This window comes from Pseudogemmobacter lacusdianii (genome assembly GCF_030848395.1).
GTDB classification, from domain to species: domain Bacteria; phylum Pseudomonadota; class Alphaproteobacteria; order Rhodobacterales; family Rhodobacteraceae; genus Pseudogemmobacter; species Pseudogemmobacter lacusdianii.
The window spans coordinates 56740-114019 of sequence record NZ_JAVDBT010000014.1 but is presented as its reverse complement, the minus strand read 5'-3'; the positions used below and the strand labels follow the sequence as shown (position 1 = coordinate 114019).

Genomic DNA, 57280 nt, shown 5'->3' with positions numbered 1-57280 from the left:
CAAAGGCTTTGGGGTATCAACGAGCTTAGACGGCGATCCGCGTTTGGAAATGCCGCAGCTCTTGGCGCAGTTCCTCTAATGCCTGCTGGCGGGCAAGCGCCTTTTGTGGCGGGCTCGCGGGCCCCATCGCCTCGCCCCGCGCAATGGAGAGGGCATAGGCCTCTTGCTCATCCATGAAGGCCAGCAAACTTGCCGTCATCGCTTCGGTCATCTGGCGGACGGCGACGATCAGCTCTTCCACGATGGAGCCGACCTCTGTCTCGACAAGGCTTTGATACTCGCGCGCCAAGCCTCGGCTGTTGATATGTGCTGCCATCCAAGCCTTCCAGCGCGTGGTTTGCAGATCAACAATAATGGTGCGCCCCAAAGCCACGGGCGGTGGCGCGGCAGGGGCGGTTGGAGATTGCAGCTGCATCTCGGCCGCAGCCTCACCCAGCATTTGGCCAAAGAGATCCGTGATCGCCAGCGTAGTGCCGTCGCTGATCTCTTGGAAAACCGTCCGCATCTCATTGATGAAGCTGACATAAGCGGTGCGCAGGCGCATCCGCAGATGGATCGGATCGCAGGCTTCGACCCCGGCGCGCCCTTGCTCTTTGGCACGGTCGAGCAAATCTTGCACCGTCCGGCTGACGTAATCGGCGCTGCATTGCTGCGCTCTGGCCTCAAACCGTGGCAACTGAGATTGAACATGGGCCTCAAGATGGCTCTCAACGCCGCGGCGCAGATTGGCAAGCTTGGTCCGGGCCTCTGCTTCGGTCAGCTTCGAGGTCGATGCCTCAGTCGTGGCAAGCTGGCGGGTGTGGGTGGCCGCGATCAGATTGCCTAGCTTTCTGGCACTTCGGTCCAGAAGCTCGGCTCCAGAGGTCTCGGCCACGATCTCGCTGATCGCCTCAAGAAGCTCGGGCACGCCGCAATGCTGCCAACTGCGCAAGGTGAAATCGGCGCTGGATTCGCCGCAATCTGAGGCGAAATTCGACAAAGCGTTCAAGGCGTCGGTGGAATCCTCGGACAAAAGCTCGGGGTTTCCAGCCAAAGCCGCCTCGGCCCAGTGGGCGCTGCCGAATAGGATATGCCCAATGTCGTCAATGCCTTGCGCGCGAAGCGTGCGGCTGAGTGAGGATCGGATCTCAGCGATATCTCGCTCCGGGTCGGCCAATTCGTCAATGCGGTTCACAAAGACGATCACCCGGCTGCCTTCCAAAGCGGTCAGCAACTGGACCAGTGCAAGATCGACCGTGTTCATTGCTTGCGCCGCCGACAGCACAAGGACGCAGATAGAGGCCGTGCTCATGCTGCGCAGAGTGACCTGTTCGCGCATCAAGAAGGGATCGTTGACGCCGGGCGTATCTTGCAGCGACAAGCCAATCGGATAGCCCGCCGTCTCAAGGTAAATCTCGGCCGAGCGGGTGATGTCGGCAAAGCGACCTTGCTGCGCGGCCATATCGCTTTCGCTGTATTGGTCGCCAAGGCAAACGTAGCGTTCGATCAGTTGCTGGTTGAATTCATCATATTTGTGACGGTTGCCCAGAAGCAGTTCGAAGTTGCGTCCCAGCCGCTCGCGCGACTTGCGGTACATGCCTTCGATTTGCTCGCGGATTTGTGACAGCTCATCATCAGCTCCGGCCCGCCGGGCCAGAGTGCCAAGCCGTCCGCCGTCGTGGATCAACTCTTCCCATTCGTTTTGGTCGAAAAAGGCAAATTCGGCGCGAACATTGCGCGGCCGCACGGTGTTGAGGTGCAGCGTGGTGACAGCCGAGGTCCAAGGGTTCACATCCGAAGGCAGCAATCGCGGGCTTCCCGCAAGCGTGCTCACCAGCGCCGTTTTGCCCGACTTCACCTGTCCGACAAAGGTGACCGGCGCGGCAAATCCCTCTAACTCTGATTTCAAATCAGCTATTTGTGCGTCAAAGCCACTGGGCAACAGCTCTGCCAGCTGGTCTGCGATCTTGCCAAGATTGTCATAACGGCTGCGCAAAACGGCCAAGCGGCGCGTCGCTTCCGCAAATAGTCTTTGCGTGCCGAAACCTTCGACTTGCTGTGACGAATCTGCGCAAATGTAGTCCCGCATAACATCCAGCCCTTTGCCAGTAATCATCAACCGCATGGAAACGGTCGCAGTATTAACCGGCAAACTAGTGATGAACAAGAAACAGAAATGGGCGAGTCAATCCGGGCATAAATATGGCGAAGCCGTGGCGGATGTCTGGCGCGGGCGGGCCGGTCAGCTGGCCGACAGGCTTGGGGTTACATCTTGGCCAATGGACCTAGGAACTCTTCCAAGAAATCATAGCAGGCAAGGCGGGCGGCCTCTCGAGAGAGCATTGTTGGATCAATCGCTTGCTCAAGCCACAGACCATCGATCAGCGCGACAAAGAGGACCGCGATCGTCTGGGCATTCACCTGAACACCGCGGGATTGGGCGCATTCCTCGACCGCTTGCGCCACGAGCTTCAAGAAATCTTGATAGCGTTTTCGATGCACCGCCTGAAGCTCAGGGTTCACCGCGATCTGGCCCCAAAGCGCAAGCCAGATCCGCAGGTTGTCGGGATTGAACACATCTTGCGAGAAGTTCATCTCGACCAGTTCAACCAAGCTGGGCGAGGATCCGTAGGCAGAGGTCACGCCCGTGGTGAACCGGTCATACATCGCGGAATAGCAGGCCGCGAGAAAAGCATCCTTTGAGCCAAAGTGATGCGTCAGAAGACCGCGCGAGACATTGGCCTCGGCACAGATCCGATCAAAGTTGAACCCTGCGATGCCCCATTTGGCCAAACAGGACAGTCCCGCCTCAATCAACATGGCGGCGCGTGTTTCGCTGGAGTAGCGGCGATAGCGGGGGGAGGTGGGTTTACTGGTCATACTGCAAAGGAGGGGAGCCGATCACATAGAACGGCTACCCCGAGACCTGTGGTTTAGCCAGCGGTAAAGCGCGTGGGGTCAGGATGTCCGTCCGCCAAGATCACTGGCTTCAATCCGCTGTCATGGATCGCCAGATAGGGCTCAAAGCAAATGAAGATGAACCCGCCGGAGGCCTCCATCAGATCCTCCATCTTGTTGAACATCTCTTTGCGCTTGGCGCTGTCGGCCTCGGTCAGGGCTTTTTGGTAAAGCTCTTCATATTCGGGGCTGTCGAAGGACGACCAATTGTAAACGCCGATCTGATCTGGCCGGAACCAGACAAGATTTTCGGTCGGCTCAATGCCTCCGGCAAAGTTCATCAGCACAAGTTCGATCGACTTATACTGATCGCCGGCCGTCTTATCGCCAAGCGCCCAATAGGCCGCATCCTCGACCGGTTGGATTTCGATCGTGATCCCGGCTTCGGACAGGCTGGCTTGGATGATCTGGGCGGTGGAGAGTGAGTTCTGGTCGGTGAGGCAGTAAAGCTGCAGCGTCAGCCCTTCGGCCCCGGCTTCGGCCAAAAGCGCCTGCGCCTTTTCGACATCGCGCTGATCATAAATGTTCTTCGCGCGCGCATAGTTGGCGCCGGTCTGGATCACCCCGGTCGCACGGCTGGTCAAGCCGTTGTAGACGCCCTCGAGCACCGCTTCGCCGTCATAGGCCAGCTGAATCGCGCGGCGGATGCGTTCGTCTTGCAGTTGCGGCGCTTGGAGGTTGATCGTGAGCCAAGCATAGCGTGTCGACGGCGCTTCGATCAAAGCGCTGTTGGCGGGCGGATTGGCGGTCACGCCAGCGAAATCGGCAACGGCGATGCGGGTGAAGTCGAAGGCATCCGCCTCCCAAGCCAAAAGCGCGGCTTGATCGTCGCTGACGATGTAGAATTCCACCGTGTCAAAGGCAGGCGCTTCCAACGGCCAATCTGGGTTGCGCTTAAGGGTGATCTTGGCGTTTTGCTCCCATGTATCAAAGAGATAGGGGCCGCATTGCGCGGGAAACTCAGTGCCGAACTGGCCGCCGGCGGCCTCGGTCGCCGCTTTGCATACGATATGACCGCCGTAATAGGGCAGGGCGATCACTTCGAAGGGCCGGAAGGGCTCGCTTAAGTGCAGCACGCCCGAGCGTTCGTCCGTGACTTCGACATGGTCCAGCTTTTCAAACTGATAGGCCCATGCGCTGTCCGAGCCCGCGAGCCGCTCAAAGGAGAATTTCACATCCTCGGCGGTGACAGGGCCGTGGTCGCCGGACCATTTCAGCCCCTCATGCAAGGTGAAAGCCAAAGTCGTCGGGCTGGTCCATTCATATTGGGCCGCGGCATAGGGGATCACCTCGGTCCCTTCGCGCATATCGGGCAAGCGGACCAAGGTCACGGTACAGCAGCGCTGCAAGATGTCATCGATCTCGCCAACCATTGAATAGGGGTCGATCGATTGGAAATCGGCACTGACCCGCAGGCGCAGGGTCTTGCCATCTTGCGCCCAAGCAAGATTTGGCAAGCCGGTGGTCATTGCGGCGATAAAGGCGCCGCCGGCTTTCAGCAGGCTGCGCCGATCCGTGTTCCAGCGTGGCGTTGCGGCTTTCATTATTGGTCTCCCCTCCTTGCGTTGATCTTGGTCTTACCCGGCGAGATGACAACGCACAGACCTGCCGGGGGCGATCTGGCGCAGCGACGGACGTGTTTGATGGCAAATGACTTCGGCGATGGGGCAGCGGCTGTGGAACTCACAACCGCTTGGCCGCCTCAGAAGGCTTGGGATTTCGCCTTTGATCGCAAGCTCTTGACGACGGCGACGCGGGTCTGGATCAGGCTCTGAGGCGATCAGACTGGCGGTATAGGGATGGGCAGGGGCGCGGAATACCTCGCGCGTGGGGCCGCTTTCGACCAGCCGGCCGAGATACAAAATGCCAATCCGGTCCGAGGTATGGCGGATCACCGCAAGGTTATGGGTGATGATTAAAAAGCTGATGCCGCGCTGCTCTTTCAGATCTGCCAGCAGGTTTAGAATTTCCCCTTGGACCGAGACATCCAAGCCCGCTGTCGGCTCATCAGCGATGACAAAGGCGGGCTCCAAAGCCAAGGCGCGGGCGGTGCAAACGCGGCGCGCTTGCCCGCCGGACAGCTCATGCGGATAACGCTGCGCCATTTCGGGGGGCAAGCCGACCTGCGCAAGCAAAGCACGGGCGGTAGCGGCGCGGTCTGCGGGGCGGGGGCCGTGGATGATGAAGGGCTCTGTCACCAGATCGCCGACGCGCATCCGCGGCGAAAGCGAGGCGATGGGATCTTGAAACATCATCGCCGTCGCGCGGCGCAGTTGCGCCATGTTGCCGGGCGTAAGCTCTTGGCCGTTCATGGAAAGTTTGCCCGAGGAGATCGGCAAAAGCCCCAACATGGCGCGCGCAAGGGTCGTTTTGCCAGAGCCACTTTCGCCCACAAGACCCAGTGTCTCACCACGTTCGACCTGCAGTGAGATGTCGTCTAGGATGTTCAGCACACGCCGGTCGCTGCGTTGAAGCAGTGCCAGCGGCCCGCCCGGCAGCACCATGTCCAGACGCAGGTTTTCAACCACATAAAGCGGGGGCTTAGCGGGCGCTGTCATTCTGCGATCCGGTGACAGAGGGCGGCTTGGGTCGGGCTCAGGCGCTTTCGTGGCGGCGGTTCGGCGCAGATGGCGGCGGCCTTAACGCAGCGGCTGGCAAAGGCGCAGCCGCGCGGCGGGTTGGTTAGGTCGGGCAGACGGCCCGGTATGGTGGGCAGGCGCTGATCGGTGACCTCAAGATGCATCGGATCACAGGCGATGAGTGCGGCCGTATAGGGATGGCGGGGACTGTGGTAGATCTCATCCACCGTGCCCTCTTCGACCACTTCGCCCGCATACATGACATAGACCCGGTCGCAGAGTTCCCCAACCACTCCAAGGTGATGGGTGACGATCACGATCGCCCCGTGGTGATGCGCGCGCAATTGGCGGAAGAGATGGATGATCTGCGCCTCCATCGTCACATCCAGCGCCGTTGTCGGTTCATCGGCGATCAAAAGGTCGGGCGAGACCAGCAGTGCCGCAGCGATCGAGGCCCTTTGGCGCATGCCCCCCGACAGTTCATGCATATAGCGTTTCAGTGCCAGATCCGGATCTGGCAGGCCGACACTGGCCAGCATGTCTCGGGCTTTTGCGCGCTTTTCCTTGCGCGAAAGGTGGCTGCGATGCTGAAAGTCGATCAGCTGATCGCCCAATGTCAGGACCGGGTTAAAGGCCGTCATCGGATCTTGGAAAATCATGGCCACGCGGTCTCCGCGCAAAGCCCTGCGGCTTGCGGCGGAGGCTGCAACCATCTCTTGCCCCGCGATCTTGATGCTGCCGCTCAGCGCAGCCCCCTCGGCCGGAAGCCCGATCAGAGCGGAAGCAAGGGTGGATTTGCCGCAGCCAGATTCTCCAACAATGCCAATCACTTCTCCCGCGCGCGCCTGCAGGTTCGCGCCGCGCAAAGCATGCAGTTTGCCATAAGAGAGGCGCAGATCCGTGACCTCAAGCAGCTCGGTCATGGCAGCCTCTTTTGCAACTTGGGGTCCAAAGCATCGCGCAGCCCTTCGCCTAGGAAGGTAAAGCCAAGGGTGGCCAAGATCAGCGGGATGCCAGCGGCGATCACCAAGCTGGGCTGCTGGCGCAACGAGGTATATCCGTCGTAAAGCATGTTGCCCCAGGACGGCTCGGGCGGCTTGACCCCAAGGTTGAGGTAAGACAGCCCCGCCTCAAGCATGATGACGACCGGTACATCCATCGACAGGACAATGACCAAGGGCCCCACGACATTGGGCAGCAGGTGCACCAAAAGAATGCGCGGCAGGCTTGCGCCCATCACCCGCTCGGCCTGAATGAAGTCGGCGTTTTTCAGCGTTAGGACTTGGGCCCGGATCAGCCGCGCATAGCCTGGGATTGAGACGAGAACGATGACCAGCATCAGCGTTTGAGTGCCCGGACCAAGCACCGTGATCACCGCCAAGGCAAACATGATCATCGGCAGAGACGAAAGCGAGTCCAGCAAAAGGACCAAGATGCCGTCGATCCAGCGTGGCCCGTAGCCCGCGATCAATCCAAGGATCATGCCGATAACCCCCGCCAATCCGGTCGCGGTCAGCGCAATCCAAAGCGCATTGCGCGTGCCCAAGATCAGCCGTGAGAGCGTATCGCGGCCCAAGTGATCGGTGCCTGCCCAATGCTCCCAACTGGGTGCCAAGAGCTTGGCCTTCACGTTGATTTTCAAAGGATCATAGGGCGCGATCCAAGGGGCGATGATTGCAATAGCCAGCAAGAACAGCACGATGAAGGCGCCAGCCGCGCCCATCCGATCAGCCATAAGGCGCCGCAAAGATGCGGGCAGGGGCAGGGTTTTGCGGGGCAGGGGGTCAGCTGCGGAAGACATCGCGCACCCTTGGATCAAGCCAAGCCATCAAAAGATCCGCCGCCGTCACGACGAAAAGGTAAAAGGTGGTCATGAACAGCACCGTGCCCATCACCAAAGGGTAGTTCCGCTTGGCCACGGCCGAGGTGATCAGCGACCCCACGCCGGGGCGCGAGAACACTGTCTCGACAAATACCGCCGAGGAAAGGATGGAGCCAAAGCCCACCGCTAAGATCGCAATCGTCGGGATGATCGCCACGCGCAAAGCGCAGCGCAGCACGATCCGCGGCTCTGAAAGTCCAAAGGCGCGGGCGGTGCGAATGTAATTGGCCCCCATGACCTCAAGCATCGAGGCCCGCACCAAACGCGCCAGATACCCCACCCAAGTGATCCCGATGGCAAAGGCCGGCAACAAAGCGGCCGCCAGTTGGCTGGACCAATCGCCGGGCTTGCCGGCGCCGATCGCCGGCAACCAGTTGAGCCAGACTGCAAAGATCAGCAGCGAGTAAAGCGCGATGACGAAAGGCGGCACCGCAATCATCGAAACCGATAAGACGCCCAAGAGCGTATCAATCGCCGTGCCGCGCCAAACAACGGCAAGACAGCCAAGCACGATGCCAAGCACAATGGCCCAGCCAAGCGACAGAATGCCAAGGAAAAGCGTGTTTGGCAAAACCTCTAGGATCTGATCCAAAACGGGGCGCTTTGACCAGACATCATAGCCCAGATCTCCGCGCAAAGCGTTGGAGAAAAAGTTGAGAATCTGGGTGGTTAAGGGCTGATCCAACCCCATGCGCGCCGTCAGTTCCGCCTTCAACTCGGGCGTTGCCCTTGGTCCAAGCGCCAATGAGGCCGGATCGCCCGGCACCAAAAAGACCATCGCATACATCGCCGACATCACGATGAGCAGGACCATGATCGCAAGGCCGATCCGCTTCACGGTGTATGTTAACATGCGCGTCCGAGCCCCAAGTTTTGCAAGATGGCGGCGGCGATTGGGCTGGCGGGCCCCTTCGTCTTTGGCGCTTTGGCGCACGCCTTAAGGCGGATTGGCACAGCAGGGGCAGCGCGATGACGCGATACCCGCGCGCAGGCGCGGTCGGAGAGCGCAGTCAGGGTTAAACGGCGATCACTCATAACGAGCTGCACGGACAACAAGTGCAGGATCTGGCGGCGTATTGCGCTCATGAGCATGAGAATCCTCTTGTTGTACGAAACTGCAACAAATGACCTGATCGAGCAAACCTTTTTCGATGCGTGCCAATTCAGCGCCCGGATCGGGCGTTGAGCGAGAGTTGGACGGAACGGTTGCAGGAGGCTGCGACGCAGCGGGTGTCAGGGACGGGCCGCGTCTTCGGGCAGGGCTGCTGCGCTTACGCGCTGGCTTGCTCTGTCCCGTCGGGGCTTCCCATCATGACCAGCCAATCGCGCAGCGTGGCGATGTGGCTGCCGCGGGAGAGGGGGTTCGACGTCAGGTAATACCCCCATGAGCTTGGCGCCGATAGCGTCGGGATCGGTTCGACCAGCAGACCGCGGCTCAGATAGACGCGCGCGGTAGAGCGCTGTGTCACAACAAGGCCCGCACCCTCAACGGCCCATTCGAGCGCGATGTTTGTGGCGTTCGTCGTCAACCTTGCGACCTTGCCCACCTCATCCATGCCAATCGCCTGCGCAACGGCATGTTCGTTATCCTGCCGGCCCATCACCGTGATCCAGCCGATGCCAGCAAGATCTTGGGCGGTAGGCGATGGAGGCAATCTGGCGGCCAAAACCGGTGAGCACAGCAAGATCAGCTCGTCAGCCCACAACCGCGATGAGCCTTTGGGGGCGGCATCGAAACGGTTCACCGTGATCGAAATATCCGCCTGATTTTCAAAGGGGGCGTCCCACATCGTGCCGTGCAGCACGACATCGATATCTTTGTGCAGATCGCCAAAGCGCACCAAAAGCGCCGCAAGCCAGTTTTCGGCAAGGCTGATCGGGCAGCTGACCACGACCTTGCGCCGGTGCGTCCCGGCCAAAATAGCCTCAGTCGCGCGATCTATTTCCCCTAAAGATTGCCGCAAGGTGGGCAAAAACGCCTCGCCCATCTCAGTCAGACGCACGCTTCTTGGATAGCGAATGAAGAGCTGCCAGCCGACATAATGCTCTAAGGCGCGGATGTGATTAGAGATTGCGGCCTGCGTGTAGCCCAGCTCTTCGGCCGCCAGCGTGAAGCTCAGATTGCGGGCAGCGCTTTCGAAAGAGCGGATGTAGTTCAATGGAAGCGGCTGTTTTGTGGGCTTCTTCATCGGCGTTCAACTTAGGGCCAGAGCTGTGCGCCGACTTGCCTGCATGATGCCCAAAAAATCATCACACAGCTGGCAAGCCTGCACTTGGGTCAGGGACCCTTTCAATTGGGCAACAGCGCCCATGTTTTGCGAAATCGCTCGTTCGTTGGGGGCGGTGGGTAAAATCACGGCATGGATAAATTTTTCGAGGTCATAGAGGCCATATTAATTGCTTGAGGGCAAGGGGCAGAATGTAAAAAAGGTAAGCGGAGCCCCGGGTCAGTCACGGTCAGGGGTAGGGGGTGTTGAATGGGCAAGGTGAAGGTCTTATGGCCGGCGCCTGACCTGTGGGACGTTATTAAGTAGACAGAAAGTTTATGAGATATGGGAGAGGTGCTGTGGGCGCAACCGATCACCTCTCATCGCAAGTGACCGTTAAAGGTCTTTGATGGTGATCGCTGCGCGTCTGCAAAGCGCTGCGAAACCGCAAGATCTGATCGGACCTATGCATAAAAATAACCAAGCAATACATCCGTGATGGGAGAGCTTAGATGATGAACTGGGAGAAGAGCGGCCTTGTGCAGTCGCTTAAGGGACAGGTTGATGCGGGTACGATGAGCCGCCGCCAGTTCTTGCGGCTGGCCACGACGGTCGGTGTGACCTTGTCGGCTGCGAGCGTGATGATGGGGCTGCCGGGCGAAGCGCAAGCGCAGACCAGCAACCTGCCGTTCCCGCCCAGTGACCCGGCAGCGGTCAAAGGCGGCACCTTCCGCGTTGGCCTGCGTGTCGCCAAGCTGGATGATCCGGCCACCTATTCGTGGAACGATATGGCCAATGCCAGCCGTCCGGTCATCGAGCATCTGACGCTGGTCGGCTCAGACAATATCGTGCGCCCGATGCTGCTGGAATCCTGGGAAGCCTCGGACGATCTGAAGACTTGGACGCTCTATCTGCGCAAAGGCGTGATGTGGCACAACGGTGACGAATTCACCGCCGAGGATGTGGTCTTCAACATCCTCAAATGGGCAGATTCCAAGACCGGCTCGTCCAACATCGGCCTGTCGACCTTCAGCGCCTTGACGGTTGAGACGGGCGAGACCGATGCCAAAGGCAAAGCCGTTCGGGTTCCGAATACTGAAGGCGTTGAGATCGTTGACAGCCACACGGTCCGTCTGCACCTGTCGCGCCCGGTTCTGTCGGTGCCGCAAGACTTTGCGGAATATCCGACCCTGATCGTGCATCGCAATTTCGTGGCTCCGTTCTCGGCTCAGCCGATCGGCACTGGCCCCTTCACGATGGTCGAGCATGAGGTCGGCAAACGCGCGATCTTGAAGCGCGTGACCGAGATGACCAATGGCCAGCCCTTCCAATATTGGGGTGGTGAGATCTATCTCGACGAGATCCATCTTTACCATTTCGAGAGCGAAAACGAGCTGAGCGCCTTGGCCTCGGGCACCATCGATGCGGTCTCGGATCTGCCGAGCGATCAGATGGCATTCGCGCAATCGCTGGACAATGTGGTGATCGACTCGGTTGCCTCGGCTGCGACCCTGACCTGCCGTATGCAAATCGATCGCGCGCCCTTTGATGATATCCGGATCCGTCAGGCGATCATCAAATCGGTCGACAACACGCTGATCCAACAGCTGGTTTATCCCGAGGGCGGTTTGCCGGCCGAGAACCACCACGTCTCGCCGGTCCACCCCGAATACTTCCCGCTGCCGCCTTTGGTGCGCGACGTGGAAGGCGCTAAGAAGCTGCTGGCTGAAGCGGGCCACCCCGATGGCATCCAGCTGACCATCGATTGCGGCAATGCCGGCGGTCCGTGGGAGCAAGCAGTTTGCGAAGCGATCCGGGATCAGGTGAAAGATGCCGGGATCGATTTGGCGGTCAACGTCATCCCGACCTCGCGCTACTGGGAAATCTGGACCGAGACGCTGTTCGGCGCGACCAACTGGGCACACCGCTCGCTGGCGACGATGACGCTGGGTCTGGCTTACCGTTCGGGCGTTCCGTGGAACGAGTCGCACTTTGCCAGCGCCGAGTTCGACGCTGCTTTGGCCGATGCTGAAGCCACCGTAGATGTCGAAGCCCGCCGCGTGAAGATGGAGGCGGTGCAACGCATCCTGCAAGAGGCTGGCGTGATGCTGCAAGTCCTGTGGCAGCCGGTTTACCGCACCTTTGGCAAGAATGTGCATGGCTACCACGCCCATCCGGCGCGCCAGCTGCACCTGACCAAGGTTTGGCTGAGCTAACTTGCCAAGCTGATCGCTTCTGGCCGGGCCACCTCGTGGTCCGGCCAGAATGCATTCAACGAAAAGCGCGCGGCGCACGAAGGTTTATGCGGTGAGAAAACTGATCTTTAGGCGCCTCTTGCAGATGGCGTTGCTTATGGCGACCGTGTCGCTGTTACTCTTTGCCATCTTTGACTCGGATCAGTTCCGCAAACAGATCGCCGTAGCCGAACTGGGCGGCTTCGGTGTCGCAGCTCTGTCCGAGGCCGATTATACCGACTGGATCGCCAAGCGTGGCCTCGATGCGCCGTTCCTTGAGCGTTATGTCTCGTGGGTCGGGCAGGTCTTCCAAGGCAACCTTGGCCATTCGTTGGAATATAACATGCCGGTGTCGAGCCTTTTGGCGGACCGGCTGACCTCGACCGGGATTTTGGCCTTCTTCTTCTTCCTTGCGATGGTACCGATCGCCTTCACCTTGGGGATCGTGGCGGGCATCAAAGAGGGCGGGCTGCTGGACCGGATCATCTCGATCGGCTCGGTCGTCTCGACCTCGATCCCGCAGATCGCCACCGCCGTGCTTTTGACCGTGTTCCTAAGCCTTGGCTTGGGCTGGCTGCCGTCGAAATCGGCTATGGTCGCTGGTTTTTCGATGAAAGAGCTGGTGCTGCCGATCTTGACCTTGCTGATTTATGACGTCGGCTATGTGGCGCGGATGACGCGCGCTTCGATGATCGAGGTGATGTCGTCCAACTACATCCGCACCGCGACGCTAAAGGGGTTGTCCTCGGCCAAAGTGATCCTGCGCCATGCTGTGCGCAACGCTTTGATCGTCCCGGTGACCTTGGTCTTCTTGCAGCTGAACTGGCTGCTCTCGCATATCGTCGTTGTCGAAGTTTTCTTCCAATACAATGGCTTTGGCCAGATGCTCTACAACGCCGCCATGTATGGCGACATCGAGGTCCTTCAGGCCGCTGCTTTGACCGCCTCGATGGTCGCAGTCGTGTCGCAACTTTTGTCCGACATCGCTTATGCGCTGCTTAACCCCCGCCTGAGGGAGGTCAAATGAGCCACTCCATTTCTTTGCAAAAGACCCGCGGAGCTGGTCTGTCGCGTCTTCAGCTTGTTCTGGGCCTGATGGGCTTCATTTGGCTGTCGCTTTGCGTTTATGTCATCTTCCCCGATGCCTTTGGGGCCTATCAAAGTTACATCACGCTGCCCGCGGCGGCGGCGGTGGTGGCGGTCTATGTCTTGATGTTCCAGATGTGGCGCGGCTCGCGGATTGCGATCGTCGGCCTCTCGCTGGTCAGCTTTTGGATCATGGTCTCGGTGCTGGTGCCCGCACTGCCGCTGATTGACCCCAACAAACCGATTGCACCTTTCCTGTCGCCGGGCAGCAGCAAAGACGGTCTGACCTTCTGGCTGGGCACCGATATGCGGGGCAGGGATATTCTGTCGCGCGCGCTTTGGGGCAGCCAACGGATTCTCGTCTGGGGGATCACCAGCACCGCCTCGGCCTATTTCGTCGGCATCTCGCTGGGCTTGATGGCGGGCTATCTGCGCGGCTGGTGGGATGAGGTCTTCTCTTACCTCACCAACGTGCTGCTCAGCTTCCCGGTGATGGTGTTGCTGATCTTGATGCTGAACTACCTTGGTCAAAGCCCGTTCAACGTGATCTTGGCGATCACCTGCTCTTCGGCGCCTTCGATCATGCGCATCGTGCGCGGCCTCGCCCTGCAAGAGCGGTCGCGTGACTATGTGCATGCCGCGCAAGTGCGTGGGGAATCCGCGCTTTGGATCATGGTGATGGAGATCGTGCCGAACATTCGCGGCCCGCTCATCGTCGATGCCTGCCTGCGGTTGGGATATACCACCGTGGCCATCACCACGCTCACCTTCCTTGGCCTTGGCTTGCAGCCGCCGGATCCCGATTGGGGCCTGATGATCCGCGAGGCGACCAGCTCGGCCATGGTGTGGAAATTCGCCTATATGCTGATCATCCCGTCGTTGTCGATCACCACGCTGATCTTGGGCTTCAATCTGATCGCAGATGGCCTGCGCGAACTGAGCTTGCGGGACTAAGTATATGACAAATACTATGAATTCAGGCGAAGTTATCTCGGCTGGGACGGCTGGTAAAGGCCAAGTCCCGGTCCTAGAATGCCGCGATCTGTGCATCTCCTACCGCACCCGTGCGGGTGAGGTGCCAGCCGTCATCAACTTCAATATGCGCCTGATGGCTGGTGAGGCGCATGGCTTGGTGGGCGAGTCCGGTTGCGGCAAATCCACCGTGGCTTTGGGGATCATGCGCTATCTTGGGCGCAATGGTTTCATCAAATCTGGTGACATCTTGCTCAATGGCCGCAGCATCGTCTCGATGACCGAGGATGAGCTGGCGCAGGTGCGTGGCGGTGATATCGCCATGATCTACCAAGAGCCGATGGCCTCGTTGAACCCGACCATGCGGATCGGCGAGCAACTGGCCGAAGTGCCGATGCTCCGCGAGGGGCTGGGCCGTAAGGCAGCCATGGCGGTGGTCGAGAAGATCTTGGCCAAGGTCCGGCTGCCCGATGTGGCACGGGTGGTCAAAGCCTTCCCGCATGAGCTTTCGGGCGGTCAGCAGCAGCGCGTTGTGATCGCGATGGCCCTTTTGGCCAATCCAAAGGTTCTGCTTTTGGATGAGCCGACGACCGCGCTGGATGTGACGGTTGAGGCTGGGATTGTTGAACTGGTCCAAGAGCTTGCGGCCGAGTTCAACACCGCGATGGTCTATATCTCGCACAATCTGGGGCTGATCCTTGAGACCTGCGAAAGCATCACCGTGATGTATTCGGGCGAGGCGATCGAGACTGGTCCTGTCGCCGAAGTGCTGCGCGAGGTGCGCCACCCCTATACCAAGGGGCTAATCAACTCGATCCCGCGCATTGATGTCAGCCGCTATGAACGCCCGCTGACCACGATTGCTGGCCAGTTGCCGCTGCCTTCGGCGCGGCCACAGGGCTGCTTCTTCGGCCCGCGTTGCTCTAACTTTGTTGCCGGGACTTGCGATCAGGCGCATGTGCAGATGGTGCCGATCACGGCAACCCATGCCAGCCGCTGCCAACGGGTCGCCGAGATCGACTGGGAGCGCCCGGCCGAAGAGGGCAAGCTGCGCCAAAAGGCAGAACCGGGTGAGGTTCTGTTGGACATCAAGAACCTGACCAAGACCTATGGCAAGGTCAAAGCCAATAACAACATCTCGGTCGAAGCCCGGCGCGGCGAGACCGTGGCTGTGGTTGGCGAAAGCGGCTGTGGCAAATCGACCTTGGCCAAGGTGATCTTGGGGCTGGAAAGCGCCAGCAGCGGCGCGGTCGAGTTGGGCGGCAAGGATATCGGCAAAACGCCGGTCACCAAGCGCGACCGCGAGACGGTGCGCAATCTGCAAATGGTGTTCCAGAACCCCTTTGACACCCTAAACCCCAGCCAGACCATCGGTTTCCAAATCGGCCGGGTGCTGCGCAAACTGGGCGGCATCAAGGATGAGGCCGAGGTGCAGCGCAAGGTGCTGGAACTCCTCGATACCGTTAAACTGCCGCGCGATTTCGTCTTCCGGCGGCCGCGTCAGCTGTCGGGCGGGCAAAAGCAACGCATCGGCATCGCCCGCGCCATCGCCGGAGAGCCAACGGTGGTGATCGCCGATGAACCGGTCTCGGCTTTGGACGTGTCGGTGCAGGCTGCGGTCAGCGAGCTTCTTTTGGACATCCAAGAAGAGAAGGGCACCACCTTCTTCTTCATCAGCCATGATCTGTCGGTGGTGCGCTACCTCTCGGACCGGGTGGTGGTGATGTATCTGGGCCAGATCGTCGAGCAGGGGCCAACGGAAGATGTCTTCCAGCCGCCCTATCACCCCTATACCGAAGCTTTGCTCTCCTCGGTGCCGATCTCGGACCCGTCGATCGTCAAGCGCAAGGTGGTGGTCTCGGCCGATGTGCCCTCGCCAAGTGAGCCGCCGCCGGGCTGCCCGTTCTCGACCCGTTGCCCCTATGCGATCAAAGGGGTCTGCGACAAAGATCAGCCGCAGGCCAAGACCTTTGCCAATGGCCACCAGATCGCCTGTCATCTCTCGGCCGAAACCCTCTTGGCCATGCAACCGATCATTCTGGATCAAAAAGCGTCTTAAGCCCTTAGGGGCTGGCGCATTTTCTCACACTTCGTCTTAGGAACTTGGAAGACCATCCGATGACCAAAAAGCTTATCCTTCTGCGCCACGGCTTTGATCCGGCTGATGATCGCGTCGTCACCTATGCCACGATGAACGGTTTTGAGCCGATCATCTTGCGCCCCTTTGCCGGGGATAAAATCCCGCCGATGTCGGATGATATCGTGGGCTCGGTGATCTATGGCGGCCCGTTCTGCGTCTTTGACGAGGCCGACCATCCCTTCTTGCTGGATGAGGCGAACTGGATCCAGCAATGTCTGGACGCCGACATCCCGCTCTTGGGCATTTGCCAAGGCGCGCAGCAGATTGCCCGGCTGAAAGGCGCAAAAGTCGGCCCGCCGGAAAGCGGTATGCATGAATTTGGCTATTACCCGATCACCGCGACGGAAGAGGGCAAGGACTTCTTGCCTGAAACCATCCATGTGGCCGAGCTGCACTACCATACGTTCGAGATCCCCGAAGGTGCGGTGCATCTCGCCTCAAGCGCGCTTTATCCCAATCAGGCCTTCCGTATTGGCGAGAAGGTCTATGGCTTCCAGTTCCACCCCGAATGCACCATTGAGGGCTTCCGGCGGTGGCAGGAGACGCGCCAGCATCGCTACGCCGAGCCGGGCGTTCAATCACGCGCCGAGCAGGACGCTTTGATGATGCAGGCCGATGCTGAGCAGGCCAAGTGGTTCTATGCCTTCTTGGCCAAGCTCTTTCCGGCGCAATCGCCAGCTTAAGAGAAGCTACGTTGATAAGCGATTGTTAGAAATAAACATTCAGCCCCAGCATCTGCCGGGGCTGAACTGTTTTCGGGCAAGGACTGCCGCAAAAGCGTGAGAGACCAAAGGGGGCGCGCCATTCAAGGCGCATTTCGCGGGTCTTCTGCAGTCCTTGGACCTGCGAGGTTAGAGCCGATAGCTCAAACCGCCCCAGACCCGGCCCTCGTCGCGGTGGCGCCCGCCGCGCACGGCCGACGAGACGGCTGCGGCACCGGAGACCAGAGCGGCAGCCGCCAGCAGGAAGGCTGTCAGGATCGCGCTTTTGCGGGCGGTCTCGGCGGCGGCGATGGCGGCCTCTTCGGCCTCTTTCGCCAGACGCTCGGCTTCGGCTTTCGCTTCGGCAACGGCGGCTTCGGCTTGGGCGCGTGCCTCTTGCACCGTGGTGATGGCCTGCTCAACCCGCGCTTCAACCTCTGCCTCGCTTTGGCCGGTGCGACGGGCAACAGCCGAGACGAGGAAGGCGCGATCTTCCTCCGAAATCTCGCCGGTGCGCATCACATTGCCCAAGACGATGCCGCTTTGACGGGCCAGCTCGGCATCATCCATCGAGGGCGTGCCCGGCGAGGTGGTGCCATCGGCCTGCTGAACGCCTTGGCGCATCGCATCAGCCTCGGGGCGCATCATGGTGCTGTTGACGTAATCCATCAGCCCTTCGCTGGCATCGTCTGGCACGGCAGCGCCCACGGCTTGCGCCACACCTTGGACGGCGCCGCCGACCACAGAGCCCGCACCTTGCGCCACAGCGCCCACGGCCGACCCTGCCGCCGAGACCGCTTTGCCCGCGGTCGAAGCCGCGCCGCTTAGCGCGCTTGCGGCCATCCATGCCGTCAAGAGCATGCCCAAGCCCCAAACGACAAGACCGTTGATCCCGTCGCGGGCCGCCACCTCATCAGGATTGGCATCATCCAGCCGCCGGCGCATCCGCCCCGCTATATAGCCGCCCGCCATGTAGCTGATGACAAGCGAGATCACCAACCAGAGCGCCGTGACGATAAGCAGAAGGTTGAATGATCCTTCGCCCGGCTCCGCTGAGATGGTCGAAAGCCCCAATGCCGCACCGAAGGTGGTGAAAAGGCCACCAATCGCGGCGGCGACAATGGCACCGCCCAGCACGGCAGGAATGTCGATATAGCTGCCAGAGAGCGGCCGCTGCGGCGTGCCGCTGATCATGTCGGAACGTTCCATGTCTCCTCCTTCCTAGCGCAGGCCGATGAGGGAAAGGACGGCAAGGACAACGACCACGAGGCCAACGAGATAGATGATACTGTTCATGAAATTTTCCCACGCAATTTCGCCGATGAAGGCGGTGAACTCTTTAGGCTGACGCAGGCGTGGCACGGCATGGCCGTTGGCGCCGCATGCTTAGGGATACGCCTCAGCCGGGTTTGGGTTCCTCTCGCGTTGAACTGAAGCCGCAGGAGCCAAACGACGGTTGCCGATCAAGACCAAGGGTTATTGGTTTGGGCGACCGCCTCAGGGCACATGTTCGGTGAAAAGTTCTATCTCGATCAGCGCAAATCCGGACAGGGGCTTGTGCTGCGCCGCTCAGAAATCTGCATCCGCTTATAGCGCCGTTCTTTCCGCGCCCGGCTTGAGGCCTGAAATATCAAGGTGCTAAATGCAGGCAGCGCCCGCTTGGGCGCAGCCTCGACGACGCCTATCAGGAGCCTTCACCATGTCGATCCCCCGCCAGTTCCATCGCCGGTTGGCTTTGCCCGTGATCGCGGCGCCGATGTTCTTGGTCTCAGGCCCGGAACTTGTGGTGGCGCAGTGCAAGGCGGGGATCATCGGATCGTTCCCCTCGCTCAACGCGCGCCCCGAGGCCGAGCTGCAGGTTTGGCTTGATCAGATCAAAGCAGAGTTGGCGGCCCATGACGCGGCTCATCCTGACCGGCCCGCAGCGCCCTATGCGGTCAACCTTATTGCCAATAAGACCAATACAAGGTTGGAGCATGACGCGCAGGTTTGCGTCGACAATAAGGTGCCACTTCTGCTGACCTCGATCTCGCCTCCGGGCGATCTGGTGAAAGCAGCGCACAGCTATGGCGGCCTTGTCTTTCACGATGTGACGACGCGACGCCATGCCGAGAAGGCGATCGAGCAGGGCGTCGACGGTTTGGTCTTGGTTGCGGCTGGCGCAGGCGGGCACGCCGGCACCGCCAATCCCTTTGCGCTTTATGCCGAAGTGCGCCGGATCTTTGACGGCCCCATCGTGCTGGCGGGCGCCCTTAGCACCGGCGGCGCCATTCACGCCGCCCTTAGCCTTGGCGCCGATATGGTCTATATGGGCACCCGTTTCATCGCCGCCGCCGAAAGCCGCGCGCCGCAGGATTATCGTCAGATGATCTTGGACGGGGCTTTGAAGGATGTCGTCTACACGCCCTATTTCTCGGGCCTGCCTGCGAATTATCTGGCGCAAAGTATCCTTGCTGCGGGGCTTGATCTTGATGAGGTCGCCACCGCCAGCCGCGACAAGGATCGCTATCAGGCCACGGGCCGTCCGAAAGCTTGGAAAGACATTCGCGGGGCAGGGCAAGGTATTGGCCTGATTGATAAAGTTCAGCCCGTGGCCGAGATCACGGCACAGCTTGCGCAAGAGTGGCAAGAGGCCGAAAAGGCCTCGGATGCGGCGCGGCAAGCGCGCGGGATTTGGCTGAGATAAGGGAGCGATCGCTATGGGATTTCATCTGGACAAGTTTGACGGCATCGGGCGGATCACCTTGGACACGCCCGGCCGCAAGAATGCCCTCTCGCCGCAGGATCGCTACGATCTGGCCGAGGTGGTCCGCGGGCTGCGCCATGACGCCGAGGTGAGGGTGGTGCTGTTCTGCGGCGCCAATGGCGATTTTTGCACCGGTGCCGATGTCTCGCATATGGGAGGGGCTGAGACTGCCTCGACCCGGACGCGGATGCAGCGCGGGGTTGGGGCGATTGCGCGGGAGCTTGCGGCGCTGGAAAAGCCGGTGGTCAGCGCGGTGCGCGGGCTGGCGGTGGGCTTTGGCTGGTCGATCCCTCTGGCATCGGACATTGTGATTGCGTCCGAGACCGCGCGCTTTGCGATGATCTTTGCCAAGCGCGGGCTCGCCCCCGATGGCGGCGCGGTGCATCACTTGGTGCGCCACATCGGCCATATGCGGGCCAAGGAACTGGCCTTCTCGGCCCGGATTTTGGGCGCGGCCGAGGCTTTTGAGATGGGGCTTTTGTCGAAATTGGTGCCCGACGACCAACTGGACGCCGAAGCCGAGGCCTATTGCCGCCATCTGTTGACGATGCCGACTCTGGCCTTGGGCATGACGCGGCATCTTTTTGAAGTTGCCACGGGTACCGATCTTGAGACCTTTTTGGACATCGAAGCCTATGTGCAATCGGCACTGAATGAGACTTCGGATTATAAAGAGGCGGTAAAGGCCTTCCAAGAAAAGCGGCCCGGCGTCTATACGGGCAGCTGACCTAGCGATCTTGAACAAGGCCGCGGGCGGGCTCTTCTGCCCCGTCGGCGGCTTGTCTTGATCGCGTGCTTCTGGGGCGGGTAGGGGCCAGTTTGTTGGCCCTTACATTTGACAAAAGCGGTGGCAGTTTAGCTGAGAGTCCGCGACTGCGCTCTCAACTTTCGGTGGCGCTGAATTTGGCCTGTAGCCATTTTGACAATTCCTGCGCAACCATTGGAATATGGCTGTTTGCGGGCTGCGAGGCGCTGAGCACAATCTGCCATTGCAGGTCCAAGCCAGAACTCGTCAAACGCGCGGCCGATAACTCATTCCGTTGCAATCGTTTTTGTAGCGCCCAGCGGGATAGAATGGCCAGACCGGATCCTGCGCTTGCCATTTCAATGGCTGCCTCGGGTAAGGCAATGTTCAAAAGCTTTGACGGAAAATGTCCCGCAGGGCGAAAAAATCTATCATATTCAAAACCTAAACTGATTTCGCTGCTGTAGGTGAATTGCGTATCATCTGCCAGATCAACGGCATCGACAAAGTCGCATTTGGCCAGCCTATGCGAGGGGTTGGTGACGCAGACCAATTCGTCTGTGAACGCGGGCAGCATTTTCAGCCCCAGCGTGGCAATCGGTCCGGGTACAAGCGCGATATCAATGCGCTCATCCAGAATGTAATCAATAGGATGAGGGGTCGCTTCACCCATAACTTCAAATTTAATATTGGCGTCGCTATTTGCTAGATCGCGCAGAAATTCCGGCAGCCAGTCGTAATGAATGTAGGTTCCGACGCAAAACCGGACAACAGGGCCGGCGTTTAGTGCCAAGCGTCTAGCATCGATTTCAGCGCGCTGCATTTCATCGAAAACCTTCTCGGCGGTGCGGACCAATCGGTGCCCGGCTTCGGTGAGTTTTAGGCTGCTTCCCGATCTCGTGGTCAGTTGAACGCCCAATCTGCGCTCGGCCTCGCGTATGCGGTGCGAGGCGGCTGAGGCCGTCAGGCCAAGGTGTTCAGCTGCGGCAGAGGCCGTTCCCCAACGCGCCACCTCATGCAGAACGGCAAGATGTCGGATCTCTAAACGTGCCATCTGATATTGAAGCATTTTCAATAATCCTCGTCATAACTTTCACTTTTTTCAACTCCGGAGCAGGCTACTGTCAAGTTTCTCACGAAGCGGCAGCCAACGGATCGCCCCTTTTGCGAAACCGGAAAGGACAAAATATGGTTCAAATCACCGACCTTAAGGGGTTCTCATATCCGTCGCCGAAGGGAATTTCCGGGGTGGTTGGCCCTCTGCCGTGGCATTTCGGCACCGAGCATATGTGCATCGCCTATCGCACCGATCCTGAAGCGGTCGCCGCCTATCTTCCCGAACCTCTGGAGCCGAGCAGCGAGCCTGATCTGGTCATCGTCGATTTTGGCAAATGGTACAGCCTGTGGGACCAGCCCGAGCAGGCGATCATCAACCCCGAGCGGACGTGGTACCAAGAGACCGTGCATTGGATCGGTTGTCGCTATCAGGGGCAGGACGCGCGCTTTTGCGTGCAAACTTGGGTCAATAAGGACTTCAGCCTGGTGCGCGGCATGGTGATGGGGTTCAACAAGCGCTTCGGCGAGACCTATAAATCAACCTATCAATCGCAAAATCCGGGCATGCCGACGCTGGGGCCAGGCACCAGTATGGGCGCTTATACTGCCAGCCACGGTGAGCGTCTTTTTGAAGGCCGTCTCGATATCGAGCGTGAGATCCCCTATTCCGAGATCCCCGCTTTGATGCAATGGCCGCAGATCAACCTGCGCTATTTCCCCAGTATGGACCCCAGCGGCAAACCCGCCGTTTGTGAGTTGCTGAAGATCGACGCCACTGACTTCCGACAAGGCGTTGCCTATGCGGGCAAGGGGCACCTCAAACTGCTTCCTTCGGCTTTGGAAGAGCATACCAACTTGCCGGTGCGCAAGATCCTTGGCGGCACCTATTTCGAGAATGGCTGCACGATCACGGGCGGCACTGTGCTGCATTCGTGGGTCTAAGCGCTCTTTGCGACACTTTCTCTGACTGCACCTTCGTAAGGTCTTTATGCAAAAAGTTCGTTTCACCCCTCGTTTTGATAACGGCAATGGCTGGTACAATATCCTGCCTCCGCCTCCGCCGGCGCATGAGCTGTTGTGCGATGTCACGGCCGATTGGCTGGTGATCGGGGCCGGTTATGCAGGTCTTTCCGCAGCCAGAACTCTTGCGGGACATTTCCCGGACCAAAGGATCGCTTTGGTCGAGGCCGATCGCGTCGGCCGCGGCACCGCTGGACGCAATGCGGGTTTTGCCATTGATGTGCCCTTCCTGTCTGAAAGCCACGGCGATCCGGCACGGGCGCGGCGTATCTATGCCTTGCACAGCGCAGGGCAGGCCGAGCTTGATCGGCTGGTTCATGAACACGGCATCGATTGCCAGTGGAGCCGCCGGGGCAAGTATATGGTGGCGGTGGGGGAACGCGCACAGGGCGTCTTACGCAAAACCCAAGAACTGCTTGAGGCGATCAACATTGATAGCCGCCCAATGTATACCGAGGCACTGAAAGAGCGTCTGGGCTTCAGCTTTTACCGTATGGGGCTTTACTCGCCGGGCACCTATCTGATGAACCCGGCCGCATTGACCCGCGGTTTGGGGCGCAGCCTGCCCGAGAACGTGACGCTTTACGAAAACTCGCCCATCACCAAGGTGCAGTTTGAACCCACCGTGCGTGCGCAAACCGCCAAGGGCAGCATCAATGCAAAGGGGGTGATCCTTGCCACCGATGGCTTCACCGAGGCCTTCGGTATAGCGCGTCATCGCTTGTTCACGATCATGACTTTCGCCAGCCTCACCTCACCCTTCGCCGGGCCAGAGGGCGATGCGAAGCTGGGCGGCACGCCGGATTGGGGCGTGCATCCGGTGGGGCCAGCCGGCCCGACCATCCGGCGCACGCAAGACAACCGCATCTGGCACCGCATCGGCTTTGCCTATTCGGGCACAGTCAGCGCCTCGGCCGCCACGATGGAAAAGCACCGTAAGCGCCATATTGCGGATTTCCAAAAGCGCTATCCGCATCTGGGCGTGCCGAAATTTGAACACAGCTACGCTGGTGGCATGTGCATGACGCTGAACACCGAGCCTGTGTTCCAACGCTTGTCCGAGAAGGTTTTTGTCGTCGGCGGGCAGAATGGCATCGGCGTCTCAAAGGGCACCATCCACGGCAAGTTGATTGCTGATTGGGCCGCGGGGAAAACCTCGGAGCTGCTGGATTATGCCCGCGCCTATGGCACGCCCAGTAAAATCCCGCGTGAGCCTTTCCTGGGCTGGGGCGTTGCCGCGCGTTTGCGGCTGGAAGCTTGGAAGGGTAGGATGGAATGAGCGACGTGATGTTGGATCAAAGCACCGCCGAGACAGTCTCTCGCCGGAGCCGCCGCGGGCCACGCCAAAAGGGAGCGCTGCGGCAAAAACCTTGGGCGCGTTTCCAAAACCGTCTGCCGCCGGTTGAAGTGCTTAGCCAAGATGAGGTGGAAAGCATTCGCCTTGCATCGCTTAAGCTGCTCTCCGAGGTCGGCATGGAGATGCATGACGCTTGGGCCCGGGAGGTGATGCAGCAGGCGGGATGTGATGTTGATCACGGCACGATGCGCGTGCGTTTCGATCCGAGCTTTGTCGAAGAGCAGCTGGCCAAAGCGCCTTCGACCTTCACAATCCGGGCCCGCAACCCAGAGCGCAATTTGACGTTGGGCGGCAACCACATCAACATAGGCTCAGTGATTGGTCCGCCCTATTGCAGTGACCTCGATCGTGGACGCCGGAACGGGAACACGCAAGATGTGCGTAACTTTGTGCGCCTGCTGCAATCTCTGAACACAATCCATTACCTTTACGGCACGCCATTTGAGGCAATGGAACTTGCCCCCGAGATCCGCCATTTGCAGGGCTATATCAACGGGATTGAGTTGACCGATAAGGTCTGGGGCTCTTGGATGCTGGGCCGCTCGCGGGCGGAAGATGCAATCAACATGGCTTGCATGGTGTTTGACACCGACCGCGACGGGCTGGCCGCGCAGCCTGCTTTGATGGCCAATATCAACACCAACTCGCCTTTGGTGCTGGATGCGGCGATGACGCATGGCGCGCGGGCCTTTGCCGAAACCGGGCAGGCGGTGGTGGTCACTCCTTTCACCCTTGCCGGAGCGATGGCGCCTGCAACTCTTGCAGGTGCTTTGGTCGGCCAAAACGCCGAGGCGATTGCCGCCATCACGCTTTTGCAAACTGTTCGGCCGGGGCTGCCTTGCGTCTATGGCTCATTCACCTCGAACGTCGATATGCGCACCGGCGCGCCAGCTTTCGGCACGCCCGAATATGCCCAAGCCGTCTTTGCATCCGGCCAGCTGGCGCGCTTGCAAGGCCTGCCGTGGCGGTCGTCCAATGCCTGCGCTTCCAACGTCGAGGATGTGCAAGCGGCGTACGAATCCGAGATGTCGATCTGGTCGACGGTGATGAGCCATTGCAACCTGATGATTCACGGCGGTGGCTGGCTGGAGGGCGGGCTGACAGCGTCTTTTGAAAAGCTGATCTTGGATGCCGAGATGCTTCAGGTGATGACGGCCGCCTTGCAGCCGATCGATGTCTCGCCCGCAACGCTGGGCCTTGAGGCGTTCAAAGAGGTCGGACCCGGGGGCCACTTCTTTGGCGCAGCAGATACGTTGCAGCGTTACGAAAATGCCTTCTACGAGCCGATGGTCACGGACTGGAGTAACTTTGAGAATTGGCGCGATCGCGGAAGTTTGACCGCCACCCAAAGGGCCAATGGCATCTGGAAAAAGATGCTCGATGAATATGAGGCCCCCGCGATCAATCCCGATCTTTTGGCCGATCTAAAAGCCTATGCCGCACAGCGCGAAGCTGAGATCGCGAGCGGCATCGGCACGGATTGAGCCAATTCTTTGCCTTCACAAAAGGACCAAGTTTTCATGACCGACGTCAAACTTTTTCGCAAAGCGGATCAAGATCTGGTGGTCCGCGCCAATGGGGCTGCGGTGCAGGGGCTGGTCAATACCTCATTCAGCAGCCGGATCGGCGCGGGGATCGGGGTCTTTGAGAACTGCCGCATGGAATGGACGGTGACCTATGATGAGGTCCTTTTCATCCTTGAGGGCGAATTCACTCTGCGCACCAAACAAGGTGTTTTCAAAGCGGGCCCCGGCGACACGCTTTGGATCCCCGAGGGGACTTGGTTGATCTATGAGGCCGATGCCCCGGTGACCTTCTTTTACTCAGTGGCCCCGGTAACTGGTTCTCCGACAACGGGTATTGCCCAAAGTCACCCAACCGCGCCCGCGGATTCAAGCGCCGCCTAAGCCAAGGGAAGAACCAACGATAACAAAGCGAGATAAACGCACGACAGGGAAAAGACGTTATGACCACATCCATTTTGAACAGATCTAAGTTGCATCCCGCCGCCCATAGCTATGCGGCCGAAGTTGCCAACGGCACGCTCAGCCGGCGGGAGTTTCTGTCGCGCGTGACCGCTTTGGGGGTGTCCTCGGCGATGGCCTATGGCTTGTTGGGCCTTTCTTTGCCCACAAAGGCCGAAGCTCAGCCCGTCTCTGGCGGCACCTTGCGCATGGCCTCCGAGACCAAGCCATTGAAAGACGCCCGCAATGCGGATTGGAGTGAGGTGGCGAACTTCATGCGCGGCTGGCTCGATCTTTTGGTCGAGTACAACGCAGATGGCACTTTGCGCGGTATGCTCTTGGAAAGCTGGGAGGCCAATCCCGATGCGACCGAATATGTGCTTCATGTACGCAAAGGCGTAAAATGGAACAACGGCGATGACTTCAACGCCGTTGATGTGGTCTTCAACTTGTCGCGCTGGTGCGACGGCACGGTCGAGGGCAATTCGATTGCGGGCCGCATGTCGGCGCTTAGCGATCCGGAGACTCGCCAAGTGCGCGAAGGTGCGATCACCTTGGTAGACGACCACACCGTTAAACTCAGTCTCAGCGTCCCAGATATCAGCGTCATCACAACGATGGCCGACTACATCGGCGGTATCCAGCATCGAGACTACGCAGGCGGCGATCCGTCGGAGAACCCCATTGGCACCGGCCCCTATTTGCCCGAGGTCAATGAAGTCGGCGTTCGTCAGGTTTTGGTGCGCAACACCAACCACACATGGTGGGGGACCGAGGTTTACGGCGGACCCTATCTCGACCGGATCGAATACATCGACCTTGGCACCGATGCCGCTACGGTGGCCGCCGCTGCGGCCTCGGGCGAGATTGATTGCACCCATCAGACCGGCGGCGACATCATCGATGTCTATGAAGGGATCGGATGGAAAAAGTCTGAGGTGGTGACCGCCGGGACTTTGGCGGTGCGTTTCAACCAAGATGCGGCTGAATTCGCAGATGTGCGGGTACGGCGGGCGTTGCAAATGGCTGTCGACAACTCTGTCGTGTTGGAGCTGGGTTATAACAATCTAGGAACCGTGGCTGAGAACCACCACGTTTGCCCGATCCATCCCGAATATGCGCAATTGCCTGCGCAAGAGCACAATCCCGCCGCCGCGCTCGCGCTTCTGACCGAGGCTGGCTATGCCGATTTTGAGTTTGAGCTGATCTCGATCGACGATTCTTGGCAAGCCGCCACTTGCGATGCGGTTGCAGCTCAACTCCGCGATGCTGGCATCAAGGTGAAGCGGACGGTCCTTCCGGGTTCAACCTACTGGAATGACTGGACGAAGTTCCCGTTCTCGGCCACGGAATGGGCGATGCGCCCCTTGGGCATTGAGGTGCTGACCATCGCCTATCGTGGCGGAGCGCCTTGGAACGAGTCTGCCTTTAACAATCCAGAGTTCGATAAGTTGCTTTCAGAAGCGACGTCGATCTTGGATGCCAAAGAGCGCAGTCTCACGATGGCGAAGATCCAAAAACTGATGCAAGACGAAGCGGTGTTGATCCAGCCCTATTGGCGCTCGATCTTCCGGCATATGGATCCAAAGGTCCAAGGCGCGGACCAGCACCCGACCTTGGCACACCAGCAATATAAGTGGTGGATCGCGGCGTAAGCCTACGGATCAGATTTAGGCTCAGCAGCCCAATGCCGAAGACCGCAACGGGCTGCTTCTCGTCGTCGGTCCGCCCTTGAGCGGCGGGTCGGCAGAGGCAATCCACATGGCCATTGTTCCATGCCGCTTGCGCAAGCGGGGAAACTCTAGGAGCATTCGCCCCCAAAGCTGACGCGCAATCCAAGGTGACATCATGGCTGACCCGGCTATCCTTCGGCCCGCCACACTGCCCTCTAACGACCGCGGCGGCGGGGCCAGTACCGTGCCTTTGGTGACCCGCCGTTGCGGCTCGACCAGCTTAATCAACGGCATCACCAGCTTCGCCCCCGGCGCCGCCATTGGTCTGCATTTTCACAATTGCGAAGAAAGCGTCATGGTGATCGAGGGCGAGGCCGTGGTTGAGATTGACGGTGAGCGCCATCATCTGGGAACATTTGACACAACTTGGGTTCCGGCAAATGTGCCGCATCGCTTTTTGAATGAAAGCGATCGAGAGATGAAGATTTTCTGGACCTATGCCACAATCGATGCGACCCGCACGATGGTTTTGACCCACGAGACCCGCAGCATTGATGCTGAACATGGGCATGCGCCGCGTCAGGCATCTGCATAATGGTCCATCTACGGAGGGGCGGGGCGTTCCAGTCACCATAGGCGCGGCATTATCGGTTGGTGCAACCGCATGGATGCGCCAGCGCATTGCTTGACAGCCCCGCTGGCGCCCATTAGGGACGCCGGCCCTGCGGGCTAAAGGACATGGTGATGGCGCAAAGCATTTTGGGGCTTGGGGTGGATTTCGGCACCTCGAACACGGCAGCGGGCTATATTCGTGACGGTCAACCACGGCTGATCTCTTTCTCGCCCGGTCAGACCACACTGCCCACGACGTTCTTTTTCGACTACGACAGCCGTAAAATGCTGATCGGAGAGCCGGCCAACCGGGCCTTGCTGGACGGTGTTGAGGGGCGCTTCATGCGCGCTCTGAAGCGGGTCTTGGGCACCAGCTTGATGCATGAGCGCCGCCAGATCCTGAACGAGCGTTTGACCTTCGTTGACATCATCGCCCGCTTTTTGGCGCAAGTGAAAGCCCGTGCCGAGGCCGAGGCAGGGGTCACCTTTGACCGCGTTCTCTCGGGCCGTCCTGTGGTCTTCCACGGCACCGACGACCCGCGCGAGGCCGCGGCCGAAGCGGATCTGACGGCCTGCTATCACGCTGCCGGCTTCTCAGAGGTCGCCTTTATGGCTGAGCCGCAAGCCGCTGCCATCGCCAGCGGTGCTCATGCGGGCGGCAAGGGTATGGGGTTGATTGTGGACGTGGGCGGCGGCACCTCGGATTTCTCGGTGTTCGAGGCGGGGCCCGAGGGCGTGCGCATACTGGCCAACCACGGGGTGCGCATCGGCGGCACCGATTTTGACCGGGCGCTCAGCATCGATGAGGTGATGCCGCATCTGGGCAAGGGCAGCAGCTTGCGCAAGGCCTTGGGGGAGGGCAGCACGCCCACGCCCAATGCGATCTACAATGATCTGGCCACTTGGGAAAAGATTGCCTTCCTCTACACCCCGCAAAATCGCCGTCTTGCCGCCGAAATGGTGCGGCTGGCGCATGAGCCAGAGAAGCTCGCGCGGCTTGCCAAAGTGCTTGAGGATGAGTTGGGCCATGATCTGAGCTTCGCCGTTGAGCGCGGCAAGATCGCGGCCAACAGCGGTGATGTCGACGCGGCCATTATGCTCGGGCAGCTTGAGCCGGGCCTTGCGGTGCCGCTGAGCGCCGCGGCCCTGACAGAAAGCCTTGCGCGTTATGCCGAGGCCCTGAGCATCGGCGCACAAGAGACGGTGGCGCAAGCAGGTCTCTCTGCAGATAGGATCGAAAAAGTCGTTTATGTTGGCGGCTCTAGCCTGATGGCGATGGTCTCGCAAAGCATGAAGCAGCTTTTCCCCAGTGCCGAGCATTCCTTCAGTGAAGTGTTCACCGCTGTCGCCGATGGCTTGGCCATCGCCGCGCAAGAGCGCTGGGCCTAAACGGGGGGCAGGCGTTAGATTGGCGCGCCTAGGCCGTTAGACCGTGCCCTTTTTGGGCTTTGCTGGATGGGACGCCCTGCATCGCGACCTTGCATGGGAACTTCACAGCCGTTGCCACGTTGGACAATCAGGATCGGCATGAGGCCGCGCGTCAATTGACGCTGCGGTCAATGCTCTATGTGGCATCAGGCCTTGTGGAGTGCTGTCAGCGCGGCCGGTCTGACTTGAATCTATGGTGAATGGTGCAGATGCGGATCGCGATTGTTGGAACCGGCCCGACCGGAATTTACACTCTGAAGAACCTCTTGGGCAAAAACGCCCAAGGCTACCACCCGCAAGACCGTGGCAGTTTGGTTGATGTCACGCTTTATGAGCAGGGCGACCGGGTGGGGGTTGGGATGCCGTATTCTCCCGAAACGGCCAGCCGCACCATGCTGGCCAATATCGCCAGCATCGAGATTCCTCATGTTACTTCAAGCTATTATGATTGGATGCTGCTGCAAAGTGATGCCTATTTGCGCAGCTATCAGCTGGACCCGCGCGCCGTGGATCAGCGGACCTTTACGCCGCGGCTGATGTTGGGAGATTATTTCCACGATCAGGTCGTGGAACTGATCGAAGCTGCCCGCGCGATGGGGCATCGCATCACCGTGCATGAGAACTGCCGCGTCACCGACCTTGCGACCGAGGGCGACCAGATCCGTCTGACCGCCGCGCAGCCGCAGGCGGCGGGGCTCTTTGACCGGGTGATCCTTGCCACCGGGCATATCTTTGAAGAAGATAAAGATCTCACCGATCACTACTTCCCGAACCCTTGGTCGGGCTTGATTGATGCAGATGTGCCAGCCGCCAAAGTCGGGATCATGGGCACCTCGCTCAGCGCAATTGATGCGGCGATGGCGGTGGCCACCCAGCACGGCAGCTTTCACCAGGACGGTGATGAGTTGCGCTTTGATCTGAATGCCGAGGCACAGGACAAGCTGATGTTGGTGCTGATGTCTTGGAGCGGGATCTTGCCCGAAGCCGACTTTTACTGCCCACTGCCATATCGGCCGCTTAAGGTCATGACAGAGACGGCTTTGCAAGAAGCGACACAGGGACCGGACCCGTTCGAAGCAGTGTTCAAGCTTTTCAAAGCCGAGATCATCGCGGCGGACCCGGCTTGGGCCAAACGGATCAATCTTGCCAAGCTGTCTGCGGAAGGCTTTGAAAAAGCGTATTTCCACGATCGTGCCGTGCACGACACCTTTGGCTGGGCCCGCCACAATCTGGCCGAGGTCATTGCCAATCATGAGGCGAAGAAGACCGTCGAATGGCGCTATGCCATCTTGCGCATGCATGAATCTGTGGAAGAGATCGTGTCCGAGTTTGATGAGGCGCAGCGGAACCGCTTCGATAAGACCTTGAAGAAGGTCTTTGTTGATAATTACGCCGCCGTGCCGCCAGAATCGATCCGCCGACTTTTGGCGTTGCGTGATGCAGGCGTGCTGGGCGTGCTCTCCTTGGGTGATGACTACGAGATGGAGCACGGACCGGATCGCACCGTCATTCTTGCCAATGGACGCAAGCACATCTTTGACGTCTTCATCGATGCGCGTGGCCAGCGCCCGATGGAAAGCAAGGATCTGCCGTTTCCGACCCTGCGAGACGCCTTGCTTAAGGCGGGGCAGCAAGAGCCCCAGATTGGCGAGGATTACGGACTGATGGACCTGCCGGGTTATGAAGACCGGGTCTATCTCGCGGCCTTGCCCTATCTCATGCAAGATAAACCCTTTGTGCAAGGCATCACCGCCAGCGCCGAGATCGGGGCTGAGATTGCCCGAGCCGAGGCACGCAAACGCCCTCGCCGCCGCCGCGCGGCCTGACAAGGCGCAAGGGAGTTCACGCCGTTGAGGCCGACCGCGCCAGTGCTGGTAGTAACGTAAAAAGTTGCCAGCGCTGGCGCGACCGGCATTAGGCTGTGGCAGCTGGAGCGGGGGCACATTGGCATGCTGCGGACGCTAAAAAGCTGCAGCATCATAGACCTGAGCAGCCTTGTCAGAGCGAGGCTCTTGCGCGTCGCGCAGAGACGGTTCTACGCGCAGTGGTGCATCGCTGAACTTCAGTGTTTAGTTTAGCTTCATGGTATAACTATATGATTGTTAATGTGTTTGCATCATTTCTAGGAACTGAGTCTGCGCGCTATCGGTGATGCGCGGCGACCCTTACTTGCCCCAAGATTGTCGGGCCACTTCGGAGATCTGGCGCAGCTGCGGGGCCAGCGGGCTCGACTTGCGCCAGACCATACCGATCGTGCGGCGGGGCTGCGGCTCGGGGAAGGCCGAGATCGCCACCGGGGCCGAGCGGGTCTCGACCGGCACCGCCATCTCAGGGATCAGCGTGACACCAATCCCCGCGCCGACCATTTGCACAAGCGTAGAGAGGGATGAGCCATCCATCATCTCACGCGCCACCGCAGGGCTGTCGCTGGTGCAGAACGAGAGTGCCTGATCGCGGAAGCAGTGACCCTCTTCCAAGAGCAGGAGCCGCAACTCGCTAAGCGACTCGCGGTCTGGCACCGGGCGCCCTGCCTCGGAAAGCGGGCGCACCAGCACGAAAGCCTCGGAGAACAGCGCCACCTCTTCAAGGCTGGGCTCAGAGACGGGCAGGGCGACCAAGGCGCAATCCATCCGCCCTTCGTTGAGGTCGCGCAAGAGCCGCGGTGTGATCGTTTCGCGCAAGGTCAGCTCAAGCTCGGGGTAAAGCGCGGTCAACTGCGGGATCAGTTTGGGAAGTAGATAAGGGGCGACGGTGGGGATCACACCGATCCTCAGCCGCCCGGCCAGCGTGGTTTTTGCTGCCCGCGCCAGATCTTCCAGCTCATCCACTTGGCGCAAAATTGCCCGCGCGCGGATCAAAAAGTCCTCGCCAAAGGCGGTTAGCAGAAAACTGCGCGGCCCGCGCTCAAGAAGCGGCGTGCCAAGGCTGTCCTCTAGCTCTTTGATTTGCATGGAAAGGGCGGGCTGCGAAATCGAGGCCGCTTCTGCCGCACGTCCGAAATGGCCTTGGCGGGCGAGGGCGTCAAAATAGCGTAACTGGCGGAGGGTGATGTTTTGCATAAGCAAAAGCTATCAATCTAATCAGAAAATGCAACTTTATCCGATGGAGTCCGGCTGTTAGAACCATTCCAGAGCTAAGAATCGCATCCTTTCCGGCGGCAAGGCTGCGCATCAGATAAGGACGGCAAAGACATGGACGGCAACGATACCAGTGCGGGCAAGTGCCCGGTGATGCATGGCGGCTCGACCTCGAGCAAAACTTCGGTCACCAAATTCTGGCCGAATGCTTTGAACCTCGACATCCTGCACCAGCACGACAGCAAGACCAACCCCTTGGCAGGCTTCGATTATCGTTCGGCCGTCAAAGGTCTGGACGTGGATGCGCTGAAGGCGGACCTCCGTGCGCTGATGAATGACAGCCAAGACTGGTGGCCGGCCGATTGGGGCAGCTATGTCGGCATGTTCGCCCGTGTCGCATGGCACGCCGCTGGGTCTTACCGCAACACCGACGGCCGTGGCGGTTCGGGCACCGGCAACCAGCGTTTCGCACCGCTGAACTCTTGGCCGGACAACGTCAACACCGACAAAGGCCGCCGCCTGCTGTGGCCGATCAAAAAGAAATACGGCAACAAGATCTCTTGGGCTGACCTGATCGTGCTCTCGGGCACCATCGCTTATGAAGTCGCCGGTCTGAAGACCTTTGGCTTTGCTTTCGGCCGCGAAGACATCTGGCACCCCGAGAAAGACATCTACTGGGGCGACGAGATGGAGTGGCTGGCGCCCTCCGACACCCGTTACGATGATGTGGCGGATGCGACCTCGCTGTCGAACCCGCTGGCAGCCGTGCAAATGGGTCTCATCTATGTGAACCCCGAAGGCGTGAACGGTAAGCCGGACCCGGCCCGCACCGCGCTGATGATGCGCGAAACCTTTGCCCGCATGGGGATGGACGACGAAGAGACCGTTGCTCTGACCGCTGGCGGCCATACCATCGGCAAGGCCCATGGCAACGGCAGCGCGGCAAACCTCTCGGCTGACCCCGAGGCTGCGGATATCGATGCCCAAGGCATGGGCTGGATGAACACCAAAGGCCGCGGCATCGGCCGTGACACCGTGGTTTCCGGTATCGAAGGCGCTTGGACCACCAACCCGACCCGTTGGGACAATGAGTTCTTCACGCTCCTCTTCAAATACGACTGGGCGCTGGCACGCTCGCCGGCAGGGGCCCAGCAGTGGGAGCCGGTGAACATCGCCGAAGAAGACAAGCCGGTGGACGTTGAAGACGCGTCGATCCGCTACAACCCGATCATGACCGATGCCGATATGGCGCTGAAGGTGGACCCGATCTACCGCGCTATCTCGGAGCGTTTCATGAACGACTTCGACGCCTTCTCGGACGCTTTCGCCCGCGCTTGGTTCAAGCTGACCCACCGCGACATGGGGCCGAAATCGCGCTACATCGGCCCCGATGCGCCGCAAGAAGAGCTGCTGTGGCAAGATCCGGTTCCGGCTGGCAATGCGTCCTATGACGTGGCGGCTGTGAAGGCAAAGATCGCCGCTTCGGGCCTGTCGGTCGCGGACATGGTCGCAACCGCTTGGGATTCGGCCCGCACCTTCCGCGGCTCGGACTTCCGTGGCGGCGCAAACGGCGCGCGCATCCGTCTGGCGCCGCAAAAAGACTGGGCGGCGAATGAGCCGGCACGTCTGGCAGCGGTTCTGGCGGTGCTTGAGCCGATCGCAGCGGCAACCGGTGCCTCGATCGCTGATGTGATCGTGTTGGCGGGCAATGTCGGCATCGAGCAAGCCGCGAAAGCCGCTGGCCATGAGGTCACCGTGCCCTTCGCTCCGGGTCGCGGCGATGCGAGCCAAGAGCAGACTGACGTTGCAGGTCAGGCTGTGCTTGAGCCGCAAGCCGATGGCTTCCGCAATTTTGAGAAGCAAGCCTTCACGGTGACCCCGGAAGAAATGCTGCTCGACCGCGCGCAGCTTTTGGGCTTGACCGCTGCCGAGATGACCGTTCTGGTCGGCGGCCTGCGTGTCCTTGGCACCAACCACGGCGGCTCGGACAAAGGCGTCTTCACCGAGCGTAAGGGCGCTCTGTCGAACGACTTCTTCGTCAACCTGACCGATATGGCTTACAAATGGGAGCCGACCGGCCGCAACTCCTACAACATCACCGATCGCAAGACCGGCGCTGTGAAATGGACCGCAAGCCGCGTCGATCTGGTGTTCGGTTCGAACTCGGTGCTGCGCGCCTATTCTGAAGTCTATGCTCAAGACGATAACGCCGGCAAATTTGTTGCCGATTTCGTCGCCGCTTGGACCAAAGTGATGAACGCAGACCGCTACGATCTGAAAGCCTAATTTGCAGGCTGAGTGAATAAGGGCGCCTCCGGGAAACCGGGGGCGCCTTTTTTATTCGCGCGGGATGGGGGTTAGAAGTTCCAATCCTCATCTTCCGTCGCCACCGCTTTGCCGATGACATAGGACGAGCCCGATCCCGAGAAGAAATCGTGGTTCTCACTGTCGGGGGAAAGGGCGGCAAGGATCGCCGGGTTCACCTCGCAGGCCGCAGGTGGGAACAAAGCCTCAAACCCAAGGTTTTGCAGCGCTTTATTGGCATTGTAATGCAGGAAGGCCTTCACATCTTCCGTCAGGCCAAGGCCGTCATAAAGCTCGGCCGTATAACGCGCCTCGATCTCATAAAGATCGAACAACAGTGCAAAGGCGTAATCTTTCACCTCTTGCTGCCGCGCGGGACTTTCGCGCTCCAAGGCGTGTTGGAACTTATAGCCGATGTAATATCCATGCACCGCCTCATCGCGGATGATGAGCCGGATAAGGTCGGCGGTATTGGTCAGCTTGGCGCGGCTCGACCAATACATCGGCAGGTAAAAGCCGGAATAGAAAAGGAAACTCTCCAAGAAAACGCTGGCGATCTTGCGCTTCAAAGGATCGGCTCCGGGCGCGTAATCGGAAAGGATCATCTGCGCTTTGGCCTGTAGATGCGGGTTTTCCTCCGACCAGCGAAAGGCCTCATCCACCTCTTTGGTGCTGCATAATGTGGAGAAGATCGAGGAATAAGACCGCGCATGCACGGCCTCCATAAAGGCGATATTGGTCAAAACCGCCTCTTCATGCGGGGTCTGCGCATCGGCCAAAAGCGAGGGCGCGCCCACCGCGTTCTGGATCGTGTCCAAAAGCGTCAGCCCGGTGAAGACCCGGATCGTCAGCGCCCGTTCATCCTCACGCAAAGTCGCCCATGAGGGCACGTCGTTTGACAAAGGCACCTTCTCGGGCAGCCAAAAGTTCACCGTCAGCCGGTTCCAAACCTCAAGATCCTTGTCATCTTGCAGCCGGTTCCAATTGATCGCCTTCACGGCGCGCAAACTCAGCATCTGATCCTTCATCGGAAAGACCTTTCATTCATCTTGATCTAAATACTCTGCGGGGGGCCGGGGGGCGCAAAGCCCCCCGCTCTTCAGCGAAGAGAGGGCTCAGAGCGTGCAGGAAACGCAGCCCTCGACCTCGGTGCCTTCCAGCGCCGCCTGCCGCAGCCGGATGTAGTAGATCGTCTTGATCCCCTTCTTCCAGGCGTAGATCTGGGCGCGGTTGATGTCGCGGGTGGTGGCCTCGGCGGGGAAGAAGAGCGTGAGCGACAGGCCTTGATCGACATGTTCGGTCGCCGCTGCATAGGTGTCGATGATCGCCTCGGGGCCGATTTCATAGGCGTCGCGGTAATAGTCTAGGTTCTCATTCGACATGAAGGCCGCCGGATAATAGACCCGGCCGATCTTGCCTTCTTTGCGCACCTCGACCTTGGCCACGATCGGATGGATCGAGGAGGTCGAGTTGTTGATATAGGAGATCGAGCCGGTCGGCGGCACCGCCTGCAGGTTGCGGTTGTAAAGCCCGTGCTCCATCACCAGCGCTTTCAGCGCGGCCCAATCGGCCGTTGAGGGCAGGGCGTGGCCCTCAAAGACCCGGGCGACCGCCGGAAGGGTCGGCAGCCAATCGCGGCTGGTGTATTTGTCAAAGAACGACCCATCAGCATAGGTCGATTCTTTAAACCCTTTGAATGTCTGGGCTTTCTCTTGCGCCAAAAGGCAAGAGGCGCGGATCGCGTGATAGGCGACGGCGGCGAAATAGACGGACGTGAACTCAACCCCCTCGGGTGAGCCATAATGGATCCGCTCGCGCGCCAAGAAACCATGCAGGTTCATCTGGCCCAGACCCACGGCATGCGCCTCATCATTGCCGCGCCGCACCGAAGGCACCGCATCGATCGCCGACATCTCCGAGACGGCCGTCAGCGCCCGGATCGAAGCCTCAACCGTGGCGCCGAAATCCGGCCCATCCATCGCCGCCGCAATGTTCAAGGATCCTAAGTTGCAGGAAATATCCGTGCCAAGATGCGCATAGGAAAGGTCGTCGTTGAACTCAGAGGCCTCATTCACCTGCAAAATCTCAGAGCAGAGGTTCGACATGGTGATCCGCCCGGCAATCGGATTGGCGCGGTTCACCGTGTCTTCGAACATGATATAGGGATAGCCGCTTTCAAACTGGATCTCGGCCAGTGTCTGGAAGAAGGCGCGGGCACTGATCTTGCGCTTGCGGATGCGCTTGTCATCCACCATCTCGGCATATTTCTCGGTGACGGAAATCTCCGAGAAGGGCAGCCCGTAAACCTTCGCCACATCATGCGGCGAGAAGAGATACATCTCCTTGTTCTGCTTGGCCAATTCAAAGGTGATATCGGGGATCACCACGCCAAGGCTGAGCGTCTTGATGCGAATTTTCTCATCGGCATTCTCGCGCTTGGTGTCCAAAAACCGCAAGATATCAGGGTGATGCGCGTTCAGATACACTGCCCCCGCACCTTGGCGCGCGCCCAACTGATTGGCATAGGAGAAGCTGTCTTCCAGCAGCTTCATCACCGGGATGACGCCCGAAGATTGGTTCTCGATCCCCTTAATCGGCGCGCCCGCCTCGCGCAGGTTGGTCAGCATCAAGGCCACGCCACCGCCGCGTTTGGAAAGTTGCAAAGCCGAGTTGATGCCGCGCCCGATCGACTCCATGTTGTCTTCCAACCGCAAAAGGAAGCAGGAGATCAGCTCTCCGCGTGAGGCCTTTCCAGCGTTCAGGAAGGTTGGCGTTGCAGGCTGGAAGCGGCCCGAGATGATCTCATCCAAAAACCGCAATGCCAAAGCCTCATCGCCGCGTGCCAAGGCCAAGGCGGTCATCACCACCCGGTCCTCATAACGCTCAAGGAAGCGCTGCCCGTCGCGGGTCTTCAGCGTGTAAGAGGTGTAATATTTGAAGGCGCCAAGGAAGGTTTGGAAGCGGAATTTCCGGCCATAAGCCTCGTCCCAAATCCGCCGCTGGAAGTTGCGCGAATATTGATCAAGGACGGCGGGTTCGTAGTAACCTTCCGAGACCAGATAGCCGAGCTTTTCATCAAGGCTATGAAAGAACACGGTGTTTTGGTTGACGTGCTGCAAGAAATATTGCCGCGCCGCCATTCTGTCGGCGTCAAAGCGGATGCGGCCCTCGGCATCGTAAAGGTTCAGCATCGCGTTCAACGCATGGTAGTCGAGTGCAGGGTTCAGGCTACCGTCGGGCATGTCTCTCTCCAGAATTTGTGCAGCCCGTCGCGGATGCGAAGGGTGTCGGCCTCGGTACCCGCCAGCTCAAAGCTGGTAAGCCAAGGCACGGCGCATTTTTCGGCAATCACCCGGCCCGAAAGGGCGAAGGTGGCGCCAAAGCTGCGGTTGCCCGCGCCAATCACGCCGCGCAGAAGCGCTCGGCGCGAAGGATCATTCAGAAATCCGATCACCTGTTTCGGCACCGCCCCACGGCCAAACCCGTCGGCATAGGTCGGGCAGATCAGCACGAAAGGGGTTAAGGGGGCGGGCATGGTCTCGGTTGCGCGCTGGGGAACACGCAGCGCAGGCAAGCCGAGCCGCGCCACAAAGCGCGCCGTATTGCCCGATCCTGAGGAGAAATAGACCAGCCCGCCCACCGGGGTCAGGCCGAGGTCACGGCCAGACCGCCGATCAGGTCAGGGCGAAAGCCCGCCCAATGCTGCGCGCCCGCCATCACCACCGGGGCTTGGCGGTAGCCAAGTTCGGTGACTTTCGCCATGGCAGCCTCGTCCAAGGTCAGGTCGATGACCGTATAGGCAAGGCCCTTGGCTTCCAGCGCGCGCGTGGTGGCGGTGCATTGCACGCAAGCGGGTTTGGAATAAACGGTGATCATGCTCTGTCCCTTTTTATGTCAAGCGGGGAACAGGCATCGGCCAAGGAAAGCCCTTGGTTCACGCCTCCGCGCCCGCCGCACGGTGAAGTCGTCTGGTGTCAGGCAGGTCTTCTGGCTCACGGGTCGATGCCTTGCTTGTCTTCCCAAGAGCAGGGCTCTCAGTGACGTCTTAAGCTTGGCTCGCCGCTTACAGCTGCGGGGGCAGCGCCGGAATCACACCGGCTTCCATTTTCACCCCTGAGTCTCCCCAGAGGAACCATGACGCAATCTTTAGACAGTGTCGCTGTCCGGCTGTCAATATCTTGTGTGGATGGGGCGTGCCGCGACCTCGGCCCTTACCCCTGTTCGCTAGGGTTTTCCGGCAAAACGCGACGATCAGTCGTTGTGTAATTAGGAGAGAAGGCCTGACCAAGGCCATAAAAGCCCCAAGGCGGCAATTGTGGGGGCGGTGGTAGGCCCGGAGGGACTCGAACCCCCAACCAAGGCGTTATGAGCGCCCGGCTCTAACCATTGAGCTACAGGCCCCTACCGTTGCCTTGGGTAGCCAGATGGCGGCGAAGCGTCAAGCTCTGCCTTTGTCATTCTGGCCCAGTGGCCCTTAATCCGCGCCAAGATGAACCCGCCGCGTTGCACCGCCTGCGCCTTTGGTCTATGCGGGCCGCACCAGATTCCGCGCCTGATCCGCGCCCGGGGGATAGCCAGATGACCAATAAGCACAATGGACTGACCTATGCCGAGGCCGGTGTCGATATCGATGCCGGCAATGCCTTGGTCGAGCGGATCAAACCCGCCGCCAAAGCCACCTCACGTTCGGGGGTGATGGGCGGTTTGGGCGGCTTCGGCGCGCTCTTTGACCTTAAGGCTGCAGGCTATACCGATCCGGTCTTGGTGGCCGCCACTGATGGCGTTGGCACCAAGCTCAAGATCGCCATCGACACTGGCAATGTCAGCACGATCGGCGTCGATCTTGTCGCGATGTGCGTCAATGATCTGGTCTGCCAAGGCGCTGAGCCTTTGTTCTTCTTGGACTATTTCGCCACTGGCAAACTTGATGTCGAGCGCGCCACCCGCATCGTCGAAGGCATCGCCCGCGGCTGCGCTGAATCCGGTTGCGCCCTGATCGGGGGCGAGACCGCCGAGATGCCCGGCATGTATCATGGCGAGGATTTCGACCTTGCCGGTTTCGCCGTTGGCGCGATGGAACGTGGCCAGCATCTGCCGCAAGGCGTGGCCGAGGGCGATGTTATCTTGGGCCTCGGCTCCAATGGCGTGCATTCGAACGGCTATTCCTTCGTGCGCAAAGTGGTTGAGATCTCGGGCTTGTCGTGGTCCGCGCCGTCGCCCTTCGGCGGTGGCACCTTGGGCGAGGCCCTTTTGGCGCCGACCCGGCTTTATGTCCGCCAAGTGCTGGCAGCGATCCGCGCCGGTGGCGTGCATGGTCTGGCCCATATCACCGGCGGTGGCATCACCGAAAACCCGCCACGCCTGCTGCCGGAGGGTTTGGCCTGCGCCATCGACCTGAGCGCTTGGACGCTGCCGCCGGTCTTCCGCTGGCTCGCCACAACGGCGAATATGTCCGAGCCGGAACTCTTGAAAACCTTCAACTGCGGCATCGGCATGATGCTGGTGGTTGCCCCGGATCAAGCTGATGCGATCGAGGCTTTGCTCGCCGAGCAGGGGGAGACCGTCGCGCGTCTTGGCACCATCGTCGCGGGCGAGGGCGTGATCTACTCGGGCAAGCTGCTGTGAAACGCGTCGCGCTGCTGATCTCCGGCGGCGGCTCGAACATGCTGCGGCTGGTGGAAAGCATGGTGGGCGATCACCCGGCGCGGCCGGTGCTGGTCGCCTCGAATGACCCCGAGGCTTCGGGGCTGGCCAAAGCAGCGGCTTTAGGTGTGCCAGTGGCTTCGGTCGATCATCGCAATTTCGGCAAAGACCGCGCGGCCTTTGAGGCAGCGCTTTTGCAGCCCATTCTGGCGGCTGAGCCCGATATCATCTGCCTTGCGGGTTTTATGCGGGTGCTGACCCCCAGTTTCGTGCGCCAGTTTGAGGGCCGGATGCTCAACATCCACCCCTCGCTTTTGCCGAAATATCCGGGCCTTCACACCCATCAGCGCGCTTTGGATGCGGGCGATATTGAGGCGGGCTGCTCGGTGCATGAGGTGACGGCCGAGCTCGACGCGGGCCCGCTTCTGGGCCAAGCGCGCGTGCCGGTGTTGCAAGGCGATACCGCTGAGGCACTTGCCGCAAGGGTTTTGGTAATGGAGCACAAGCTCTATCCGCAGGTGCTGCGCCGCTATGCCTCCGGTGACCGCAGCCCGGTCTATTTAAGCTAAACTGGTATACTTAAACAAGAAAGGTGGGGCCTCAGCCCTTGGGCCCCGCGGGGCGCGTGAGGATAAAGGCCGCGCCGATCCCCATGAGCAAAGCTTGGCCCAAAAGCGCCTGCCAAGGCAGCCCAACGAGTGCCGAGACCGCGAAGGTCGCTGCCATCGTGCCGGTGGCCAAGCGTTTGGCATTTCTGGAAATTGCACCATGCTCTTGCCAGCTCCGGATCGGCGGCCCCAGCGTTGGATGCGCCAAGAGCCAGGCGTGCAGCCGGGGCGAGGATTTGGCGAAGGCCGCCGTGGCGATCAGCAAAAACGGCGTCGTCGGCAGCACGGGCAAGACCACTCCAACCAGCCCGATGCCCAAAAACACCAGACCAAGGGTCAACCACAGCCAGCGCAACTCTGCCTCCACTTTATGCAAAACGCCGCATAGAAGTCACGCGGGGGCGGCACTTGCAAGCGATCTTCCGGCCTTGGGTTTTCTTTTGCCATCCTAACCCCTATAGCGGATGCAATTTGCGGGATGACCCCGCACCTGCCACAGGACGGCCCATGCGCACGATCACCACGACGGAAGAGCTTGCCAGCTTTTGTGAAGCGGCCAAGACCCAACCCTATGTCACCATCGATACCGAGTTTCTGCGCGAGCGGACCTATTGGTCGAAGCTCTGCCTGATCCAGATGGCGCTGCCCGGTAAGGATGGCGATGCGGTGCTGATCGACCCGATCGAGGGCGAGGGCATGAGCCTCGAACCGCTTTACGACCTTTTTCGCCATGAGGCGACGGTCAAGGTCTTCCATGCGGCCCGGCAGGATCTTGAGATATTCTTCGTCGAAGGTGGGGTCTTCCCGAAGCCCTTGTTTGACACCCAAGTCGCGGCAATGGTCTGCGGCTTTGGCGAGCAGGTCGGCTATGAGACGCTGGTGAAGCGCATCGCGAAAGCCAATCTCGATAAGACCAGCCGCTTCACCGATTGGTCGCGCCGCCCCTTGAGCCAAGCGCAAAAGGATTACGCTTTGGCCGATGTCACCCATCTACGGGTGATCTACGAATGGCTTGCCGCACAACTGGCCAAGAACAAGCGCAGCCCTTGGGTGGAAGAAGAGTTGTCTATCCTGACCGATCCCGCGACCTATACGGTGGTGCCGGCCGAAGCTTGGCTCAGGATCAAAACCCGCACCTCCTCGGGGCGCTTCTTGGCGGTGGTGAAAGAGCTTGCACGCTTCCGCGAGGCCTATGCGCAGGCGCAGAATGTGCCGCGCAGCCGGGTGATGAAAGATGATGCGCTCTTGGAGCTGGCCTCGACCCGGCCCACGAATATCGAAGAGCTGGGCCGCTCGCGGCTCTTGCTGCGCGAGGGCCGCAAGCCGGAGATTGCCGATGGCATTCTGGCAGCGGTGAAGGCAGGCCTCGAGATGCGGCCTGAAGATATGCCGAAAGTCGATCCCGCCAAGGATCAGCCGCAGGTCAATGGCGCCTTGGCCGATCTGCTGCGCGTGCTTTTGAAGGCGAAATCGGAAAGCCTTGGCGTGGCGCCGCGCCTGATCGCTTCGGCGGCCGAGCTTGATGCGATTGCCGCTGGCAGCCGGGATGTCGCAGCCCTCACCGGTTGGCGCCGCGATGCTTTCGGCTCTGATGCCTTGCGGCTTTGCAGTGGCGAAGTGGCTTTGTCGGCCAAAGGCACCGAAGTGCGCGTGGTCTATCTTTAATCAAAAGGCGCGCCTTTCAGGCGCAAGCTTTTTGTCTCGCCTCTGCGCGGTTCCCGCGCAACCGGCTCGAAGCCGCCTCCGGCGGGGAGATTTATGTTCTGAAAGAGGGGCATTTCTGCCCCTTTCATCTTGATCTAAATACTCAAAATCGACGCCTGCCAAAGGCGATGCCGCCGCGTTGATGCGGCGGCGGGCAGTCAGCGGCGCACAGAGCGGGCGTTGGCTTCGCCTTGGACCACGATTTCGCGGATCGCGTTCAGTTTGTAGTTGGAAAGGTAAAGCGCCACTACGACTTCGCGCGAGGGCGCGGTGCCGGAATTGCTGGCTTTGACCGGCGGGAAGGCGCGGAACTCCAGCACCAAACGGCCGTTGGCATCCACGGGTTGCGGCACCAATTCCGCCTGCCAGTAGCCTTGGGTGGGGGGCAGGCCGGTTGCGCGGATGATGGCGCCGCCGGGCACCTCGTCGATATCGAGGCTGATCACCTGTTGCACAAGGGCGCGGTAGTCGGGCGCAGCGGCGGGCAGGGCCTCCTTTTGCACCTCTTGCGAGCCGCCGAACCAATTCATTGGGTTGAATTTGCTGGCACCGAAGCCGCCGCAAGCCGCAAGGCCAAAGGTCAGGCAAAGGCCGAGCAGCGCTGGACGCAGATGCTGGGGGCGCAGAGAGGTGGGCAGGTTCATGCAAGGACTCCGGCTGTTCGCTCTTGGCTAGCGCATGGCGCAGCTTTTGAAAAGCGCGGATGCCAAGATCTGCGCCTCTGGACAGATTGCAGCGCAGCCACTACCTCGGGGGCAAGGAGAATTTCGATGGCCACTGCCGCGTTTGAGGATATTGCCGAAACCTTTGACTTCCTTGAGGATTGGGAAGAGCGCTACCGCCATGTGATCGAGCTTGGCCGCGCCATGCCTGCCTTGGAGGACACGTTCAAGGTTGCGGCCTATAAGGTTGATGGCTGCGCGAGCCAAGTTTGGCTGCGCCCGCAAATCACCGACGGTCGGTTTGATTTCCAAGGCGACAGCGATGCGATGATCGTGCGAGGGCTGATCGCGGTTCTGCATGCGCTTTACGCCGGGCTGCCGGTGGCTGAAGTGGCCGCGGTTGATGCACCGGCGGAGCTTGGCCGCTTGGGGCTGAATGATCACCTTTCGGCGCAGCGCTCCAATGGGGTGCGGGCGATGGTGGAGCGGATCCGCCAAACCGCGGCAGAGGCGGTCTGAGCGAGGGCTTAAAAACGGCGGGGCAATCCCCGCCGTTTTGCATTCGGGCCGATTACAGCGGCGCGCAGGCGGCTTGGGTCCATGCCAATGCCGGGGCCGAGAGCCGGGACTGCAGCTTCGCCAGCACCTCGGCATGGTAGGCGTTGATCCAAAGCCGCTCACCGGGCGACAGCGCCTCGGCCAGGATCAGGCGGCGGTCGAAGGGCACGAAGGTCAGCGTCTCGAAGTTCAGCTGCGGGCGGTTGTCGCCCAAAGCTGGGGCCTCTTGCACCACGATCAGGTTTTCCAGCCGGATGCCGAAAGCGCCCTCGCGGTAATAGCCCGGCTCATTTGACAGGATCATCCCCGGCTCCAGTGGCACTTCCGAGCTGCGGCTCAGCCGCTGGGGGCCTTCATGCACGCTGAGGAACGCGCCGACGCCGTGGCCGGTGCCGTGGTTGAAGTCTTGCCCTTCAACCCAAAGCGGATAGCGGGCCAAGGGGTCGAGATCGCGACCCGCAAGTCCTACCGGCCAGCGTGCCCGCGAAACCGCGATCATGCCTTGCAAGACGCGCGTGTAGCAGATCCGTGCCTCATCCCCCGGATCGCCGATCGGCATGGTCCGGGTGATATCGGTGGTGCCGTCGAGGTATTGCGCGCCAGAATCCACCAAAAGGAGCTCGTTGCGGGAAAGGACCCGGTTGGTCTCTTCGGTCACCCGGTAATGGATCACTGCGCCGTTTGGACCCGCACCGCTGATCGTGTCAAAACTGATGTCATGCAGCGCATTGGTGGCGCGGCGGAAGCCTTCCAGCGCGCGCACCACATCAATCTCGGTCACCGTCTCGAGCGGCTGCTGGTCAAGCCAATAGAGGAACTCAACCATCGCCGCGCCGTCGCGCAGATGCGCCTCGCGCATGCCTTGGATCTCGGCGGCGGTCTTGCGCGCTTTCGGCAGTCGGCAGGGGTCATCGCCCCAGACGAAGGCGATCCCGGCCTCGGTCAGGATCTCGGAGACGGCGAGGGGGGCGGTGCTGTGATCGATGCGCACCGGACCTTGCAGCCCGCGCAGAGCGGCGGCGAAATCGGAGGGTTGGGCAAGGGTCACATCCGGGCCAAGCTGGGCTCGAACCTCGTTGTTGATCTTCTGCGCCTCGGCGAAAAGTGTCACCTTGCCATCGTCGTGCAGGATGGCAAAGCCATGCAGGATCGGGTTGCGCGGCACATCCCCGCCGCGCAGGTTCAAAAGCCAGCACAATGAATCCGGCAAAGTGATCACGGCGGCGCGCTGACCTTGGGCGCGTAGGCCCTCGGAGAGACGCTGGCGCTTCTCGGCGCTGGTTTCGCCCGCCAAAGCATCGGGGTGCACGAAGGCGGGGGCCATCGGCGGGGCAGGTTGGTCGGGCCAAATCGCGTCGATCAAATTGGCCGAGCTGGCCAAGGTGACTGCCGTGCCAGCCAGCGCCTCGCGGATACGGGCGATCTCTTCGGCGCTGTGCAGCCAAGGGTCAAAGCCCACGACGCCCGAGCTGAGGTTCTCGCGCAGCCAGTCGCCGGGGCGCACCTCGGGCCAAGGCACTGGGGTGTAATCCGAAAGCGCCACTTGCGCCTTCACTTGCGTGCGGTAGCGGCCATCGATGAAGACGCCTGCGATTTCAGGCAGCACGATGCAGAAGCCCGCCGAGCCGGTGAAGCCCGTCAGCCATTGCAACCGCTCATCGCGCTTGGCGACATATTCGCCTTGGTGCACATCCGAACGCGGCACGATGAACCCGGCCAGACCCGAAGCGCTGAGCGCTTGGCGCAAAGCGGCAAGGCGCGGCGGCCCCTGATCCGGCGAGGCTTGGCTGTCAAAGGTCTGAAACATGGGCAAAGACCCTTCTTCTTTTATGAACGCCCCCAGGGCAGAGGCTTAGCCCGCCCGCCGCATCCCGCCACGCTTTTGCGCCTTGGGATCGCTGTCGAAAAGGCTCGCAAGCTGCTCGGTCATCGCCCCGGCCAATTGCTCGACATCGGTGATGGTGACGGCGCGGTTATAGTAGCGCGTCACATCATGGCCGATGCCGATGGCAATCAGCTCAACCCGGCGCATCTTCTCGACCATGGCGATCACATCGCGCAGGTGTTTTTCCAGATAATTCGCGGGGTTCACCGAAAGCGTCGAGTCATCAACCGGCGCGCCATCGCTGATCACCATCAGGATCTTGCGCGCCTCGGGGCGGCTGGCCATGCGGCGGTGCGCCCATTCCAAGGCCTCACCGTCGATGTTTTCCTTCAGCAAGCCCTCTTTCATCATCAGGCCAAGGTTCGGCCGCACCCGACGCCAGGGCGCATCGGCGGATTTATAGATGATGTGGCGCAGATCGTTCAGACGACCGGGCTGCTGTGGGCGACCATTGGCCAGCCAGCGCTCGCGGCTTTGACCGCCTTTCCAAGCGCGCGTGGTGAAGCCAAGGATCTCGGTCTTCACTTGGCAACGCTCAAGCGTGCGGGCCAGAACATCGGCGCAGATCGCCGCGATCGAGATCGGACGGCCGCGCATCGAGCCTGAATTGTCGATGAGAAGCGTGACCACCGTGTCGCGGAACTCGGTGTCCTTTTCCCATTTGAAGGACAAGGGCGTGGTCGGGTTGGCGACAACGCGGGCCAGACGCCCGGCATCCAAAACGCCCTCTTCCAGATCAAAGAGCCAAGAGCGGTTTTGTTGCGCCTGCAAGCGGCGTTGTAGCTTATTGGCCAGACGGCTGACGGCGCCCTTCAGGGGCTCGAGTTGCTGGTCAAGATAGGCGCGCAGGCGTTCCAATTCGGCCGGTTCGGCCAAATCCTCAGCGCGGATTTCTTCGTCAAATTCCGTGGCATAGACGACATAATTCGGGTCGGCATCGGAATGCGCAGCAGGGGGCGGCGGCTCAAGCGGGGCTTCGCCTTCCGGCTGCTCCGTCTCATCGCCTTGCTCCATATCCGCGCTGTCTTCCATGGTGACTTGCGCTTGGCTTTGGTCTTGCTGCTCTTCCTGAGACTGCTCAGGGCTGGCCTCGGATTCCTCTGATTCTTGTTCATCCTCGCCCGAGGATTCGGGGCTTTCTTGATCTTCCTCGGCCTCGTCGCCGGCCTCATCCTCGTCTGGGCGGTCCGGGTCGTCGCCCAGTTGATCGCCATAGCCGAGGTCCGAGATCACCTTGCGCGCGAGCCGCGCGAAGGCGGCTTGATCGGCCAGAACGTGGTCAAGGTTTTCCAGCGTGCCGCCGGCTTGGTCTTCGATGAAGCCGCGCCAGAGGCTCATGACATTCTGCGCGCCCTTCGGCAGATCGCGCCCGCTGGCGAGATGACGCACCAGATAGCCCGCAGCCACGGGCAAGGGGGCATCTTGCGGATTGGTGATCTGGGCATAGCCCTTACGCTCGGCCTCATGGCCGATCTTGGCGTCGATATTGCCTGCGGTGCCGGGCATGTAGCGCGCGCCCATCGCCTCGACGCGGGCGGTCTCCATCGCGTCATAGATATCGCGGGCAAGCGGACCCGTCGGCGCATAGCGCGAGGCAACAGCTTCGTCATGATATTTGCGGCGCAGCGCAAAGGCATCCGCCGTGCCACGCGCCAGCAGAACCTCATCGCGGGTCATCCGGCGGCTGACCTGCGGCAGGCGCACGCCTTCTTTGTTCATCCCCGGCGGATCGACGGAGTAAGAGACCGCCATTTCCGGGTCATCCGCCATCGTGCGGGTGGCCTCGGCCAGAGCCTTTTTGAAAGGATCGGCGGGGTTATCGGAGGGCTTGCTCATGGATCGACCCTGTCACCGGCAGAAAATTTAGGCAAGGAAATGCCCGCGTTTGAAAGAAGGCCGGGGGCGCTTCGCCCCCCGGACCCCCCGAGGATATTTGAGGGCAGAAAATGAAAGGAAACGGTCCTATTTTCTGTCTGGAAATATCCCGGGGGAGGCCGCAGGCCGTGGGGGCAGAGCCCCCGTTACTTCACTTCATCGCCATGCTGGCAGCGCTTTCGGGCAGCTCTTCCGCAAAGCAGCGCTGATAGAACTCGGCCACGGTCTGGCGCTCAAGCTCGTCGCATTTGTTGAGGAAGGAGAGCCGGAAGGCATAGCCGATGTTGCGGAAGATCCGCGCATTCTCGGCCCAGTTGAGCACGGTCCGCGGGCTCATCACGGTCGAGAGATCGCCATTGATGAAGGCGGTTCGGGTCAGATCCGCCACGGTCACCATCTGGCTGATTTCCTTGCGGCCCTCAGCGGTGTTGTAATGGGGGTTCTTGGCCAGAATGATCGCGGCCTCGGCATCATGGCTGAGGTAGTTCAGCGTGGCGACCAGCGACCAGCGGTCCATCTGGGCTTGGTTGATCTGTTGGGTGCCGTGGTAAAGGCCGGTGGTGTCGCCCAGACCCACAGTGTTCGCCGTTGCAAAGAGGCGGAACGACGGGTGGGGGGTGATGATTTCGTTTTGGTCCAAGAGCGTCAGCTTGCCATCATGCTCCAGCACGCGCTGGATCACGAACATCACATCGGCGCGGCCGGCGTCATATTCGTCAAAGACGATGGCAACCGGGTTGCGCAAAGCCCAAGGCAGGATACCTTCGTGGAATTTGGTAACCTGCTTGCCGTCTTCCAGCTTGATCGCATCCTTGCCGATCAGGTCGATCCGGCTGATGTGGCTGTCGAGGTTGACGCGCACGCAAGGCCAGTTCAGTCGGGCGGCCACTTGCTCGATATGGGTCGATTTCCCGGTGCCGTGATAGCCTTGGATCATCACGCGGCGGTTATAGGCAAAGCCTGCCAAGATCGCCAAGGTGGTGTCCGGATCGAATTTATAGGTCGGGTCAATCTCGGGCACCCGGTCGGTCCGCTCGGCGAAACCCTTGACCCGCATGTCGGTATCAATCCCGAACACGTCACGGACAGAAATTTCCTCGGTGGGTTTCGCAACAGCATCAAGCATGGATAAGTCCTGATCTCTCGCGCCCCCGCAGGGCGCCATAACGCATCGAGTTGTGGAACATTCACGGCAGGGCCGCAAGGGGAGCCGGCAAAAATCCCTGCCTTTACGGTCATGCGCGGTCCAGAGCCGCCAAGCATCAGCCGTTGAGGGCGGCATTGGGGCGCTTGAACGCGCCCCGGAGCCTTAATCGCGGAAGTGGCGGCTGTCCTTGATCTGATCCCAAGCCCAGACCACCTCTTGCAACTGCTCTTCTTGGCTGCGGTCACCACCGTTCATGTCGGGGTGCAGCACCTTGATCAACTGTTTATAGGCCTTGCGGATTTCCGCCTTGGTCATCGTGTCGCGCGCATCCAAAATCTCAACCGCCTTGCGCTCAGAGGGGGGCAGCTTGCGCGTGGCCCCCGAGGCCGGCTGCGCGCCCGGATTGATCGTGGCATTCTCGCCCAGAAGTTGCATCGGGTCATTCACCCCCATGCGCGCCCAAGCATTGCCATCGCCAATACGCGAGAAGGGCTTGGTCTCGCGCTCCCAAACGCGGTCCTTGTCGACGATCTTTTGGTAATCCTCATCGGTGGTGCCGTTGAAGAAGTTCCACTTCAGGTTGTATTCGCGGATGTGATCCTTGCAGAACCAGAAGAACTCATCGAGCAAATCTGGCGATTTCGGCGCGCGATAGGCGCCGGGCTTGTCACAGCCGCCGGGGTGATCGCAAGCGCGTCCCGAGGCCTCAACGGCCGCCGAGGCGCCACGGCGCGAGGCCTGTTTGCGCTTTTTATCCGCACTCACGCGCAAATCAAATTCAAAGGGGTTCTTGGACGCCATAACCGAAAGCCTGCCTGCTGTCTTCCCGACTCGGGGCCGCGAGTTTAAGCTTTCTGGCAGCGGATTGAAGGGGTGTGCTGAAAAATGAATGTGAAGACCAAGCTTGAAGAGCGGCTAACCGCCGCATTCGCGCCGCATCTGCTTGAGGTGGTGAACGAAAGCCATCTGCATGGCGGGCATGCCGGGGATGACGGCTCGGGGGAGAGCCACTTTCAGGTGAAGATCCGGGCACAGGCTTTTGCCGCAATGGGGCGGGTCGAACGGCACCGTGCAGTTCATAAGGCATTGGGGGAACTGACAAAAACAATCCACGCCTTGGGGCTTGATATCGCGGCCTAACCGCGCGCCTTGCGAAGGAGGAGGCGTAGGACTGGGGGGCTGCGTCCGCCGGATGTTACTTGGCTTCTGAAAGAGGGCGCTTTCTTTCAGAATGAAAATATCCCCGCCGGAGGCACCGCCTTGCCGGTTGCGCGGCACGCGCAGAGGCAAGGTCAAAGAAAGCTGCAGCCGCGATCAGCGGCTGCGCTATTGGATCACGCGCTAAGGGTTAGCGCGCCGCTTTGGCCTGAAGGCGATAGGCGTGCAGCAAGGGCTCGGTATAGCCCGAGGGTTGCTCGCGGCCCTTGAACACCAGATCGCAGGCGGCTTGGAAGGCGATGCCTTGGTAGCCTGGCGCCATTGGCTTGTAGAGCGGATCGCTTGCGTTCTGGCGGTCCACCACCAGCGCCATCCGCTGCATCGCCTCCATCACCTCATCGCGGCTGACCACGCCTTGATGCAGCCAATTGGCGAGGTGCTGGGCCGAGATCCGGCAGGTGGCGCGGTCCTCCATCAACCCGACATCATTGATATCGGGCACTTTCGAGCAGCCAACGCCTTGGTCGATCCAGCGCACCACATAGCCAAGGATGCCTTGGGCATTGTTGTCGACCTCACGCCGGACCTGATCGGCCGACCAGCGGCGGAAGCTGGCTTGCGGGATCTCCAAGATGCCGTCGACATGGGCGCGCCGCCCACCCTTGGCAAGTTTCTCCTGCACCGCCAGCACATTCACCCGGTGGTAATGCAAAGCATGCAAGGTGGCGGCGGTGGGCGAGGGCACCCAAGCGCAATTGGCCCCGGCGCGGGGATGGGCGATCTTCTCATCCAGCATCGCTGCCATCAGATCCGGCATCGCCCACATGCCCTTGCCGATCTGCGCCTTGCCCGACAGCCCGCATTCGAGGCCAATATCGACGTTCAAATTCTCATAAGCCGCGATCCAGCCCTTGCGCTTGATGAAATCTTTGCGGCTGAAGGAGCCAGCTTCCATCGAGGTGTGGATCTCATCGCCGGTGCGGTCAAGGAAGCCGGTGTTGATAAAGGCCACCCGGTGTTTGGCCGCCCGGATGCATTCCTTCAGGTTGACCGAGGTCCGCCGCTCTTCATCCATGATACCAAGCTTGACGGTATGTGCCGGCAGGCCCAGCACCGCCTCAACGCGCGTGAAGATCTCATTGGCGAAAGCCACTTCCTCAGGCCCGTGCATCTTCGGCTTCACCACATAGACCGAGCCTTTGACCGAGTTGCGCAGGCCTTCGGTCTTTTGCAGATCATGCAGGGCGATCGCGGTGGTCACCATCGCATCCATGATCCCCTCGGGCACTTCCGAGCCATCGGGCAAAAGGATCGCCGGGTTGGTCATCAAATGGCCAACGTTGCGCACCCACATCAGCGCGCGGCCTTTCAACTCCAGTGGGCTGCCATCAGGGGCCGTGTAGCGCCGGTCGGCATTCAGCCGCCGCGTCGTCGCGCGGCCGGCTTTCTCGAACGTATCGGCCAAGTCGCCGCGCATCAGGCCAAGCCAATTGCCGTAGGCCTGCACCTTGTCTTCGGCATCGACGCAAGCGACGGAATCTTCGCAATCCATGATCGCCGACATCGCGCTTTCGATCTGCACATCAGCCAGAAGTGCCTGATCGCGCGCGCCGATGAAATGCGCCCGGTCGAAGATCAGTTCGACATGCAAGCCGTTATTGCGCAACAAGATTGCATCCGGCGCCTTCGGATTGCCCTTGTAGCCGACGAACTTCGACGGGGTTACCAGCGGCAGGTCATCGACCAGCAAAGCACCGTCTTTGACGAAATAGCGGCGCACATCGGCGTGGCTTGCGCCTTCGATCGGGAAGGCCTCATCCAAGAATACCCGCGCCCGCGCGACCACGCGCGCGCCGCGGCCCTTCTCGTAAGGGCCTTTCGGCGGAGCCGAGCCCATCGCATCAGTGCCGTAAAGGCAGTCGTAAAGGCTGCCCCAGCGCGCGTTGGCAGCGTTCAAAGCATAGCGCGCATTGGTGATCGGCACCACGAGCTGAGGGCCGGGAACCGTAGCAATCTCGGGGTCAACATTCTCGGTCTCGATCTGGAAGGCCGGGCCTTCGGGCAGAAGATAGCCGATCTCGGCCAAGAAGCTCTTATAGGCGATATGGTCGTGGCTCTGGCCTTTGCGGGCGCGGTGCCAAGCATCGATCTGGTCCTGCAAGGTTTGGCGCTTGGCCAAAAGCGCGCGGTTCTTCGGCGCCAGATCACGAAGGATCGCGGCAAAACCATCCCAGAACTGCGCGGGCGCGATGCCGGTGCCGGGCAGGGCGGTCTCATCCATGAAGCGGGCCAGCTGCTCATCAACCTTAAGCCCGGATTTCGTCACTCGCGCTGCCATGATCGCCTCCTTGCATACCGCGGTGCACAGTACCTCTTGGGGCTGGCGTGGAGCAAGGTAAGAGGCGTGCCAATTGATTGGCTGGGCAAGTAAGCACTTTATGTGTTTCGTTGAAGATGCCGCAACGGCAAGGCAAAACTTAGCTGACCTGCGAAGTTTCTCTTGCGTCAAAGATCACTCGGCATATGGTTAGCAATATGGCTAAGCATGACGCAGACCTATCTTTAATGTTCCACGCTTTGTCGGACCCGACCCGACGCGCGATCCTGACACGCCTTGCCGAAGGGCCCGCGCCCGTCTCTGAGCTGGCGCGTCCCAGCGGGCTGCGCCTGCCCACGGTGATGCGCCACTTATCTGTGCTGGAAGAGGCTGGGCTGATCGACAGCACCAAGGACGGAAGGGTGCGCTCTTGCGCGATCCGCCCCGAGGCGCTGACCCCGATCCGCAACTGGCTCGATGAGCAAAGGTCGATCTGGGAGGCCCGGCTCGATCGGCTTGATGATTATGTGATGAAATTGATGGAGGAGCGAAAACCATGAACCTGCACGCTTTCGACCTCGACCCGCAAACCGACCTCAGCTTCACCCGCAGCCTTGCGGTGCCACGCGCGCTGATCTGGGAATGCTGGACCGAACCGCGCCACATTCCGCATTTTTTCATCCCCAAGCCACATAAAATCACCGCGGTCGATATCGATCTGTGCGTCGGCGGAAGGTTCAACACCAGCTTTGATGTCGACGGCCATGTGATGGACAATAAGGGGGTCTATCTTGAGGTGGTCCCCGGTGAAAAACTTGTCTTTACCGACAGCTACACCGAAGGCTGGAAGCCCGCGGCTGATCCCTTCATGACCGCCATTCTGCTCTTGCAGGACGGTGCCGATGGCGGCACGACCTATACCGCCATCGCGCGCCATCGCAGCCCTGATGCCCGCGCCAGCCATGAGAAGATGGGTTTTTATGATGGCTGGGGCACGGTGGCGAGCCAGCTTGAAACCTATGCCAAGGGGTTGCAAGGATGACGCCCTTTGCGCAACTCAGCTTTGAGCGCGAGATCGCCGCTCCGGTCGACACTTTGTGGCAAGCCTGGCTGGCGCCCGCCGCCCGCGCAATCTGGTCCGCCCCCACGCCCGAGGTTGAGGTCAGCATCCTTGAGTCAGATCCAAGGGTCGGCGGGCGCGAGATCTCGATCTGCCAAGGCCCCAATCCGCCCGAGATCCGTGTCGAAACCGGCTGGCTGACGCTTGATCCCGAAGCGCGCAGCGTGAATTACGAGGTGATCTCGGCCGAAGGCGTGCCGCAATCGGCGGCCCTGGTGACGGCGGTTTTCTCCCCGACAGTGACGGGCAGCCGGATCCATGTCACCGTGCAGCTCTCCTCTCTGGCTTCGGATATGGCCGCGGGCTACCGGCATGGCTTCAACGGCGGGCTTAACAATCTGCGCGACGTGGCCGAGCGGATGATGCTGATCCGCCGGGTCATCAACGCCCCGAAAGCGGCAGTCTGGGGCGCGTGGCTCGATGAGGCGAGCCTGCCGCGATGGTGGGGGCCGGAGGGTTTTTCCTGCCGCACCAAAAGGATAGATCTGCGGTCGGGCGGCGAATGGGTCTTTGACATGATCGGACCGGATGGGACCGTCTATCCCAATCACCACCGCTATCAAGAGATCATCCCGCAGGACCGGCTCAGCTACACGCTGCTTTGGGGGGAGAACGGCCCCAAACATGCCGATGCTTGGGCGCGTTTTGACGAGACTGCGGGCGCGACGGAAGTCACGCTTGGCATGGTTTTCGCTTCAGCCAAGGAATGCGAAGCGGCCAAAGGATTTGGCGCGGTGGAACTTGGCCTGCAAACCCTCGGCAAGCTCGCCAAGGCGGTGGGTGCGCACCAGCACTCTCCCTAACATCTTCTTTCAGAATAAAAATATCCTCGCCGGAGGCACTTTCCTTTTGCGGCGCTGCACCGAAAGCTGCGCCGCCGCAAAAGCGCTCCCTTGAAGCCCGCGCCCCGCGCCCCTAGGCTTTGCCGCCAGAGCAGCTCCGGGGATCCGACCATGCAAGACGCCGCACCGCAGACCATTTATCTGGCCGATTACCAGCCCTTTGGCTGGACCATCGACAGCGTCGAGCTGACCTTCCGGCTCTTCCCCGAGGCGACCCGCGTCCTTTCTCGCATCCGCTTTGCGCCGAACCCCAAGGCTCCTTCCTCTGGCAAAGATTTTTTCTTGCATGGTGAGTTGCTTAGGCTGATCTCGGCTCGGATTGATGGCCAAGAGATCACGCCCGTGGTCACTCCGACGGGGCTGCGCTGCGCCGTGCCCTCGGGCCCCTTCCTATGGGAGGCCGAGGTCGAGATTGCCCCCGCCGCCAATACTGCGCTTGAGGGGCTTTACATGTCGAACGGCATGTATTGCACGCAATGCGAGGCCGAGGGGTTTCGCAAGATCACCTATTACCCCGACCGCCCCGATGTCATGGCCACCTTCAAGGTGCGCATTGAAGCGGATCTGCCGGTGCTCTTGTCGAACGGCAACCCTTTGGGGCAGGGCGCGGGTTGGGCGGAATGGCAAGACCCTTGGCCAAAGCCGGCCTATCTTTTCGCGCTGGTGGCGGGCGATTTGGTGGCGCACCGCGACAGTTTTACGACCCAATCGGGCCGCAAGGTTGATCTCGCGATCTGGGTGCGACCGGGTGATGAGGATCGTTGCGCCTATGCGATGGACAGCCTCATCCGCTCGATGCGCTGGGATGAAGAGGTTTACGGGCGCGAATATGATTTGGACATTTTCAACATCGTCGCCGTCGATGACTTCAATATGGGCGCGATGGAGAACAAAGGGTTGAACATTTTCAACTCTAAGCTCGTTCTGGCCAGCCCCGAGACCGCCACAGATGACGATTATGCCCGTATCGAAAGCGTGATCGCGCATGAATATTTCCACAATTGGACCGGTAACCGGACCACCTGCCGCGATTGGTTCCAGCTTTGCCTGAAAGAAGGCCTTACGGTCTTCCGCGATCAGCAGTTTTCCGGCGATATGCGCTCGGGCGCGGTGAAGCGGATCGAGGATGTGGCCTTGTTGCGCGCGCGGCAGTTCCGCGAGGATCAGGGGCCATTGGCGCATCCGGTGCGGCCGGAATCCTTTGTTGAGATCAACAATTTCTACACCGCCACCATCTATGAAAAGGGTGCCGAGATCATCGGCATGCTGAAAACCTTGGTGGGGGATGCGGATTATGCCCGTGCTTTAGACCTTTATTTTGATCGCCATGATGGTGAGGCTGCGACGATCGAAGATTGGCTGCGGGTCTTCGAAGATGTGACTGGCCGCGACCTTGCAGCGTTCAAGCGTTGGTATGGGCAGGCCGGGACGCCGCGCCTGAAGGTTGCTGAGACATGGGAGGATGGCACCTACACGCTGCATTTTGAGCAAGAGAACCCCGCGACACCGGGCCAGCCGCATAAAGACGCCAAGGTGATCCCAATCGCTGTGGGGCTTTTGAACCCCAATGGCGATGAGGTGGTGGGCACGACCGTGCTCGAGATGACGCAAGCGGCGCAAAGCTTCCGTTTTGAAGGGCTGGCGACGAAGCCGATCCCCTCGATCCTGCGCGGCTTCTCAGCGCCCGTGGTGCTGCAGCGAACCACGACTTCTGCTGAACAGGCCTTCCTTTTGGCGCATGACACCGACCTTTTCAACCGCTGGGAGGCGGGTCGGGCTTTGGCGAAATCGGCCCTGCTCGCGATGGTGCAAGAAGGGGCGGCTCCAGCGCCACAATGGCTTGAGGCGCTGGCTGGTTTGGCTTTGGATCCTGAGCTTGACCCGGCGTTCCGCGCTTTGGCTCTGCGCCTGCCGGGTGAGGATGAGCTTGCGCAAGCGCTTTACGATGCCGGTGCAACGCCCGACCCAGATCGCATCCAGGCCGCCCGCAGAGAGGCTTCGCAGGCATTGGCGGCGAAGCTGGCCCCGGGACTGCCGGCGCTGATCGCTGCGATGTCGGAGACCGGGGCTTTCTCGGCTGATGCCAAAGCGGCCGGGCGGCGGGCTTTGAAAGCGGCGGCCCTGATGCTGCAAGCGCGGCTTGATGCGGGTCAGGCGGCGACTGCGGGATTTGCCTCGGCCAGCAATATGACCGATCAGGTAGGGGCTTTGTCGGCACTTTTGGCAATTGGCGAAGGACAGGCTGAACTGCAGGCCTTCGAGAAGCGCTGGGGCGGCAATGCTTTGGTGATGGACAAGTGGTTTGCGCTGCAAATCCTTCATGCTGCACCCGAACGCGCGGCCGAGTTGACGGCAGAATTGACCGCGCATCCGGCGTTTGATTGGAAGAACCCCAACCGCTTCCGCAGCGTTCTGGGCTCTCTCGCGGGCAATCACGCGGGCTTCCACCGCGCCGATGGGGCGGGCTACCGCCTTCTGGCGGACTGGCTTTTGAAGATTGACCCGTTGAACCCGCAAACCGCAGCCCGCATGTCCACAGCCTTTGAGACTTGGGGGCGCTATGACGCGAACCGGCAGGGGCATGCTAAGGCGCAGCTCGACCGGATTTTGGCCGCAACCGGGTTAAGCCGTGATTTGAAGGAAATGGCCTCGCGGATGCGCGGCAGCATTTAATTCGCGGGCAGAGCGTCGGGTGAAACCCGGCGCTCCTTACGTCAAGCTACGGGTGAACAAGGAAAAAGCTTTAGCCTTTGGCGCAGTAGGGCTGTTTGGCCGTCCATGCTGCCATTGTCGCCCGTGCATCTGACTTGCGGAACGGGCCCCATTGACGGCCGATGCCACGATTGCCACCGCCAGCGACCAACCCGTCACGGGCGACATCGCGCGAGAAGACCTCGACCGCGCATTCCAAATTCTCGCTGCCGTCTTTCAGGGCCGCAGTTGAGGCTGCATCGCAGCCATTGCCGCGCGCCGTGGCGGGCGAGATTTGCATCAAGCCGATGTAGCGCCCGCCGCCTCCAGAAGCGGCCGGATTGTGGCTG

48 protein-coding genes, 1 tRNA gene and 1 riboswitch (1 of these 50 cut by a window edge) are annotated in these 57280 nt (G+C 60.4%); of the genes, 25 read left to right on the top strand and 24 right to left on the bottom strand.

Annotated elements, in window-relative coordinates; translation table 11 throughout:
- Nucleotides 1–25: 25 nt before the first annotated feature.
- From Q9295_RS14690 to Q9295_RS14655, 8 genes are all read right to left on the bottom strand, one after another.
- The gene (locus tag Q9295_RS14690; RefSeq protein WP_306681327.1) at nt 26–2068 is read right to left on the bottom strand and encodes a dynamin family protein; all 2043 of its coding nucleotides are present in this window, start codon (nt 2066–2068) and stop codon (nt 26–28) included.
- Nucleotides 2069–2244: 176 nt separating this feature from the next.
- A complete protein-coding gene (locus Q9295_RS14685; protein WP_306681326.1) occupies nt 2245–2859 on the bottom strand; it encodes a TetR family transcriptional regulator C-terminal domain-containing protein in 615 nt (204 codons plus the stop codon).
- A 53-nt stretch (nt 2860–2912) separates the two neighbouring features.
- Complete coding sequence (locus tag Q9295_RS14680; protein ID WP_306681325.1) at nt 2913–4481, bottom strand: ABC transporter substrate-binding protein; 1569 nt, start codon at nt 4479–4481, stop codon at nt 2913–2915.
- A gap of 33 nt (nt 4482–4514) precedes the next feature.
- The gene (locus Q9295_RS14675) at nt 4515–5495 is read right to left on the bottom strand and encodes an oligopeptide/dipeptide ABC transporter ATP-binding protein (protein ID WP_306681324.1); all 981 of its coding nucleotides are present in this window, start codon (nt 5493–5495) and stop codon (nt 4515–4517) included.
- Entirely contained in the window at nt 5492–6439 is a 948-nt protein-coding gene (locus Q9295_RS14670; RefSeq protein WP_306681323.1) for an ABC transporter ATP-binding protein, read from the bottom strand. The genes Q9295_RS14675 and Q9295_RS14670 overlap by 4 nt, the downstream gene beginning before the upstream one ends.
- Complete coding sequence (locus Q9295_RS14665) at nt 6436–7317, bottom strand: ABC transporter permease (RefSeq protein WP_306681322.1); 882 nt, start codon at nt 7315–7317, stop codon at nt 6436–6438. Before Q9295_RS14665 ends, Q9295_RS14670 begins: the two co-directional genes overlap by 4 nt.
- On the bottom strand, nt 7301–8251 hold the full coding sequence (locus Q9295_RS14660; RefSeq protein WP_306681321.1) for an ABC transporter permease: 951 nt from the start codon (nt 8249–8251) through the stop codon (nt 7301–7303). The genes Q9295_RS14665 and Q9295_RS14660 overlap by 17 nt, the downstream gene beginning before the upstream one ends.
- Nucleotides 8252–8669: 418 nt before the next feature.
- Nucleotides 8670–9587, bottom strand: a complete 918-nt coding sequence (locus Q9295_RS14655) for a LysR family transcriptional regulator (RefSeq protein WP_306681320.1) — start codon at nt 9585–9587, stop codon at nt 8670–8672.
- 530 nt (nt 9588–10117) lie between these two features.
- Here Q9295_RS14655 and Q9295_RS14650 point away from each other — a divergent pair.
- From Q9295_RS14650 to Q9295_RS14630, 5 genes are all read left to right on the top strand, one after another.
- Nucleotides 10118–11821, top strand: a complete 1704-nt coding sequence (locus Q9295_RS14650; protein WP_306681318.1) for an ABC transporter substrate-binding protein — start codon at nt 10118–10120, stop codon at nt 11819–11821.
- A gap of 124 nt (nt 11822–11945) precedes the next feature.
- A complete protein-coding gene (locus tag Q9295_RS14645; protein WP_306681317.1) occupies nt 11946–12866 on the top strand; it encodes an ABC transporter permease in 921 nt (306 codons plus the stop codon).
- Nucleotides 12863–13879: an ABC transporter permease gene (locus Q9295_RS14640; RefSeq protein WP_306681316.1), complete on the top strand. Its 1017-nt coding sequence runs from the start codon at nt 12863–12865 to the stop codon at nt 13877–13879. Before Q9295_RS14645 ends, Q9295_RS14640 begins: the two co-directional genes overlap by 4 nt.
- A 16-nt stretch (nt 13880–13895) precedes the next feature.
- On the top strand, nt 13896–15956 hold the full coding sequence (locus Q9295_RS14635) for a dipeptide ABC transporter ATP-binding protein (protein ID WP_306681338.1): 2061 nt from the start codon (nt 13896–13898) through the stop codon (nt 15954–15956).
- Nucleotides 15957–16015: 59 nt separating this feature from the next.
- Nucleotides 16016–16720, top strand: coding sequence for a glutamine amidotransferase-related protein (locus tag Q9295_RS14630; RefSeq protein ID WP_306681315.1), 705 nt, complete (start codon nt 16016–16018; stop codon nt 16718–16720).
- A 168-nt stretch (nt 16721–16888) separates the two neighbouring features.
- Here Q9295_RS14630 and Q9295_RS14625 read toward each other — a convergent pair whose 3' ends face one another.
- Complete coding sequence (locus tag Q9295_RS14625) at nt 16889–17947, bottom strand: hypothetical protein (RefSeq protein ID WP_306681314.1); 1059 nt, start codon at nt 17945–17947, stop codon at nt 16889–16891.
- Between the two features lie 490 nt (nt 17948–18437).
- Here Q9295_RS14625 and Q9295_RS14620 point away from each other — a divergent pair, with 490 nt between their 5' ends.
- Both Q9295_RS14620 and Q9295_RS14615 read left to right on the top strand, forming a co-directional pair.
- Nucleotides 18438–19424 carry an NAD(P)H-dependent flavin oxidoreductase gene (locus Q9295_RS14620; RefSeq protein ID WP_306681313.1) on the top strand — a complete coding sequence of 329 codons (987 nt, stop codon included), beginning with the start codon at nt 18438–18440 and terminating at the stop codon, nt 19422–19424.
- Nucleotides 19425–19437: 13 nt separating this feature from the next.
- Nucleotides 19438–20211 carry an enoyl-CoA hydratase/isomerase family protein gene (locus tag Q9295_RS14615; protein WP_306681312.1) on the top strand — a complete coding sequence of 258 codons (774 nt, stop codon included), beginning with the start codon at nt 19438–19440 and terminating at the stop codon, nt 20209–20211.
- A gap of 154 nt (nt 20212–20365) precedes the next feature.
- Here Q9295_RS14615 and Q9295_RS14610 read toward each other — a convergent pair whose 3' ends face one another.
- Nucleotides 20366–21298 carry a LysR family transcriptional regulator gene (locus Q9295_RS14610; protein WP_306681311.1) on the bottom strand — a complete coding sequence of 311 codons (933 nt, stop codon included), beginning with the start codon at nt 21296–21298 and terminating at the stop codon, nt 20366–20368.
- Nucleotides 21299–21417: 119 nt separating this feature from the next.
- On the opposite strand from Q9295_RS14610, the gene Q9295_RS14605 reads away from it, so the two are divergent.
- The 8 genes from Q9295_RS14605 to Q9295_RS14570 all read left to right on the top strand — a co-directional run bounded on the left by Q9295_RS14605 (nt 21418) and on the right by Q9295_RS14570 (nt 31165).
- Nucleotides 21418–22227, top strand: coding sequence for an acetoacetate decarboxylase family protein (locus tag Q9295_RS14605; protein WP_306681310.1), 810 nt, complete (start codon nt 21418–21420; stop codon nt 22225–22227).
- A 46-nt stretch (nt 22228–22273) separates the two neighbouring features.
- Complete coding sequence (locus Q9295_RS14600; RefSeq protein WP_306681309.1) at nt 22274–23584, top strand: NAD(P)/FAD-dependent oxidoreductase; 1311 nt, start codon at nt 22274–22276, stop codon at nt 23582–23584.
- Nucleotides 23581–25146 (top strand): trimethylamine methyltransferase family protein, encoded by a 1566-nt coding sequence (locus Q9295_RS14595; protein WP_306681307.1) that lies wholly within the window; start codon nt 23581–23583, stop codon nt 25144–25146. The genes Q9295_RS14600 and Q9295_RS14595 overlap by 4 nt, the downstream gene beginning before the upstream one ends.
- Before the next feature lie 36 nt (nt 25147–25182).
- Nucleotides 25183–25569, top strand: coding sequence for a EutQ-related cupin domain-containing protein (locus Q9295_RS14590; protein WP_306681306.1), 387 nt, complete (start codon nt 25183–25185; stop codon nt 25567–25569).
- 59 nt (nt 25570–25628) lie between these two features.
- Nucleotides 25629–27281 carry an ABC transporter substrate-binding protein gene (locus Q9295_RS14585; protein WP_306681305.1) on the top strand — a complete coding sequence of 551 codons (1653 nt, stop codon included), beginning with the start codon at nt 25629–25631 and terminating at the stop codon, nt 27279–27281.
- 193 nt (nt 27282–27474) lie between these two features.
- A complete protein-coding gene (locus tag Q9295_RS14580; protein WP_306681304.1) occupies nt 27475–27894 on the top strand; it encodes a cupin domain-containing protein in 420 nt (139 codons plus the stop codon).
- A gap of 149 nt (nt 27895–28043) precedes the next feature.
- Entirely contained in the window at nt 28044–29300 is a 1257-nt protein-coding gene (locus Q9295_RS14575; RefSeq protein ID WP_306681303.1) for an Hsp70 family protein, read from the top strand.
- A 248-nt stretch (nt 29301–29548) separates the two neighbouring features.
- A complete protein-coding gene (locus tag Q9295_RS14570; RefSeq protein ID WP_306681302.1) occupies nt 29549–31165 on the top strand; it encodes an FAD/NAD(P)-binding protein in 1617 nt (538 codons plus the stop codon).
- Between the two features lie 339 nt (nt 31166–31504).
- Here the strand turns inward: Q9295_RS14570 and Q9295_RS14565 are convergent, their stop codons facing one another.
- Nucleotides 31505–32398, bottom strand: coding sequence for a LysR substrate-binding domain-containing protein (locus tag Q9295_RS14565; protein ID WP_306681301.1), 894 nt, complete (start codon nt 32396–32398; stop codon nt 31505–31507).
- Between the two features lie 132 nt (nt 32399–32530).
- Here Q9295_RS14565 and katG point away from each other — a divergent pair, with 132 nt between their 5' ends.
- Entirely contained in the window at nt 32531–34702 is a 2172-nt protein-coding gene (gene katG, locus Q9295_RS14560; RefSeq protein ID WP_306681300.1) for a catalase/peroxidase HPI, read from the top strand.
- A 71-nt stretch (nt 34703–34773) separates the two neighbouring features.
- Here the strand turns inward: katG and nrdF are convergent, their stop codons facing one another.
- From nrdF to Q9295_RS14535, 5 genes are all read right to left on the bottom strand, one after another.
- Complete coding sequence (nrdF, locus tag Q9295_RS14555) at nt 34774–35748, bottom strand: class 1b ribonucleoside-diphosphate reductase subunit beta (protein ID WP_306681299.1); 975 nt, start codon at nt 35746–35748, stop codon at nt 34774–34776.
- Nucleotides 35749–35835: 87 nt separating this feature from the next.
- Complete coding sequence (gene nrdE, locus Q9295_RS14550; RefSeq protein WP_306681298.1) at nt 35836–37962, bottom strand: class 1b ribonucleoside-diphosphate reductase subunit alpha; 2127 nt, start codon at nt 37960–37962, stop codon at nt 35836–35838.
- The gene (gene nrdI / locus Q9295_RS14545) at nt 37944–38360 is read right to left on the bottom strand and encodes a class Ib ribonucleoside-diphosphate reductase assembly flavoprotein NrdI (protein WP_306681297.1); all 417 of its coding nucleotides are present in this window, start codon (nt 38358–38360) and stop codon (nt 37944–37946) included. Before nrdI ends, nrdE begins: the two co-directional genes overlap by 19 nt.
- Nucleotides 38361–38365: 5 nt before the next feature.
- Nucleotides 38366–38596, bottom strand: a complete 231-nt coding sequence (gene nrdH / locus Q9295_RS14540; RefSeq protein WP_306681296.1) for a glutaredoxin-like protein NrdH — start codon at nt 38594–38596, stop codon at nt 38366–38368.
- A gap of 85 nt (nt 38597–38681) precedes the next feature.
- A riboswitch (cobalamin riboswitch) is annotated at nt 38682–38872 on the bottom strand.
- A 173-nt stretch (nt 38873–39045) separates the two neighbouring features.
- A tRNA-Ile gene (locus tag Q9295_RS14535) sits at nt 39046–39121 on the bottom strand.
- A gap of 177 nt (nt 39122–39298) precedes the next feature.
- On the opposite strand from Q9295_RS14535, the gene purM reads away from it, so the two are divergent.
- Both purM and purN read left to right on the top strand, forming a co-directional pair.
- Complete coding sequence (gene purM, locus Q9295_RS14530; RefSeq protein WP_306681295.1) at nt 39299–40345, top strand: phosphoribosylformylglycinamidine cyclo-ligase; 1047 nt, start codon at nt 39299–39301, stop codon at nt 40343–40345.
- Nucleotides 40342–40932 carry a phosphoribosylglycinamide formyltransferase gene (gene purN, locus Q9295_RS14525; protein WP_306681294.1) on the top strand — a complete coding sequence of 197 codons (591 nt, stop codon included), beginning with the start codon at nt 40342–40344 and terminating at the stop codon, nt 40930–40932. Before purM ends, purN begins: the two co-directional genes overlap by 4 nt.
- Before the next feature lie 31 nt (nt 40933–40963).
- Here the strand turns inward: purN and Q9295_RS14520 are convergent, their stop codons facing one another.
- The gene (locus tag Q9295_RS14520) at nt 40964–41338 is read right to left on the bottom strand and encodes a YbaN family protein (RefSeq protein ID WP_306681337.1); all 375 of its coding nucleotides are present in this window, start codon (nt 41336–41338) and stop codon (nt 40964–40966) included.
- Nucleotides 41339–41478: 140 nt separating this feature from the next.
- Here Q9295_RS14520 and rnd point away from each other — a divergent pair, with 140 nt between their 5' ends.
- On the top strand, nt 41479–42636 hold the full coding sequence (gene rnd, locus Q9295_RS14515; RefSeq protein WP_306681293.1) for a ribonuclease D: 1158 nt from the start codon (nt 41479–41481) through the stop codon (nt 42634–42636).
- Nucleotides 42637–42833: 197 nt separating this feature from the next.
- On the opposite strand, the gene Q9295_RS14510 is transcribed toward rnd, so the two are convergent.
- Nucleotides 42834–43319: a hypothetical protein gene (locus Q9295_RS14510; protein ID WP_306681292.1), complete on the bottom strand. Its 486-nt coding sequence runs from the start codon at nt 43317–43319 to the stop codon at nt 42834–42836.
- A 126-nt stretch (nt 43320–43445) separates the two neighbouring features.
- Here Q9295_RS14510 and Q9295_RS14505 point away from each other — a divergent pair, with 126 nt between their 5' ends.
- Nucleotides 43446–43856: a SufE family protein gene (locus Q9295_RS14505; protein WP_306681291.1), complete on the top strand. Its 411-nt coding sequence runs from the start codon at nt 43446–43448 to the stop codon at nt 43854–43856.
- A gap of 52 nt (nt 43857–43908) precedes the next feature.
- On the opposite strand, the gene Q9295_RS14500 is transcribed toward Q9295_RS14505, so the two are convergent.
- The 4 genes from Q9295_RS14500 to Q9295_RS14485 form a co-directional block, all read right to left on the bottom strand.
- Nucleotides 43909–45702, bottom strand: a complete 1794-nt coding sequence (locus Q9295_RS14500) for an aminopeptidase P family protein (protein ID WP_306681290.1) — start codon at nt 45700–45702, stop codon at nt 43909–43911.
- Nucleotides 45703–45747: 45 nt separating this feature from the next.
- Nucleotides 45748–47616 carry a cobaltochelatase subunit CobT gene (cobT, locus tag Q9295_RS14495; protein WP_306681289.1) on the bottom strand — a complete coding sequence of 623 codons (1869 nt, stop codon included), beginning with the start codon at nt 47614–47616 and terminating at the stop codon, nt 45748–45750.
- A gap of 190 nt (nt 47617–47806) precedes the next feature.
- Nucleotides 47807–48781: a cobaltochelatase subunit CobS gene (gene cobS, locus Q9295_RS14490; RefSeq protein ID WP_306681288.1), complete on the bottom strand. Its 975-nt coding sequence runs from the start codon at nt 48779–48781 to the stop codon at nt 47807–47809.
- Between the two features lie 183 nt (nt 48782–48964).
- Nucleotides 48965–49603 carry a J domain-containing protein gene (locus Q9295_RS14485; protein WP_306681287.1) on the bottom strand — a complete coding sequence of 213 codons (639 nt, stop codon included), beginning with the start codon at nt 49601–49603 and terminating at the stop codon, nt 48965–48967.
- 84 nt (nt 49604–49687) lie between these two features.
- Here Q9295_RS14485 and Q9295_RS14480 point away from each other — a divergent pair, with 84 nt between their 5' ends.
- The gene (locus tag Q9295_RS14480) at nt 49688–49942 is read left to right on the top strand and encodes a BolA family protein (protein ID WP_306681286.1); all 255 of its coding nucleotides are present in this window, start codon (nt 49688–49690) and stop codon (nt 49940–49942) included.
- Between the two features lie 208 nt (nt 49943–50150).
- Here Q9295_RS14480 and Q9295_RS14475 read toward each other — a convergent pair whose 3' ends face one another.
- Complete coding sequence (locus tag Q9295_RS14475; RefSeq protein ID WP_306681285.1) at nt 50151–52298, bottom strand: malate synthase G; 2148 nt, start codon at nt 52296–52298, stop codon at nt 50151–50153.
- Between the two features lie 197 nt (nt 52299–52495).
- Between Q9295_RS14475 and Q9295_RS14470 the strand changes: the two genes are divergently transcribed.
- The 4 genes from Q9295_RS14470 (at nt 52496) to pepN (ending at nt 56912) form a co-directional block, all read left to right on the top strand.
- Complete coding sequence (locus Q9295_RS14470; protein ID WP_306681284.1) at nt 52496–52837, top strand: ArsR/SmtB family transcription factor; 342 nt, start codon at nt 52496–52498, stop codon at nt 52835–52837.
- Nucleotides 52834–53319 carry an SRPBCC family protein gene (locus Q9295_RS14465; RefSeq protein WP_306681283.1) on the top strand — a complete coding sequence of 162 codons (486 nt, stop codon included), beginning with the start codon at nt 52834–52836 and terminating at the stop codon, nt 53317–53319. The genes Q9295_RS14470 and Q9295_RS14465 overlap by 4 nt, the downstream gene beginning before the upstream one ends.
- A complete protein-coding gene (locus tag Q9295_RS14460) occupies nt 53316–54200 on the top strand; it encodes an SRPBCC family protein (RefSeq protein WP_306681282.1) in 885 nt (294 codons plus the stop codon). The genes Q9295_RS14465 and Q9295_RS14460 overlap by 4 nt, the downstream gene beginning before the upstream one ends.
- Nucleotides 54201–54350: 150 nt before the next feature.
- Complete coding sequence (gene pepN, locus Q9295_RS14455) at nt 54351–56912, top strand: aminopeptidase N (protein ID WP_306681281.1); 2562 nt, start codon at nt 54351–54353, stop codon at nt 56910–56912.
- A 70-nt stretch (nt 56913–56982) separates the two neighbouring features.
- Here the strand turns inward: pepN and Q9295_RS14450 are convergent, their stop codons facing one another.
- A protein-coding gene (locus Q9295_RS14450; protein WP_306681280.1) for a transglycosylase SLT domain-containing protein crosses the window boundary here: on the bottom strand, nt 56983–57280 show its end. The gene runs 359 nt beyond the window's last position; 298 of the gene's 657 nt are visible here — the last part of the coding sequence; its start codon lies off the right edge, out of view; the stop codon is at nt 56983–56985.

Excerpts from the sequence above, each read along its gene's own strand:
- Q9295_RS14630 (WP_306681315.1), top strand. The coding sequence starts at position 16,016 with ATGACCAAAAAGCTTATCCTTCTGCGCCACGGCTTTGATCCGGCTGAT.
- Q9295_RS14680 (WP_306681325.1), bottom strand. The coding sequence starts at position 4,481 with ATGAAAGCCGCAACGCCACGCTGGAACACGGATCGGCGCAGCCTGCTG.
- Q9295_RS14575 (WP_306681303.1), top strand. The coding sequence starts at position 28,044 with ATGGCGCAAAGCATTTTGGGGCTTGGGGTGGATTTCGGCACCTCGAAC.
- Q9295_RS14585 (WP_306681305.1), top strand. The coding sequence starts at position 25,629 with ATGACCACATCCATTTTGAACAGATCTAAGTTGCATCCCGCCGCCCAT.
- cobS (WP_306681288.1), bottom strand. The coding sequence starts at position 48,781 with ATGCTTGATGCTGTTGCGAAACCCACCGAGGAAATTTCTGTCCGTGAC.
- Q9295_RS14605 (WP_306681310.1), top strand. The coding sequence starts at position 21,418 with ATGGTTCAAATCACCGACCTTAAGGGGTTCTCATATCCGTCGCCGAAG.
- Q9295_RS14655 (WP_306681320.1), bottom strand. The coding sequence starts at position 9,587 with ATGAAGAAGCCCACAAAACAGCCGCTTCCATTGAACTACATCCGCTCT.
- Q9295_RS14685 (WP_306681326.1), bottom strand. The coding sequence starts at position 2,859 with ATGACCAGTAAACCCACCTCCCCCCGCTATCGCCGCTACTCCAGCGAA.
- purM (WP_306681295.1), top strand. The coding sequence starts at position 39,299 with ATGACCAATAAGCACAATGGACTGACCTATGCCGAGGCCGGTGTCGAT.
- Q9295_RS14485 (WP_306681287.1), bottom strand. The coding sequence starts at position 49,603 with ATGGCGTCCAAGAACCCCTTTGAATTTGATTTGCGCGTGAGTGCGGAT.
- Q9295_RS14505 (WP_306681291.1), top strand. The coding sequence starts at position 43,446 with ATGGCCACTGCCGCGTTTGAGGATATTGCCGAAACCTTTGACTTCCTT.
- Q9295_RS14470 (WP_306681284.1), top strand. The coding sequence starts at position 52,496 with ATGGCTAAGCATGACGCAGACCTATCTTTAATGTTCCACGCTTTGTCG.
- Q9295_RS14565 (WP_306681301.1), bottom strand. The coding sequence starts at position 32,398 with ATGCAAAACATCACCCTCCGCCAGTTACGCTATTTTGACGCCCTCGCC.
- nrdH (WP_306681296.1), bottom strand. The coding sequence starts at position 38,596 with ATGATCACCGTTTATTCCAAACCCGCTTGCGTGCAATGCACCGCCACC.
- Q9295_RS14500 (WP_306681290.1), bottom strand. The coding sequence starts at position 45,702 with ATGTTTCAGACCTTTGACAGCCAAGCCTCGCCGGATCAGGGGCCGCCG.
- Q9295_RS14690 (WP_306681327.1), bottom strand. The coding sequence starts at position 2,068 with ATGCGGGACTACATTTGCGCAGATTCGTCACAGCAAGTCGAAGGTTTC.
- Q9295_RS14645 (WP_306681317.1), top strand. The coding sequence starts at position 11,946 with ATGGCGTTGCTTATGGCGACCGTGTCGCTGTTACTCTTTGCCATCTTT.
- nrdE (WP_306681298.1), bottom strand. The coding sequence starts at position 37,962 with ATGCCCGACGGTAGCCTGAACCCTGCACTCGACTACCATGCGTTGAAC.
- pepN (WP_306681281.1), top strand. The coding sequence starts at position 54,351 with ATGCAAGACGCCGCACCGCAGACCATTTATCTGGCCGATTACCAGCCC.
- Q9295_RS14595 (WP_306681307.1), top strand. The coding sequence starts at position 23,581 with ATGAGCGACGTGATGTTGGATCAAAGCACCGCCGAGACAGTCTCTCGC.
- Q9295_RS14620 (WP_306681313.1), top strand. The coding sequence starts at position 18,438 with ATGTCGATCCCCCGCCAGTTCCATCGCCGGTTGGCTTTGCCCGTGATC.
- Q9295_RS14625 (WP_306681314.1), bottom strand. The coding sequence starts at position 17,947 with ATGGAACGTTCCGACATGATCAGCGGCACGCCGCAGCGGCCGCTCTCT.
- Q9295_RS14590 (WP_306681306.1), top strand. The coding sequence starts at position 25,183 with ATGACCGACGTCAAACTTTTTCGCAAAGCGGATCAAGATCTGGTGGTC.
- Q9295_RS14640 (WP_306681316.1), top strand. The coding sequence starts at position 12,863 with ATGAGCCACTCCATTTCTTTGCAAAAGACCCGCGGAGCTGGTCTGTCG.
- Q9295_RS14675 (WP_306681324.1), bottom strand. The coding sequence starts at position 5,495 with ATGACAGCGCCCGCTAAGCCCCCGCTTTATGTGGTTGAAAACCTGCGT.
- Q9295_RS14650 (WP_306681318.1), top strand. The coding sequence starts at position 10,118 with ATGATGAACTGGGAGAAGAGCGGCCTTGTGCAGTCGCTTAAGGGACAG.
- Q9295_RS14465 (WP_306681283.1), top strand. The coding sequence starts at position 52,834 with ATGAACCTGCACGCTTTCGACCTCGACCCGCAAACCGACCTCAGCTTC.
- Q9295_RS14580 (WP_306681304.1), top strand. The coding sequence starts at position 27,475 with ATGGCTGACCCGGCTATCCTTCGGCCCGCCACACTGCCCTCTAACGAC.
- Q9295_RS14635 (WP_306681338.1), top strand. The coding sequence starts at position 13,896 with ATGAATTCAGGCGAAGTTATCTCGGCTGGGACGGCTGGTAAAGGCCAA.
- katG (WP_306681300.1), top strand. The coding sequence starts at position 32,531 with ATGGACGGCAACGATACCAGTGCGGGCAAGTGCCCGGTGATGCATGGC.
- Q9295_RS14660 (WP_306681321.1), bottom strand. The coding sequence starts at position 8,251 with ATGTTAACATACACCGTGAAGCGGATCGGCCTTGCGATCATGGTCCTG.
- Q9295_RS14510 (WP_306681292.1), bottom strand. The coding sequence starts at position 43,319 with ATGAACCTGCCCACCTCTCTGCGCCCCCAGCATCTGCGTCCAGCGCTG.
- Q9295_RS14570 (WP_306681302.1), top strand. The coding sequence starts at position 29,549 with ATGCGGATCGCGATTGTTGGAACCGGCCCGACCGGAATTTACACTCTG.
- rnd (WP_306681293.1), top strand. The coding sequence starts at position 41,479 with ATGCGCACGATCACCACGACGGAAGAGCTTGCCAGCTTTTGTGAAGCG.
- Q9295_RS14475 (WP_306681285.1), bottom strand. The coding sequence starts at position 52,298 with ATGGCAGCGCGAGTGACGAAATCCGGGCTTAAGGTTGATGAGCAGCTG.
- nrdF (WP_306681299.1), bottom strand. The coding sequence starts at position 35,748 with ATGAAGGATCAGATGCTGAGTTTGCGCGCCGTGAAGGCGATCAATTGG.
- Q9295_RS14600 (WP_306681309.1), top strand. The coding sequence starts at position 22,274 with ATGCAAAAAGTTCGTTTCACCCCTCGTTTTGATAACGGCAATGGCTGG.
- Q9295_RS14670 (WP_306681323.1), bottom strand. The coding sequence starts at position 6,439 with ATGACCGAGCTGCTTGAGGTCACGGATCTGCGCCTCTCTTATGGCAAA.
- Q9295_RS14610 (WP_306681311.1), bottom strand. The coding sequence starts at position 21,298 with ATGCTTCAATATCAGATGGCACGTTTAGAGATCCGACATCTTGCCGTT.
- Q9295_RS14665 (WP_306681322.1), bottom strand. The coding sequence starts at position 7,317 with ATGTCTTCCGCAGCTGACCCCCTGCCCCGCAAAACCCTGCCCCTGCCC.
- Q9295_RS14480 (WP_306681286.1), top strand. The coding sequence starts at position 49,688 with ATGAATGTGAAGACCAAGCTTGAAGAGCGGCTAACCGCCGCATTCGCG.
- cobT (WP_306681289.1), bottom strand. The coding sequence starts at position 47,616 with ATGAGCAAGCCCTCCGATAACCCCGCCGATCCTTTCAAAAAGGCTCTG.
- Q9295_RS14615 (WP_306681312.1), top strand. The coding sequence starts at position 19,438 with ATGGGATTTCATCTGGACAAGTTTGACGGCATCGGGCGGATCACCTTG.
- Q9295_RS14460 (WP_306681282.1), top strand. The coding sequence starts at position 53,316 with ATGACGCCCTTTGCGCAACTCAGCTTTGAGCGCGAGATCGCCGCTCCG.